Below are 47,766 nucleotides of genomic sequence, written 5' to 3' on the forward strand. Positions count from 1 at the left end.
AGCCATGCCTTTCAAGGTCTTGGTTTAAAATCCCCCAAAACTTCAGTCAGGATGACGAAACGATGTGGGAAAAGGTTCTAGAGCGGTTCGAAAAACAAGCACCAGCCAGTGTCATGACCAAGCTGGTATTGGAGCAGGCCGTACCTGCCGAATGGGTTGATAAGGTGTTCGATGATCACCGTCAACGGCAGTACTCCCGTGAGCTTCTGTTTTCATCTGTTGTTGAGTTGATGTCCCTGGTTTCATTGGGCTTGAGGCCATCCTTGCACGCAGCGGCGCGCAAGGCTGAGGGGCTTTCGGTCAGCCTTACAGCGCTCTATGACAAGATCAATCGAACCGAACCCGAGCTGCTTCGGGCCCTGATTTCAGGCAGCGCGGAGCGTTTGGAACCCACTGTCAAAACACTCGGCCATTCATCGATTCTCCCCGGCTGGCAGTTACGTATTGTCGATGGCAATCACCTGCCAGCCACACAAAAACGCCTCGGCCCTTTGCGCACTGAGCGCGGCGCAGCGCGCCCAGGGTTTTCAGTGGTGGCCTACGATCCTGATCTGGATTTAGTCGTTGATCTCCAGCCCTGGGAAGATGCCTACGCCAGCGAACGGGTCAGTGTTCTTCCGTTGCTGGCCCGCGCTTGCGCGGGCCAGCTGTGGATGGCTGATCGACTTTACTGCACGCTGCCCGTCCTACAAGCCTGCGAGGACACAGGGGCTTCGTTCATTGTTCGCCAACCCAGCAAGCATCCACGCTTGATCCAGGAAAGCGACTGGCAAGAGTCAGGAATCGTCGATAGCGGCACCGTTCGCGAACAAATCATCGAAGTGAAAGGTGGCCGCCGCTGGCGGCGCGTTGAGTTAAGCCTGCAAACGGCAAATGACTCAGGTGAATCACTGATGTGGTTCTGGAGCAATTTGCCTGACACCATTAGTGCCCAGCAGATAGCCGATTTATACCGTCGTCGCTGGAGTATTGAGGGGATGTTTCAGCGCCTTGAGTCGGTACTGGACAGTGAAATTACAAGCCTTGGTAGCCCGAAAGCCGCGCTACTGGGCTTCGCCTCGGCGGTTCTGGCTTACAACGTTTTGTCGGTTCTAAAGCGTAGCGTTGAGCAGGCGCACCGAGATACACAGCCACAGGGTTGGGAAGTTTCGATTTTCCACTTGGCGGTGCATGTTCGCAGTGATTATCAGGGAATGCAGATCGCATTGCCTACGGAAAATTTCCCTCTTGAAAAGACCTCGCAAGGGCTGGCAGAGCGGTTGTTGGCCCTGGCGAGGTTGATCAAACCCAAGGCCGTCGCAAAAAGTCCTCGCGGTCCTAAGGTCGCAAAACCTAAGGAGTGGCTGGAAGGTAAGGCTGCACGGGTCCATGTCTCAACAGCTCGGGTGCTCAAGGCTGCCAAGTCGGATAAACAGACTTAAACACTGCTTTAAATGAGTTCTTAAACGCAGACCTTGAAAGGCATGGCTCTTACAGCGGGTCACTTTTGCAAGGACGGCATTCCGGGCGTTTGCCAAAAGTGACCCGCTGTAAGAAGAGCGGAACCATAGGTAGCCGTTACCGCAGCAACGGATCTGTACACCAAAAAAACCGCAATAAAACACAAACCAGGCAAGTCAGATCAAAATAAAAATCACCGCCAACCCAGCAAAAATCGCCCACTTCTCCAGGTAATACCGCGCCCGATTACGCTTTTTCAGCTCCTTGCCACGCAAACGGATCTTGTACAACCGCGTAAACGCACGGTTCAACCCGCCCGTCTTGTCACCCTCATCATTAGGCGAACCCGCCGCCGCCATCACATTACGACTGAACCACCGGTTAAACGCCGCCGCCCAGCGGTACTTCATCGGGCGCTCAATGTCACAGAACAAGATGATGCGGTTCTGCTGCGTCGTGTTCTCAGCGTAATGAATGTAAGTCTCGTCAAACATCACCGGCTCACCGTCACGCCAGTAGTAACTCTCGCCATCCACATTGATATAGCAACCCGGATCGTTCGGCGTATCCAGCCCCAAGTGGTAACGATAGGAGCCTGCATAAGGATCACGGTGACGCACCAGCTTGGAACCCGGCGGCAACTCGGCAAACATCGCCGCCTTGATCGAGCCAATACCTTGCACCAGTTCAGTGGTGCGCGGGCACAACTTCATCGCCGACGGATGACTGTCGCCGTACCATTTAAGATAAAAGCGCTTCCAGCCCGACTTGAAGAACGAGTTGAAACCCACGTCATTGTATTGGTCCGAGCGCTTGATCTCACCCGCACGCATCAGGTTCTGGCCTTCCTGGCGGATTTCCTCCCAGTGCTCCTGCAGCGGGCTCAGGTCCGGAAAGTCGCTGGGCGACAGAAACGGACGGCTTGGCTGCTTGGAAAACAAGTAGAGGAAGCAGTTGATCGGCGCCAGGAACGTCGAGTGATCGCTAAGCTGGCGACCCAACTTGTGTCGCACTCTGCCACGCAGGTGAACATACGCAATGGAGGCAACGTAGAGAACAACAATGATGAGTTTCAAGGGATTCGTCACAAGTCAGAAGAGAACAGGCTGCTCCTGCGTGCACACAACGGCCGAGGATTAATAAGCAGCACCTGAAATCACAATTACACATTGGCGGCTGGCCGGACAAGTCTCTTCCGGAACCAGGCCATTGGCCTTTATTTAGCCACAGTTTGTAACCAAAGGTTAACTAAGAATTGTGAAAAGCTGTCTACGCAGCGTGTAGGACGCGCAACCACCTGTCTGGACGCAAGCCCGGAGTGGGGCTACTTACAGTGCAGGCGGTGGCGCTGCCAACGCAGAAAAAACTCGCCGTCCAACCAGGTTCCAGGCCCCTTTCAGTTACAATCGCGCCGATCAACCTCCCGCAAAAGGAACTTGCATGACACCTCAACCAGACCCCGACTTCACCGCGCTCCAGGGCGCCTGGGAGCAGATCTGCCTGGAAGACAGCGGCGTACACAACCCGCCCGACGCACACAGCGCGCCGGGTGCCATTACCACTATTCGTGGCGATCAGTTCGAAGTCCAAACCGTGAATGGCGACATATTGCTGGCTGGCCGGTTCACACTGGACAGCAGCACCACGCCCAAACGCATTACCTGGGTGGACTCCATGGGCGATGACGCCGACAAAGCCTTACCCGCCAGCTATCGCCTCGAAGGCGACGATTTTGTGTTTATCGCGGCGGATGAAGGCATGCCCCGCCCGACCGTCTTCAGCACCGGGCCAGGGCAAACCATGCGCACCTTTGTGCGTCGCCGGTAAAACCGCTGGCATCCGAAACGCCGACAGGGTTTTCACACAGCCTTCACCTTCAGGCCTTTAGCGTGAGGCCACCTACTCCAGTGATTCACTTGGCCCGCCGCTACTGTCGCGGGCCTTTTTTTGTGCGCCAAAACCGCTTTAAACCGAGCGTTTGATGGCCGTCAGGGTAAAACACAATGGCAATTGAGCCGGCTGGTGTTCGTACTGGTCATACAGCTCTTCCCGGTTGGAGTGCGGGTACTCCTGCAGATGCTCGATCTGCAGGTGCGCCGCAATCGCCCCGCTGACCACGCTGCCCAGGGTATGCACGTACCAATAGGACGTCGGCCCAGGAATCTGTGTCAGTCCTTCATACACAATCGACGATTGCAGCACGAACGGATCGCGTTGAAAGTACGAACTGGCGGGCAATAGCGGATTGCTGGCCTGAGGGTCGAAGACTTCCAGGAAAGGGTGAGTCTCATAGATCACCAGGGTGCCGCCGGGCTTGAGGGTACTGGCCACGTGCTGCATGAACAGCGCCACATCCGGCATCCAGCCCAGTACGCCAATGGTCACCAAGGCGATATCAAACCGGCCAAGCAGGTGCTCAGGCAGGTGATGAATATCGGCTTCGATGAACTGCGGGTTATGCGGTGAACATTCAGCCAGTTCCCGCGCTTGCGCCAGAAAAGCTGCCGATTGATCGACGCCCACCACCTCACGCGCGCCAAGGCCAAACAGCGACAGGCTTTCACGCCCGTTATTACAGCCGATTTGCACCACCGCCTTGCCGGCCACGCCGACCGTTTGCAACAGCGCGGTAATGGTCGGATCGAGGCGCGAAAAGGTCGGTTCAGCGACCGATTGCAGCAGTGTATTCCAGGTCGCGGTGTCTTTGTGCAGCGCGGCAGAAGCGTCCCAGGCGGCCTTGTTACTGGCGATAGCCTGTTGAGCTGAGGGCATGTCCATTGCGTCTCCAGAGAGTCATTTCAGCGGGCTACGGAAAATAATCCAAATACCTGCAAGATAAAACCCTCAGCAGCCGCGAAACTTCTGTTCAGGCCCATGCGTCACTAACCCAACGAGTGTCCAGCCCCTGAACACCCTTTGCGAAGACAGCGCCGTGGCCAATCACTCTGACCTGCGTAATACCTTGTCCCTGGACAGCCTCAACTTTTTCCTGGCGGATGTGCGCGACGGCCTAGGGCCATACCTGGCGATTTACCTGCTGGCCGTGCACCAATGGGACCCGGCCAGCATCGGCGTGGTCATGACCCTGGCGGGCATCGCCGCACTGGTCACCCAAGGCCCGGCGGGTGCGCTGATCGACCGCACACGCAGCAAGCGCGCCGTGATCGCCGTGGCTGCGATCCTGGTGACCGCCAGTTGCCTGCTGCTGCCGTTTGTCAGCACCTTCAGTTGGGTGGCCCTGACCCAGGCCGCCAGCGCCGTGGCCGCCTCGGTGTTTGCCCCGGCCATATCCGCCATTTCCCTCGGGATTACCGGACCACGCGCCTTCACCCGGCGTACGGGGCGCAATGAAACCTTCAACCACGCCGGCAATGCCGTGGCCGCGCTGCTGGCCGGCGGCCTGGCGTACCTGTATGGCCCGGTGGTGGTGTTTTACCTGATGGCCTTTATGGCGCTGGCCAGTATCGTGGCCGTGAGCTGCGTATCGGCCAAGGCGATTGACCATGAAGTCGCCAGAGGCTTTGACCCGGCCCACCACAGCGATCACGAACAACCGTCCGGCGTGAAAGTGCTGCTGGCCAACCGGCCGCTGCTGATATTCGCCATCTGCTGCGCCCTCTTCCACCTGGCCAATGCAGCGATGCTGCCACTGGTCAGCCAGAAGCTTGCGCAGATCAACCTGCAGATGGCCACGCCGCTGACTTCGGCGTGCATCGTCGCCGCGCAGCTGGTGATGGTGCCGATGGCCTGGCTGGTGGGGCTCAAGGCCGATCTGTGGGGGCGCAAACCGTTGCTGCTCGCAGGTTTCCTGATTCTGCCGCTGCGCGGCGTGCTCTACACCTTGTCCAGTGATCCGTACTGGCTGGTGGCGGTGCAGATGCTCGACGGCATCGGCGCGGGGATCTTTGGCGCGCTGTTCCCGGTGATCGTCAAGGACCTGACCCAGGGCACCGGGCGTTTTAATGTGAGCCTCGGCGCGTTGTCCACGGTGTTTGGCCTGGGTGCGGCGTTGAGTAGCAGCCTGGCCGGTTTCGTCGTACAACAAGCCGGCTACAACGCGGCATTCCTGACCCTGGCCGGCGTGGCTGCGGCAGCCTTGGCGCTGTTATGGCTGGCGATGCCGGAGACCTTGGAAAAACCATCGTTCGCCTGCCATACAACTGTCGCCTGACATATGCGACAATGCGCGCCAAATTCCAACACACAGCCAAAATATTCTGCTCAGCGACCGGGTTTCGCGCCTTGATGTCGCTGTTGACGCATGCCTGAAGGCTCCTGCCGCCACGCTCGCAACTCATTGATAGGTAAAGTAATTGATCTCCACAGCTAACATCACCATGCAGTTCGGCGCCAAGCCGCTCTTCGAGAACGTCTCGGTCAAATTCGGCGCCGGCAACCGTTATGGTTTGATCGGTGCCAACGGTTGCGGCAAGTCGACCTTCATGAAAATCCTCGGCGGCGACCTCGAGCCGTCCGGCGGCCAGGTCATGCTGGAGCCGAACGTGCGCCTGGGTAAACTGCGCCAGGACCAGTTCGCCTACGAAGAATTCACCGTACTCGACACCGTGATCATGGGCCACGAAGAGCTGTGGCGGGTCAAGGCTGAGCGTGACCGCATCTACTCGCTGCCGGAAATGAGCGAAGAAGACGGCATGGCCGTTGCCGAGCTGGAAACCGAATTTGCCGAAATGGACGGCTACACCGCCGAATCCCGCGCCGGTGAACTGCTGCTGGGCCTGGGTATTCCGCTGGAGCAGCACTTTGGCCCGATGAGCGAAGTCTCCCCAGGCTGGAAACTGCGGGTATTGCTGGCCCAGGCGCTGTTCTCCGACCCTGAAGTGCTATTGCTCGACGAACCGACCAACCACTTGGACATCAACACCATCCGCTGGCTGGAAAACATCCTGACCCAGCGCTCCAGCCTGATGATCATCATCTCTCACGACCGTCACTTCCTGAACAGCGTGTGCACCCACATGGCTGACCTGGACTACGGCGAGCTGCGCCTGTTCCCGGGCAACTACGACGAGTACATGACCGTGGCGACCCAGTCCCGCGAGCAACTGCTGTCGGACAACGCCAAGAAGAAGGCGCAGATCTCCGAACTGCAGTCCTTCGTCAGCCGCTTCTCGGCCAACGCCTCGAAAGCCAAGCAAGCCACGTCCCGTGCCAAGGCGATCGACAAGATCCAGCTGGCCGAGGTCAAGCCTTCGAGCCGTGTGAGCCCGTTCATCCGTTTCGAGCAGAACAAGAAGCTGCACCGCCAGGCGGTGATGGTCGAAAAAATGGCCAAGGGTTTCGACGGCAAGCCGTTGTTCAAGGACTTCAGCTTCCAGGTTGAAGCCGGCGAGCGCGTGGCGATCATTGGCCCGAACGGTATCGGCAAGACCACCCTACTGCGCACTCTGGTCAACGAACTGACCCCGGACGCCGGCAGCATCAAGTGGACCGACGCCGCAGAGCTGGGCTACTACGCCCAGGACCACGCCCATGACTTCGAAGACGACGTGACCCTGTTCGACTGGATGGGCCAGTGGACCCAAGGCGAGCAGATGATCCGTGGCACCCTGGGCCGCATGCTGTTCTCCAACGACGAGATCCAGAAGTCGGTGAAGGTGATTTCCGGTGGTGAGCAAGGCCGCATGCTGTTCGGCAAGCTGATCCTGCAAAAGCCGAACGTGCTGATCATGGACGAACCGACCAACCACCTGGACATGGAATCCATCGAAGCGCTGAACCTGGCGCTGGAAAACTACCCGGGCACGCTGATCTTCGTCAGCCACGACCGTGAGTTCGTATCGTCCCTGGCCACCCGCATTATCGAGTTGAGCGCCACCGGCGTGATCGACTTCAGCGGCACCTATGACGACTACCTGCGCAGCCAGGGCGTGGTGTTCTAAGCACCCGCTGTGGCAGGCCGGCTTACTGTTGCAGACCCGCTTCCCGTGGCGAGCAGGCTTGCCCTGCGCTGGGCTGCGAAGCGGCCCTAAAACCAAACACCGCGTTTTGCCTGGCAGAACGCGGTGTTTTTTATTGGGGCTGCTGCGCAGCCCAACGCAGGGCAAGCCTGCTCGCCACAATGAAGCCCTCGCCTCATGCGGCCCATTCAGCAAAACCCGTTAGCCAGCTTCCTTTTCCCCCACGCCCTTGCCATCATGCCCTCACCGCCCGCCCGCGAATGAGTGACCATGCCTGCCGTCGCCCCCAGTTCCCTGTCGATCACCCTGCAGATCGTCTCCATTGTTTTCTACACCTTTATTGCCTTTATCTGCATCGGCCTGCCGATCGCGGTGATACCCGGCTATGTGCATGAACAACTGGGCTTCAGCGCCGTAGTCGCCGGGGTCACCATCGGCGCGCAATACCTGGCCACCCTGCTCAGCCGGCCGATGGCGGGGAGGATGTCGGACAATGTGGGCACCAAACGCGCGATTGTGCTGGGCTTGGCGGGCATCCTGGTCAGCGGCGTGCTGACGTTTTTTGCCACCTTGCTTGAAAGCATGCCCGCCGTGAGCCTTGGGGTGTTGATCGTCGGCAGGCTGCTGCTCGGCGTGGCCCAAGGCCTGATCGGCGTTGGCACCATCAGTTGGTGCATGGGCGCGGTCGGTGCCGAACACACGGGGCGCTCGATCTCCTGGAACGGTATCGCGTCCTACGGCGCCATTGCCATAGGCGCGCCGCTGGGCGTGGTGATGGTGGCCGATTATGGCTACAACAGTCTCGGTATCGCGCTGTCGGTGCTGGCCGCTTTGGGCCTGGTGTTGATCCGCAATAAACCCTCAGTACCGGTAGTGCGTGGCGAACGCTTGCCGTTCTGGGCGGTGTTCGGGCGCATTGCGCCGTTTGGCGCCAGCCTGTGCCTGGCGTCGATCGGCTACGGCACGCTGACCACCTTTATCACCCTGTATTACCTCAACCGTGGCTGGGCCGGTGCGGCGTACTGCCTGACGGTGTTCGGCGTGTGTTTTATCTTGTCGCGCCTGGTGTTTATCTCGGCCATCAGCCGCTTCGGCGGGTTCAGCGCGGCGATTGCCTGCATGACCATCGAAACCGTCGGCCTGACCCTGTTGTGGCTGGCGCCGTCCACCGGTGTGGCGCTGATCGGCGCCGGGCTCACCGGCTTCGGCTTGTCGCTGGTGTACCCGGCGCTGGGCGTGGAAGCCATCAAGCAGGTGCCCAACAGCAGCCGTGGCGCGGGGCTGAGTGCGTATGCGGTGTTTTTTGACCTGGCCCTGGCGATTGCCGGGCCATTGATGGGCGCCGTGGCGCTGAACCTCGGCTATGGCTGGATTTTCTTCTGCGCTGCGCTGCTGTCGGTCACGGCGCTGTGCCTGACCGTGCAGCTCAAGCGCCGCGCTTACTGATCAGCAGTCTGCAAACCGGCGCGGGTCGACTGACCCAAAGTGTGCACGAAAAAGCGCCCCGCTTCCGAGATCAGGTCGCGGTGAATGCCTTCGCGGTCGACACCGTCGGCATCCGTGCAAATCGCCGGCATGGCCAGCAGTTGGTCGCTGTCACACGGTGCCATGAACACAAAGTGCCCGGCCCCGGCCAATAGTTTGAAATCCGGCGGTTGCGGCAGTTTACGCGCCAGGGCGGCGGCGTTCTTGTCCACGGCCACCAGCTTGTCGCCGTCGCCGCTGTAGAGCAGCACCGGCACGTGCACATCGGCCAGGGTGTGGCGGCCGAACATCAGGCTCAGCGGCGCCATCAGCATCAAGGCATGAATACGTGGGTCGGCTTGCGGCTGCAGGTCTTCACGGTCGACCACCAGCTCTCCTTTGGTGGTGCAGGCATCGCGGTCTTCCGGGCGTTCCTGGCAATAACGGCGCAGGCGGTCGAAATCCGGCTTGGCCCCGGCCAGGATCAGCGCGGTTTCACCGCCGGCTGAGTACCCGATAACCCCCACCTGGTCGATATTGACGAACGGCGACAGCATCGTATCCCCGAGCGTGGCGGTAATCGCTGCGGAAATCTGGATCGGCCGCCCGTACAGGTTGCTCACCGTGCCCAGGCGGCTGTGATCCTTGTAGTTGTCACCAGGATGCAAAACGGCCACCACTACAAAACCCTTGCGTGCCAGTGAAGTGGCCAGGTCGTGCAGCGCCAGCGGTGTACCGGTGTTGCCATGGGACAGCATCAGCATCGGGAAACGCCCGATAGCGACTTTGGAATCCTGGGTGGCGGCCACGTGGTAAGGGCCCAACTGCGTGGAATGTTCATCGTCGGTGGACGGGTAGAACGCGATGGCGTTCATCGGCTGCTGATCCAGCGGGTCGAGAAAACTCATGCGATGAAAGCCCACACTCCAATGCGGGTGCGGCGCCGGGGCGGCGTGCACTGAAATCAGGCCGCCGAACAGGGAAAGAACCAAAACAGCACAAAGACGCATCATGGGGATGTCCACCTTTGCTGCGCGACCACGTTCAACACCCGCGGCATGTCGGTTTGAAAAGTCCATGGGCCAAGGCACTCGCTGCGGGTGATAAACCCATGTGTGCATAACCTGGGCCAAAGTAATGACAGCGGGCAAACGAAAAAACTCCGTACTCCGGTCGCGTTCAGGCGATCAGAATACAGAGTTTAGGCGCCCCGGTTCAGATTGGAACCGAACAGAGGCGAACTTTACACAAGCCTTACGCGGCGGCGAACAGTTGTTCGTTGATTACGACGTTGGCATCGCTCAAGGCTTTGCTGCGAACTTCTTCACCGTAGGCCAGGCCCTGGGCGCGGACAAATTCGATATCCGTGATGCCCAGGAAGCCAAATACCAGTTTCAAGTAGTCCTCGTGGCCCACATTGCTTGCCTGGCCCGCGTGCAGACCGCCAGCGGTGGAAACAATGATCAGCTTCTTGCCGCCGCACAGGCCTTCAGGGCCGGCTTCGGTGTAACGGAAGGTTTGACCGGCGACCGCAATACGGTCGATCCAGGCCTTGAGCTGGGACGGCACCGAAAAGTTGTACATCGGCGCACCGATCACTACAGCGTCAGCGGCGATGAATTCAGCCAGGGACGTGGCGCTCAGTTCAGCCTCGTGTTTTTGGACGGCGTCGCGCAATTCGGCAGCGGTGCCCAGGGCGCCCAGGGTCAGGCCGGAAAAGTGGCTGATGCCTTCGCCAGCCAGGTCACGATAGGTCACTTCCACACCCGGCTGAGCCGCTTGCCAGGCCTTGACCACACCAGCGCTGAGCTGACGGGAAGCCGAGTTGTCGCCGAGGATGCTGGAATCGATATGCAACAGTTTCATGCGGGTTCTCCAAGTGAGGATCGCGGCTGGGCGATCGAATGAGGTTAATCCTACACATGAACCCAATAGTCGATTAGACGGCACAAATGTGATTGTTTGTCCCGCCAGCAGGACAATCGATCTAAATTCTCAATGCGACGACACATAAATAGACGCCGACGAGGGCGCCGGCAGCGCGTAAGTGCGCTTCATCCACTGAATCTCTTGCTGGGGCGTGCGCCCGAACAAGCGCTTGAACTCTCGGCTGAACTGCGAAGCGCTTTCATAGCCCACCTGAGCGCTCGCCGTGGCGGCGCTGATGTCGTTGCGCAGCATCAACAAGCGCGCCTGGTGCAGGCGCGTGGACTTGAGGTATTGCATCGGCGAGGTGTCGGTGACGGTGCGAAAGTGCGCATGAAAACTCGGCACGCTCATCATCGCCTCCCGCGCCAGCACTTCCACGTCCAGGTGCTGGTGGTAAAACCCATGAATCTTGCGAATCGCCCGCGCCACCTTGCCGAACTGGCCCTGGCGGTTAAGCGCGGCACGCATCGACCCGCCCTGCTCGCCCGTGAGGATGCGGTAGTAGAGCTCGCGCATCAGCGCGGGGCCGAGGACCTGTGCCTCCATCGGCGCACTCATGGCTTCGAGAAACCGCAGCAGCGACTCACTGAGTTTGTCGTCCATGGGCGAGGAATACATGCCGCGCGGCTTGGCTTCGCGCAACTCGGGAAACCCATCCAAAGCCAACATCAATTCGGCGGCAAGGGTGAAATCCAGGCGCACGTACACCGCCAGCATCGGCTCTGCTTCGCTGGCCTCGGTTTCCATGGTGAACGGCACCGGCACCGACACCACCAGGTAATGCTGGGCGTCGTACAGGTAAACCTCTTCGCCCAGATAACCGCGCTTGCGCCCCTGGCAGACAATCACAATGCCTGGGTCATACAACACCGGCACGCGGTGCAGCGGCTGATTTGAGCGAAGAAAGCGCACGTCCTCCAGAGCGCTCAGGTTATAGCCTTCGACAGGCGCCAAGCGGCCCATCAGCGCGATGATTCGTTGGGTGCGGCCCATGGCACGTGGTTCCTGGCGAAAACAGCACGGTACTGCGCAAATACCGCCATGGCTATGCACTCATAGGAATAGGCAATCAGCACATTGGAATGGATATTCGCTCAAGCCGCCGTGTTCCGTAGCCTGAACCTGTACTTTCAGCCTTCGGAGTTTGCCCATGCTTATCGTCTACAACCCCGCCACCGGTGAAGAAATCGGCCGTGTGGCCAAACACACCTCAGCCCAGGTCAAGGCTGCCGTTGACCGCACCTGCGCAGCCTTTCCCGATTGGTCCGGCAAACTCGCCAAAGAGCGCAGCGACATCCTGCGCCGCTGGCACGACAGCGTTAAGGCCGACAAGGAAGCCTTCGCCGAACTGCTCTGCCGTGAAAACGGCAAGTGCCTGAGCGAAGCCCGAGGTGAAATCGACTACGGCCTGGGCTTTATCGAGTGGTACGCCGAAGAGGCCAAACGCGTCTACGGCGACACCATCCCCACCCACGACCGCAATGCCAATGTAGTGGTGACCAAGGAAGCCATCGGCCCGGTCGCAGCCATCACGCCGTGGAACTTCCCGTTCATGATGATCACCCGCAAAGTCGCCACAGCCCTGGCCGCCGGCTGCACCATGGTGATCAAACCCGCTGAAGACACGCCGCTCACCGCCCTCAAGCTGCTGGACTACGCACGCAGGGCCGGTATCGAAGCCGGCGTGCTCGAAGTGGTGGTCGGTGACCCGCAGGAAATCGGCCTGATCCTTACCGGTGACCCACGCATCCGCAAGATCTCGTTTACCGGCTCCACCGGCGTGGGCAAATTGCTCGCATCGCAATGCGCGGCAACCATCAAGAAGATGACCCTGGAACTGGGCGGCAATGCGCCGTTTATTGTATTTGCGGACGCCAACCTGGATGCGGCGGTACAAGGGTTGGTCAGCGCCAAACTGCGCAACTCGGGCCAGGTGTGCATCTCGCCGAACCGGATCTTTGTGCAGCACAGCATTTTCGAAGCTTTTATGGAACGCGTGAAGGCTGCGGTCGCCAACATCGAAGTAGACCAGGGCCTGCGCGAAGGCTTTGTGGTCGGGCCGCTGGTCAATCAACGGGGTTTCGACAAAGTCGTGCGCCTGGTCGACGAGGCCAGGGCGGCGGGCGCCAAGGTGCTGATGGGCGGCAAACCCCACGCCAAGGGTGGGCTGTTCTATGAACCGACCGTTTTGACCGGCTTGCAGGACGATTCACCACTGGCCACCGAAGAGATCTTCGGCCCGGTGTTCGCCCTCTATTCGTTCAAGGATGAAGAAGAGGTCATCGCCCGCGCCAACCAGACCGAGTTCGGCCTGGTGGCCTACGCCTACACCAGCGCACTCGGCCGGTCGTTGCGCCTGTCACGTCAGTTGGAGGCTGGCATGGTGATCCTCAACTCGGGTTCAGTGGGCACGGCGTCGGTTCCGTTTGGTGGCATCAAGCAGTCCGGCTATGGGCGTGAAGGCAGCTATTACGGGATCGAGGAGTACGTGCATGTGAAGTATGTGTTGATGGCGGGGGCGCAGTTCTAAGCCCTCTGCCCTCCAAAAGCCAGTGCCTGCAAGGTGCTGGTTGTTTTTCAGGCTGGATTTGTGCAGGCCAGGCGCGGATAGTTCGTCCCACTGACAGGACAATAGGTTGACCATGCAAGACCTCAACGACCTCTACTATTTCGCCAAAGTCGTCGAAGCCAGCGGCTTTGCGGCGGCCGGCCGGCTGCTGGGGATTCCCAAGTCACGGCTGTCACGACGCATTGCCGAACTGGAAGAACGCCTCGGCGCGCGCCTGTTGCAGCGCACCACGCGGCAATTGACCCTCACCGCCGTCGGCGAGCGCTACCTGCGCCATTGCCAGGCGATGCTGCTGGAGGCGGAAATGGCCGACGAGGCCGTGGCCAGCATGTCCAGCGAACCGCGCGGGCGCCTGCGGGTGAGTTGCCCGGTGGGCATGGCCCAACACATGTTGCCGGGGATGGTTGCCGGCTTTCTCGCCGCTCACCCACTGGTGCAGCTTGAGATGATGTTGGTCAACCGACGCGTCGACCTGGTGGCTGAAGGCATCGACGTGGCCCTGCGCGTGCGCGAACTGGGCGATGAAGACCCGTTGCTGGTGACCAAGCGCCTGCGCCAGGCCCAGACCGTGTTGGTGGCCAGCCCACAGTTCCTGCAAGGCAAGCAAATCAAGACCCCGGACGATCTCAAGCAATTGCCGGTACTCGCTGCGCTTGAGGCTGACCGCCTGGTGCACTTGCGGTTGATCGACCCGCAGGGCAATACCGAAAACTTATCCATGGAAGCGCGCCTGGGCATCGATGACTTTATCGTGCGCAAAGCCTGCGCCTTGCAGGGCCTGGGCTTTACCCTGCTGCCGATGATGTATTGCGAAGAAGAATTGGCCAGCGGCCAATTGGTGCAGTTGCTGCCCCAATGGTCCTCGCCGGGCGGCTGGCTGCAGGCGGTCTACCCGCATCGCCGTGGTGTTTTACCGGCGATTCGGGCCTGGATCGACTATCTGGAAGAAGCCTTCAAGGGTTGCGGAGACCGTTTGCTATGAAGATGAGCGAAGCACAAGTCGCGGCGTTCTGCCTGGGCCTGCCCGGCGCACGTGAAGACTACAAATGGGGCGGCGTGCGCGTGTTCTCGATTGCCGGCAACAAGATGTTCGCCGTGCAGAACCTGCGCGCAGACTCGCTGGCGTTCAAGGTCGACAAGGAACTGTTCCTCGGCCACGTGGACCGCCCCGGCATTCACCCGGCGCCCTACCTGGCGCGGGCGCAGTGGGTGATCATGAACACGCCCTACCCGCTCGGCGCCGAGGAACTGCGTGGCCTGTTGCAGCGCTCGCACCAATTGGTGGTGAGCAAACTGCCCAAGCGCACGCAGGTTGGCTTGTTGCTAGAGGACTGACAGCAGCGTGCCGCCGAGGAACAACTGGTCGAGCCAGAACACCTCGTGCAGCACCACAATCACCCAGAACAGCACCTGATACGGCACCTTGCGCGTCTTGTGGCGAAACACCTGTTGGGCAATCAACGCCCCGGGCCAACCACCGGCCAGTTCCACGGCATGCAGGATATTTTCGCGCACGCGCGGGCCTTCGGTTTGGGCCTTGCGTTTGTCGCCCCAGTACAGGAAAAACGCCACCACGCTGACCACGCCATAGGCGGCCAGCGGAATCAGCGTTTCGCCGCGATACCACAGCAGCGCCGAGCCGATCAGTGGCGCGGCGCACAGCAACACAAAAATCAGCGCCTTCAGGCGCGGGTATTGAATGCTCATGGCTTGACCGCCGTCCAGTCGATCCAGCCGAATTGCCAGGTGGCCAGGATCACCAGGCCGAACGCGATCCGATACCAGGCAAACGCCGCGTAACTGTGGCTGGCGATGAACTTGAGCAACGCCTTGACCGCAATCATCGCGAAGATGAACGAGGTGACAAAGCCGATGGCAAACACCGGCAAGTCATCGGGCTGGAACAGGTGACGGTATTTGTAGCCCGAATACACCGCCGCGCCGACCATGGTCGGCATGGCCAGGAAGAACGAGAACTCGGTGGCGGTTTTACGCGACAGGCCGAACAACAGGCCGCCGATAATGGTCGCGCCCGAGCGCGAAGTGCCCGGAATCATGGCCAGGCACTGGGCCACGCCGACCTTGAGCGCGTCTTTCCAGGTGATCTCATCCACCGTTTCAGCGTGCACCGCATGTTGGCGACGCTCGGCCCACAGCATGATCACCCCGCCCACTACCAACGCGGTGGCCACCGTGATCGGGTTAAACAGGTAATGCTTGATCAGGTCGGCAAAAATCACCCCCAGCACCACCGCCGGCAGCACCGCAATGATCAGGTTGACGGTAAAGCGCTGGGCCTTGGGCTGGGTCGGCAAGCCCATCACCACGTCGAGGATCTTGCGCCGAAACGCCCAGACCACCGCGAGGATCGCGCCCAGTTGGATAATGATGTTGAACGCTTCAAAGCGTTCGCCGCCGAAGCCGATCAGGTCGGCGACGATGATCTGGTGCCCGGTGCTGGAGATCGGCAGGAACTCGGTCAGCCCCTCCACCACGCCAAGAATCAATGCCTGTATGGCGGTCCAAAAATCCATGTATCCCCCAAAGGTCATGCGCTGCGGCACGCCTTGTCTGTCTTTTTAATGTTCACTGACCACGTGCAATCGTGATGCGCTGCGGATTTTCACCAGCCGAGCGCAAAAATTTCGTGAAAAATCAGGGAGTACTCAGGTTTTTCGGTTACAGGCCGAAAGCCTATCAGACAAGATGGAATTGTCGATGCAGCACACAATTATAAAAAGCACGGAGTGACAGGACGATGAACAGTTTGCGCAGCATGTCGATCAGCCGCCGTCTTTGGCTGATCCTGATAGTCGCCGTGTTGATGCTGCTGACCCTCGGGTTGCTGATGCTCAAGCAGATCCATGGCGACCTCTACCAGGCAAAACGCCAGCAGACCCAGCACGTGGTGCAAACCGCCAGCGGCGTGCTGGCTTACTATCAAAACCTTGAAAAAACCGGCGTACTGACCCGCGAGGCCGCGCAACAGCAAGCCCTCAGCGCAGTCCGCGGCCTGCGCTACGACCACGATGATTACTTCTGGATCAACGACCTGACGCCCGTGATGATCATGCACGCGGCCAACCCCAAGCTCGACGGCCAGAACCTCTCGGCCATCCGCGACCCGGACGGTTTTGCGGTGTTCAATGAATTTGTGCTCCTGGCCAAGGCCAAGGGCGCGGGGATCGTCAACTATCGCTGGCCCAAACCGGGCGCCGACGCGCCGGTGGAGAAAACCTCGTACATCCAACTGTTCGAGCCGTGGGGCTGGATTATCGGTTCCGGCGTGTATGTGGATGATGTGCAGGCTGAATTCAACGGCCAGGTTTGGAAAGCCTCGCTGATCGGCCTGGGCATTGCGCTGGTGATGGCGCTGCTGGTGATCCTGATCGCGCGCAGCATCGTGCACCCATTGCAGGCGGCAGTGAACGCCATGGGCAATATTGCCAGCGGCGAAAGCGACCTGACCCGCACCCTCGACACCCACGGGCGCGACGAGGTCACTCAACTGTCGCTGCACTTCAATAGCTTCACCGCCAAGCTGCGCCAGGTGGTCGGCCAATTGCAGGCGTGTGCCAACGCGCTGGGCCAGTCGTCCACGGAGCTGGGCACCAATGCCAGCCAGGCCCACGACCGCAGCCAGCAACAGTCCCAGCAGATGGAGCTGGTGGCCACGGCGATCAATGAAGTGACCTATGGCGTGCAGGACGTGGCAAAAAACGCCGAGCATGCCGCCAGCGAAATGCGCGACGCCCAGGCCCAGGCGCAGCAGGGCCAGGTGAATATCGACGGCAGCCTGCAACAGATCGACCAGCTCTCCAGCACCATCAGCCAGGCCGTGGAGGTGATCCGCACGCTCTCCAGTGAAAGCACCCAGATTGGTGGCGTGCTGGAAGTGATCCGTTCAATTGCCGACCAGACCAACTTGCTCGCGCTCAACGCCGCCATCGAGGCGGCGCGTGCCGGTGAGCAGGGTCGTGGGTTTGCCGTGGTCGCCGATGAAGTGCGGCTGCTGGCCCAGCGCACGCAAAAATCCACGGCCGAAATCCAGGTGATGATCGAGCGCCTGCAAGGTCATTCGGAAGCGGCGGTTAAAGTGATCAGCGACAGCCACAGCGCCTCGCAACTAACCATTGAGCAAGCGGGACAGGCAGGGGCGAGCCTCACCGCCATCGGCCAGGCATTGCGCAACCTCAACGGGCTGAATGCCTCGATTGCCAGCGCGACCTTGCAACAGGCGCATGTGGTGGAGGACATCAACCAGAACGTCACCCAGGCGGCAGGCTTGTCCCACAGCACGGCCCTGGCGGCAGAGCAATCCAGCGTGGCGAGTGCGCATTTGCGCGGGTTGAGTGAGCAGCTTGAGGGGTTGTTGCGCCAGTTCAAGATCTAGTACTCATGATCGTTCCCACGCTCCGCGTGGCAACGCCGCCACGGACGCTCTGCGTCCAGGCCTGACGCGGAGCGTCAGGGGATGCATTCCCACGCAGAGCGTGGGAACGAGCATTCCTACGACCCACCATCTTGGTTACAATCACCGCCCTCACCCACTCTCCCAAGGAACCACCATGTCCGGGCTTGAACTGTTCGCCGCCGCCCTGGGGGTGATCGCTGTCTGGCTGACGGTCAAACAAAACCCTTGGTGCTGGCCCATCGGCCTGGTGATGGTGCTGCTCTACACCTGGGTGTTCTTCGACGTAAAACTCTACTCCGACATGCTCCTGCAAGTGGTCTACGCCGGCCTGCAACTCTATGGCTGGTGGCAATGGACCCGCGCAGGTGAGGTCAAGCAGGGCCGCCAGGTCACAAGCCTGGGCTGGCCCGCGATCATGGTCAGCCTCGCCGTCGGCGCCGTGTTCAGCGCGCTGCTCGGCGCCGCCATGGCCCACTGGACCGATGCCGCGCAACCCTGGCTGGATGCCGCCCTCACCGGTTTCAGCCTGGTGGCGCAAATGTGGATGGCGCAAAAACGCGTGCAATGCTGGGCGCTGTGGATCGCCGTGGACGTGATCTTTGTCGGCCTGTTTCTCTACAAAGGCCTGTACCTCACCGCCGCGCTGTATGCACTGTTCACCGTGATCGCCGTGCAGGGCTGGCGTGAATGGCGCGCCGACCCGGCGTTGCACGCATGAAAGTGGTGGTACTGGCCGGCCCCGAATCCAGCGGCAAAAGCTGGCTGGCCACGCAACTGCACGCCCGCTTCGGTGGGCTGATGGTGGGTGAATACGTGCGCTATTTCATCGACCATCACCAGCGCGACACCACCCTGGCGGACATCCCGGCCATCGCCCGTGGCCAACTGGCCTGGGAAGACGCCGCCCGCGCCGCGCAGCCTCACCTGCTGATCCTCGACACGAACCTGCTGACCAACAAGCTCTGGAGCCAGACCCTGTTCGGTGACTACCCGGCGTGGCTGGATGACGAGCTGCTGGCCCGCCATTACGACCTGCACCTGCTGCTGTCCCCCGAGGACGTGGAATGGAGCGCCGACGGCCAGCGCTGCCAGCCTGAACTGGCCGATCGCCGGGTGTTTTTCCAAGGCAGCCTGGACTGGATCGAACAGCACCAACAACCCGCCCTGGTGATACGTGGCGACTGGGAAGCACGCCGCGCCACAGCCCTTGAGGCGGTCGAGCAACTGCTTGCCCAGCCGCGTCAAGGGCAATGTCTAACGCCTCAGTAGCCCAAGGACAAACCGGTGTTACGACGCGGGTCGTTCGCCCCGTAGAAACGGTTGTTGCCCACCGGCTTGCCGCCCAGCGAAGGCGCGCCCACCAGGATCGCCGCCAAGTGGTTGGCATCCTGGGGACCGGCAAACTTATGGCCCCAGCTTTCCAGAATCTTCTGGGTGTCCGGGCTCACCGCGAAGGTTTCCAGGTTGGTGGTCTCAGGCATCCACTGCTGGTGGAAACGCGGCGCGTCCACGGCTTCCTGGATGTTCATTTTGTAGTCGATGACATTAAGGATGGTCAGCAACGTCGCGGTGATAATCCGGCTGCCGCCCGGTGTACCGACCACCATCACTGCCTTGCCATCCTTGGTGACGATGGTCGGGCTCATTGATGACAACGGCGCCTTGCCCGGTGCGATAGCGTTGGCTTCGCCCTGCACCAGCCCGTACATGTTCGGCACGCCGACCTTGACGGTGAAGTCGTCCATTTCATCGTTGAGGATCACCCCGGTTTTGCTCGCCATCACGCCGGCACCGAACCAGTCGTTGAGCGTGTAGGTCACGGACACCGCGTTGCCCCACTTGTCGACGATGGAATAGTGGGTGGTGTTGTTGCCTTCATGGGGCGACACACCTGGCTTGATCGCCTGGGAATCCCCGGCTTTCTGCGGTTCGATGGCGGCGCGCAGCTTGGCGGCGTAGTCCTTGTCCAACAGGTGCGCGATGGGGTTCTTGACGAAATCCGGGTCGCCCAGGTAGCTGTTGCGGTCCACGTAGGCGTGACGCATGGCTTCGATCTGGTAGTGCAGGCCCTGGGCCGAGTGATAACCCAGGTCGGCCATCGGGTAGCCTTCGAGGATGTTCATGATCTGGCAGATCACCACGCCGCCGGAGCTTGGCGGTGGCGCCGAGACCACGTGGTAGCCACGGTAGTCGCACTCGATGGGCGCCAGCTCGCGGGTCTTGTACTTGTCGAGGTCGGCCTGGGTGATGATGCCCTTGCCGGCCTGGCTGGAGTCCACCAGCGCCTTGGCGACCCAGCCTTTATAGAAGCCGTCGGTGCCCTTGGCGGAGATTTCCTTGAGGGTCTTGGCCAGGTCTTTCTGCACCAGCTTCTGGCCGACCTGCATCGGCTGGCCGTTGTGCAGGAAGATCCCGCGCAGGTCCTTGTCTTTTTCAAACTCGCCGGTGGCGGTGTGCAGCAGGTCGATATCGCCCTGCTCCAGTTCAAAGCCGTTTTCGGCCAGTTTGATCGCCGGGGCAATCACCTGGGCGCGCTTGAGGGTGCCGTATTTGTTCAGCGCGGTTTCCATGCCGGACACGGTGCCGGGTACGCCGACGGCCAAGTGGCCCTTGGCGCTGAGGCCGTCGATGACCTTGCCGTCTTTGTCCAGGTACATGTCGGCGGTGGCTGCCAACGGGGCTTTTTCACGGAAGTCGAGGAAGGTCTTGCGCCCATCTGCCAGTTGCACGGTCATAAAGCCGCCGCCGCCGAGGTTGCCCGCTGCCGGGTACACCACGGCCAGCGCATAGCCCACGGCAACCGCCGCATCCACCGCGTTGCCGCCGGCCTTGAGCACCTCCACGCCGACATGAGTGGCCAAATGCTGGGCGGTCACCACCATGCCATTTTCACCGGCCACCGGGGCCTGTGACGCGGCTTGCACACCGCTGACCGTCAGCACCAGCGCAGTGGCAATCAGGGTACGGCTGAAGGGTTGGTATTTCATCCATGGCTACTCTATTTATTGAGGTGCACCAAAATAGCCCGACTCGAATCCAATCCCCAGCGCAATGGCGTTTTTATTACAGAACTTGTCGGTCATAGAACGGGCTCGAAAAAGCCCATGCTATATTTCGCGCCCAGACTGGCGGCAAGGCGCTTTGTGATGGCGATCAAAAAGACCGGGATTCGGGCGCAACAGGCCGACCAGACACGTGCGCGCATCTTGCAGGCGGCGGTCAAGGTGTTCACCCGCGACGGCTATTCCGGTGGGCGCGTCGACACCATTTCCAAGGCCGCGGACTCCAACGACCGCATGCTTTATTACTATTTCGGCAGCAAGGAACACTTGTTCGTCTGTGTGCTGGAACAGGTCTACGAACAGTTCAATAAAGCCGAAAGCACGCTCAAGCTGGACCTGGGCGACCCCGTGCAAGCCTTGCGTGAACTGGTGGCCTTTATCTGGAGCTACTACGTCAAGCACCCCGAGTTCGTGGCGATCCTGAGCATCGAGAACCTGCACCAGGGCAAACATGCCCGGCAGTCGGGTGAGATGCGCAGGCTGTCGGGCGAAGCGGTTGGCGTGTTACGCCCGATCATCGAAGCCGGCCAGACCCAGGGTGTGTTTCGCCAGGACATCGACCTCAAACACGTGTATTTGATGATTGCCTCGCTGTGCTACTTCTATAACTCCAACCGCCACACCCTCAGTTCATTCCTCGGTGAAGATTTGGCGGACAAGGGACAGCAGCAGGATTGGCTGGGGTTTATCAGTGACTTGGTGCTGCGGGGTGTAACGCCGATTTCCCGGTAGAAACCGGTTCATCCTGTGGGAGCGGGCTTGCTCGCGAATGCGGTGGGCCAGTGACAGATAAATTGACTGACCCACCGCATTCGCGAGCAAGCCAGCTCCCACAGTTTTAACCGCGTCCTGTCAGTGAGTGCCAGGGTTGGCGCGCAGGTGCGCGACCTTTTGTTCCAGGCCCTTCCACTGCGGCGCATTGGGTGCAAAGCGCGTGCGCAGGTAGGCCACCAGATCCGCTACCTGGTTATTCGACAGGCTGTCCTTGAACCCCGGCATATACCCCAGGTCCTGGGTCGCCGGGTTACTGATGCCTTGCAAAATCACCTGGATCAAATTATCCGGCTGATCGCTGAACACGTTGGTATTGCTCGCCAATGACGGGCTCACCCCAAACAGCTTCGGCCCCAGGCCATCGGCGTGACAGGCCTTGCACGAACCTTCGAATACACGTCGGCCATTGGGGTTCGCAACAGTCGCAACCTGGACCTGCGCCTCGGCAGTTGCCTCGCCCTTGAGCGACGCCAGGTACACCGCCATCGCACGAATATCGGCCTTGGGCAGCTTTGACAACTCACTCACCACCGGCCCCATCGGGCCTGCCGCCACGCCGTGGGCATCGGAGTAGCCAGTGCTCAGGTAAGTAAATAATTGATCTTCGGTCCACGGCGTCGGTGCCTTGGACAGGCCCGTCAACGCCGGTGCCTCCCAGCCATCGACCACGCCCCCGGCAAGGAAGGATTTGCCGCCCTTCTGCGCCCCCATCAGGTTGCGCGGCGAGTGGCACGCGGCGCAGTGCCCCAGGCCATTGACAAGGTAATTGCCGCGATTCCACTGCGCGCTGCGCTCAGGCTGTGGGGTGATTTCACCCCGCCGCAGGTTCAGTGCATTCCAGCCCGCCATTAACGGCCGGATATTGAACGGAAAGCGCATGGCATTCGGCGTCGGCGCCTGGCTCACCGGCGCCTGGGACATCAGGTAGGCATACAGCGCCTGCATGTCCGCCTCATTGATATTGCGAAACGCGGTATAGGGAAACGCCGGGTACAGGTTGCGCCCATCGCGGCCAATGCCGTCACGCATCGCCCGCTCGAATGCCGGGTACGACCAGGCGCCGATGCCGGTTTTCACGTCTGGGGTGATATTGCTGCTGTACAGCGTGCCGAACGGCGTTTGCATGGCCAGGCCGCCGGCATTCGCGGCGCCACCCGGCGCGGTATGGCACACCGCGCAATCGCCCACCGCCGCCAGCAAGCGCCCGCGTTCGAGGGTAGCCTTGGACCAGGTGCCCGCGCCGGGCGGCGCGATCGGTGCGATTTCGTTGTGAAACGGCCAGGCCGTCGCCATCAGCGCCCCCAAGGTGGCAAACAACGCACCGAACCACCACTTCCTGCGTTTTTCCGGCGACTTGGCAGGCTCACCAAGGGTGCCGGCGTTCAGCGCCGCCAACACCCGCTCGGGCGTTATCGGCAACTCGCGAAAACGAATACCGGTGGCGTCATAGATCGCATTGGCAATCGCCGCCGCACTCGGCACCGAGGCCGACTCACCGGCGCCCATGGGCGGCTGGTCCTGGCGCGGCATCATCAGCACGTCGATCTGCGGCACTTCGGGGAAGGTCAGGATCGGGTAGCCGCCCCACTCCTTGCTCGCCACCGTCGACTCTTCAAAGGTCACCCGCTCCTTGAGCACACGGCTGGTGGACTGGATCACATTGCCGTGGATCTGATGCTGCACGCCCGCCGGGTTGATCATCATCCCCGAGTCATGGCCGATCACCACCCGCGTCACCGACACATCGCCGGTGTGTTTGTCGATCGCCACGTCCGCCACCCATGCCGCCCACGCCGCGCCGAAGCCGGGGAACTTGCTGTGGATATAGCGCGCATAGGCAAAGCCGCGACCGCGCAACAGGTGGTCATCGCTGGCGGTTTGCATCGGCGCCGTGCGCGGCGCCCAATTGGCCCGTTCGGCGGTGGATTTGACCAGGTCGATGGCGCGCTCGTCCTTGAGGTAGCGCAGGCGGTATTCCACCGGGTCGACGCCCGCAGCGAAGGCCAACTCATCGATATAGGATTCGTGCGCAAAGGTGTTGGGCAACGCCGATACGCCGCGCATCCACGAGGCGCGCACGATGGGCGCCATGTCGTTGATGGTCACGCGCATATTGTCGATGGCGTAGGGCGGGATCGAGGTGCGGTCGCCCATCTCGAACATCGCCGCCACCGGCTCCACGCGGCCAGTGAGCAACAGCGCCAGGGTCGGCGCGCCGTTGGACGGGTAGCTGGTTTCAAAATCATAGGCGGCAATGCTGCCGTCGGCGTTGAGCCCGCCGTCCACGTCCATCAACTGCGCGGTGCCCTTGGGTTCCCACAGGTGTTCCTGTTCGCGGGTCAGTTGCACCCGCACCGGCTTGCCCACGGCGCGCGACAACAGCAACGCATCGGCGCACACATCGTCCGCGCAGTTACGCCCGTAACAGCCGGCGGCTTCCATGCGGATCACGTCGATCAGCGCTTCGTCGCATTCCAGCAACCACGCAAGGTCGGCGCGCAGCAGGTGCGGGTTCTGGCTGCCCGACCACACGCGGCTGCCGGTTGCTTGATAGTCCGCCACGCCACACGAAGGCCCGATCGAGCCATGCATCTGGTACGGCCACAAATAGCTGCGCGGCATGCGCTGGCTGGCGCCCGCCAGGGCTTCGTCGACATTGCCCTGGTCGAGCACCGTGCGGCGTACCCGTGGGTTGTCGCGGATGGCTTGCTCGACATCGCTCATGTCCGGCAAAGCGTTGCGCCAAGGCTTCCAGTGCACCTGGAGTGCGTGGGCGGCCTTGATCGCCTGTTCTTCGCGCAACGCCACCACACCGACAAAATCGCGAATCACCACCACCGCGACAATGCCGGGGATATGCGCGATGGACGCCTCATCCACACTCAGCAGGCTGTTGCCGACAAAATCGCCGCAGTCGAGCCCGGCATACGGTGGGCGGACCACGCGGCCATGGAGCATGTCCGGCACACGCATGTCGTGCACATAGGTCAGCTCGCCGGTGGCCTTGCCGGGGATATCCACGCGCGCGGCGTCCTTGCCGACCAGGCGGTAATCTTCGACAGGTTTTAACGGCGCGTCACCACTGATGCGCAACTGGTCATGCTGGCCGCTGACCAACTCGCCGTAGGTGGTGGTGCGCCCGTCGGCGGCATGCACAACCCCGGCTTCAACCTTGAGGCTGCCGGTGCTCACGCCCCAGCGCCCCGCTGCGCGCGCGAGCAAAAAGCGCCGTGCTTCGGCAGCCGCGTTACGCAGCGGGACCGCCGAAATCTGCAAGGTCGCACTGGCGATGGTGGCGCCCTGGTTGGGCGCGCGCTCGGTATCGCCCAGCACCATCTTGACCTGCTGCAGGTTCAGGTCCAACTCCTCGGCCACAATCTGCGCCAGCGAGGTGCGAATGCCGGTGCCCAGGTCCACATGGCCGTTGAAGGCATACACCAGGCCGTCATCGTTTACCGCTATGAACAATCCCAGTTCCTTCGGTTTAACGGTGGGTGTGCCGCCCTTGGCCACCGGGCCTGAAGGTGGCAGCACATCATCGACAATCAATAACACGCCAGCCTTGGCCAGCCATTGCTCACGGGACATAACCGTCATGGTCGGCCCTCCACGCTAATAAGGCGCGCGGCACGCAGCACGGCGCGCAGGATTTCGATATGGGTGCCGCAACGGCACAGGTTCCCCGACAGCTCATTGCGCACCTGGGCTTCGCTGGGGTTGGGGTTGCGGTCGAGCAACGCCTTGGCGGTCATGATCATGCCGTTGAGGCAATAGCCGCACTGCGCCGCCTGCTCATCGATAAAGGCTTGCTGCACCGGGTGCGGCGCCTGGCGAGTGCCGAGGCCTTCGAGGGTGACAATCTCGCGCCCGGTTGCACCCGCCAGTGGAAACACGCACGACCGCGCCGCCACGCCATCAATGATCACGGTGCAGGCACCGCACTCGCCCAGGCCGCAGCCGTACTTGGGGCCGTTGAGTTGCAGGTCATTGCGCAGCACCAGCAGCAGCGGCGTATCCGCCATGGCACTGACTTCGCGGGTGTGGCCGTTGACCTTGAGACCAACGGTGATGGGTGGACTGATCATTCGCTTCGCCTGTATCAGTTGATGAAGCAACCACTACACGAAACAGTCAAAAAAAAGCGTCGCGGATGTGGGGCCTCGCGACACACTTGACACGTGAAGTGACTACTACATGAACTCAGAGCAAAAACGATGCCAGCGCCGTTTTATTCCTGCGGGTCGTCGATCATCTTGCGCAGCAGGAACAGCACCGCCACCCGCTCTGCGGGGTTGAGGTTGCTCATGGTCAGCTCGCTGATCTGCGCGGCGCGCGGCGCGGTTTGCGTGACCAGTTCGGCGCCGGCTGGCGACAGGTCGACCACCACTTTGCGTTTGTCCTGGGGATCCGGCTCCAGGGTAATCAGCGCCTTGCTCTTGAGCCGCTCGACGATACCGCGAATGGTCGCCTGGTCGACGGCCGTGGCCTTGACCAGCTCGGTGAGGGAACTTGCACCCTGATCGCGCAGCGCACACAGGGTGACGAACTGCACGGCGGTGAGCTGCGAGTCGCCGACATTCTGCTGAAAGATCGCCAAGTGGCGCTGGTAGGCCTTGCGCAGCAGATGGCCAACTTGTTCAGAGAAAACGTAGGAATCAGGCACGGCGTGGCTCGGTGGGTGATTGGCGATGGTGGGCATGATGGCGGGGATGTGCGAATCACTCAAGGATCTAGCTGAAGAAACACATTCACATTGTGGGAGCGGGCTTGCTCGCGAATGCGTCTATTCAGTCAACATCTTCGGTGACTGACACACCGCATTCGCGAGCAAGCCCGCTCCCACATTTGGCTCTTTAGTGTGCCAGGGAGGCTGATGGTGCAACGACATCGCCGCCGATCACCACCGCCTCATCATCCAGGTACACATCACAATTTCGCAGTGGAATATCCATATGGCACGGCGTCTTGCGCGTGCCGCCCACTTCGGTATTCGGCCCGGTGGAGAACAGGAAGTTGCCGTAGAACGCCCGTGCATCCATGCACATGCCGTCGTTTTTGTCGTGCAGGCCCATGGCCGTCCACTGCGCCTTGGGCTGCAAGCCCCAGCCGATATGGGAGATGCCGTACACCTCCGGGTCATTGAAATACTTCATGTAATCGCGCAGGTACTCGGCCTCGAAACCACCGTGGATTTCAGTGATAAATCCCTTCTCGATCTCCAGGGTGATCTTCTCGCGGGTGTAGGTCTTGAACGGCAGCAGGATGTCGCCGATATCCAGCACCAGCACGCCCTCGGCGGTTTCTTCGTTGGGCCACGAAAACAGGAAACCACTCGGCCAATGGTCCCAGCGCCCAGGCTCATCGGCAAACCCGTACTCGGTGACCGACGGGTATTGGCCCAGTGCGGCGCGAAAATCACTGCCGGCGCGGGATTTGACGTGGATCGAGCGGGCCTTTTTCAGCAACTGCTCGGCCGCCAGCACACGCACCTTGTCGGCTTCGGTGGGCAACATGCGCGCCAGCACTTCCGGCGGTTCCACGGCCAGCAGGATGCGCGTGCCGGTCTTGAGGATCTGCTCCTGCTCCGGCGAGTGCAGCAGCATCATGGTGTCGACGATCAGGTCGGCGGCCTCCAACGCGCGCTGGGCGGCGATATTGCCGGTGAGCGCGGTGTCGCCGCAATAGGCGGTCATGTCGTTGCCCATGGCCTTGGGATGGTTGAACGACGGCAATTCCACCGCATACACCTTGGCCCCCAGGCGCTGCGCCGCGTCCATCGCAGCACGCACGGTGCGCGGGTCGGAGTAATGGCTCTTGAGCACGGCGACGCTCTGGGTCGGGTCAACCTTCGACAGTTTCAACACGTGCTCAAACATCTGGGTGAGTTCGCAATCGCTTACCGGCATTTTCCTGTCTCCTGTGGGGCTGCACCAAGTTCAAGCATCACGCTTCACTCCGGTGCATTTTTATAGTGTGTACACCAATTAAAAACGATAAGACCCGAATTTAAGACGAACTGCAAGTGGTGCACCAAAACGTTACCAATCCACACAAACCCTACAGATAAAGGCCAAAAACCGTTACAGAGGATAAATACGGTCAAACAATAAAATTTTAAATGCAGGCTTCCCATTTCAAAAAATGAGCGTATACACTTTAAAAACCTTGCGGACAGATGCCGCCAAAATCAAAAAGAGAGAGGTTTACGCCCCATGGGAAGCACACAGAAAATCGCCATCGTCGGTGCCGGCCTGGGCGGCGCGGCGGCGGCCACCCTGCTGCAGCAAGCCGGTTTCGACGTCGATATCTACGAACAGGCGCCGGAGTTTTCCCGCTTGGGTGCAGGCATCCACATGGGGCCCAACATCATGAAAATCTTCCGCCGCATGGGCATCGAAAAACAGCTGGACCTGATGGGCTCGCACCCCGAGCACTGGTTCAGCCGTTGCGGCGAAAGCGGTGACTACCTCTCGCGCATCCCACTCACCGGCTATGGCGCCTCCTACATCACCGTGCACCGTGGCGACTTGCACGCATTGCAAATGTCGACCCTCAAACCCGGCACCCTGCACTTCAACAAGCGTCTGGAAAGCCTCGAAGAAACCGATACCCAAGTGCGCCTGACCTTCGCCGACGGCGAAGTGACCTACGCCGACATCGTGATCGGCGCCGACGGCATCAACTCCAGGATCCGCGAAGAGCTGCTCGGCGTGGAAAAACCGTTGTACAGCGGCTGGGTCGCGCACCGTGCGCTGATCCGTGGCGACCAGTTGGCCAAGTACGACTTGAAGTTCGAAGACTGCATCAAGTGGTGGACCGAGGACCGCCACATGATGGTCTACTACACCACCGGCAAGCGCGACGAGTACTACTACGTGACCGGCGTGCCCCATGCCGAATGGGACTTCCAGGGCGCGTTCGTGGACAGCAGCCGCGAAGAGATGTTCGACGCGTTCAAGGGCTACCACCCCACCGTGCAGGCGCTGATCGAGTCCACCGAAAGCGTGACCAAATGGCCGCTGCGCAACCGTAACCCGTTGCCGCTGTGGAGCCGTGGCCGCCTGGTGTTGCTGGGCGACGCCTGCCACCCGATGAAACCGCACATGGCCCAGGGCGCCGGCATGGCCATCGAAGACGCGGCCATGCTCACCCGCTGCCTGCAGGAAACCGGCATCAGCGACTACCGCACGGCGTTCCAGCTCTACGAAGCCAACCGCAAGGAACGCGCGTCCCGCGTACAAGCGGTGTCCAACGCCAACACCTGGCTGCGCACCCAGGAAGACCCGGCCTGGGTCTACGGTTATGACCTGTACGCCCAGGAGCTGAAATCGGGGGTGGCCGCGTGAGTACCTTTCTATTCGGCGCCCATGTGCAAGCCAATGGCATTCGCCAGCACTACCTGCGCTACGGCGGCAAAGGCCCGGCGCTGATTTTGATCCCAGGCATCACCAGCCCGGCGATTACCTGGGGTTTTGTGGCTGAGCGCCTTGGCGCCCGGTTCGACACTTACGTGCTGGATGTGCGCGGGCGCGGTTTGTCGTCCACCGGGCCGCAATTGGACTACAGCGCAGACACCTGCGCCGAGGACATCGGCGCGTTTGCCGATGCGCTTGGGCTCGATAGCTACGACCTGGTCGGCCACTCCATGGGCGCGCGGTTTGCCGCGCACAGCGCGGTCATGCACCCCCAGGGCGTCAACCGCGTGGTGCTGATCGACCCGCCTGTGTCCGGCCCCGGCCGGCGTGAATACCCCAGCAAGCTGCCATGGTACGTCGACTCGATCCGCCAATCGCTGGTCGGCATGGACGCTGATGCGATGCGCGCCTTCTGCGCCACCTGGACCGTCGAGCAACTGCAGCTGCGCGCCGAGTGGCTGCACACCTGTTATGAGCCGGCCATCGTGCGTGCCTTCAACGACTTCCACACGGTCGACTTCCACCAGCACCTGCCCAAGCTCAAGGCCCCTGCCCTGTTGATGGTGGCCGGGCGCGGCGGCGTGATCCTCGACGAAGACATCGCCGAAATCCAGAACCTGCAGCCCGCGCTCCAGGTCGCCCACGTGCCGAACGCCGGGCACATGATTCCGTGGGATGACCTTGAGGGCTTTTTTGCCGCCCTCGACGGCTTCCTCACACAACAATAAGGACGCCACCCATGCTTAAGCCTTACCGCATCGGCCAGATCGTGCCGAGCTCCAACACCACCATGGAAACCGAGATCCCGGCGATGCTTAATGCGCGCCAGGCAATCCGCCCCGAACGCTTTACCTTTCACTCCAGCCGCATGCGCATGAAGCAGGTGCGCAAGGAAGAACTGGCGGCCATGGACGGCGAGTCCGACCGTTGTGCCATCGAGCTGTCCGACGCCAAGGTCGACGTGCTGGGTTATGCGTGCCTGGTGGCAATCATGGCCATGGGTCTGGGTTATCACCGCAATTCCGAACAGCGCTTGCGTAAAGCCACCGCAGACAACGATGCCAACGCGCCGGTGATCACCAGCGCCGGCGCCTTGATCGAAGGCTTGAAAGTGATGGGCGCCAAGCGCATCGCCATCGTCGCGCCGTACATGAAGCCGCTGACCGAGCTGGTGGTGAACTACATCCGCGAAGAAGGCTTTGACGTGGTGGACTGGCGCGCCCTGGAGATCCCCGACAACCTCGAAGTGGCGCGCCACGACCCGGCCAACTTGCCGGCGATCGTCGCCGGCATGAACCTGGAAGGCGTGGACGTGATCGTGCTTTCGGCCTGCGTGCAGATGCAGTCGCTGCCGGTGGTGGCCAAGGTTGAAGCGCAAACCGGCAAACCGGTGCTCACCGCCGCCATCGCCACCACTTACGCGATGCTCAAGGCCTTGGACCTGGAGCCTGTCGTGCCCGGCGCCGGCGCCTTGCTGTCCGGCGCTTACTGAGGAGTTTTACGATGAGCGAACAATCCGCCGACGCCAACTACCAGGGCGTCTGGGGCAATCGCATCGGCTTCGGCAAAAAATCCGCGCTGCTGATGATCGACTTTATGCAGGGCTACACCACCGAAGGCGCGCCGTTGTATGCCCCTGAAGTGGTGGTGGCCGTGGCTGAAAGCGTCGAGCTGCTGGCCACTGCTCGCCAGCACGGGATTACGGTGGTGCACACCAATATCCGCTACCATCCCGGCCATTTCGCCGATGGCGGTATCTGGGTCAAGAAAGCCCCGGTGATGAAAGACATGGTCGAGGGCAACCCGCTCGCCGCGTTCTGTATCGAGGTGTTGCCCCAGGCAAATGAAGTGGTGATCACCAAGCAGTACGCCAGCGCCTTCTTCGGCAGCAGCCTGGCCCCGATGCTGCACGCCCAAGGCATCGACACCGTGGTGCTGGCCGGCTGTTCCACCAGCGGCTGCATCCGCGCCACCGCCGTGGATGCGGTACAGCATGGGTTTCGCACCATCGTCGTACGCGAATGCGTCGGCGACCGACACCCGGCGCCCCATGCAGCCAATCTGTTCGACATCGACAGTAAGTATGGCGATGTGGTGAGCAAGCAGGAGGCGATGAGCAAGTTCAAGGAGTAATAAGGATTCAACAGGAACCACGACAAAGAGCGTGGTCCGGAAAAACTGAGCGCCCCACCTTGGAATGCAATTGAATGTGGGAGCGGGCTTTCTCGCGAAGGCAATGTGTCAGTCATAGAGATGACACCTGATACACCGCTTTCGCGAGCAAGCCCGCTCCCACACTTGATCACCTCCAACAGGGACACCTCAATCTTCTGTCACTGCCTTTGGACGTCGCTTCTACAGCACTCCAAAGTGCTGGAAAAAAGCGGCTGTATAAAAACCATAAGTCACCGCCAGGAGACACCCACAATGCCCATTGCGAATGCAGCACCCGCGACTACGGTCGCCGAACCCGTTACCACGCTCTACCACAAGATCACCTGGAAGCTGATTCCGTTCCTGTGTTTCTGCTACCTGGCCGCCTACCTGGACCGTATCAACATCGGCTTCGCCAAGTTGCAGATGCTCGACCAGCTGCACTTCAGCGAAACCGCGTTCGGCCTGGGAGCCGGCTTGTTTTTCGTCGGCTATATCATCTTTGAAGTGCCCAGCAACCTGGTACTTGAACGGGTCGGCGCGAAGATCTGGATCGCACGCATCATGATCACCTGGGGCCTGCTCTCGGCCTGCACCATGCTGGTTACTTCCACCACCCAGTTCTACATCCTGCGCTTTCTGCTCGGCGCCGCCGAAGCGGGCTTTTTGCCGGGCGTTTTGTATTACCTGACCACCTGGTTCCCGACGCACCGACGCGGGCGCATCATCGCGCTGTTCATGATCGGCCTGCCGTTGTCCAGCGTCATCGGCGGCCCGCTGTCAGGCTGGATCATGGGCCACTTCGACAACCTGGGCGGCCTGCGTGGCTGGCAGTGGCTGTTCCTGATCGAGGCGGTGCCCAGCGTCCTGCTCGGCGTGCTGACCTTCTGGGCATTGCCCAATTCCTTTCAGCAGGCCAAATGGCTGTCGGACGAAGAAAAAGCCTTGCTGGAAAGCGAACTGCGCAAGGACGACGCCGACGCCACCGGCAGCAAGCACAGCTTCCGTGACGGTTTCTTCAACCTCAAGGTGTGGATGCTCGGCGGCATCGACTTTTCGATCCTGCTCAGCGCCTACGCCATGGGGTTCTGGATGCCGACCTTCATCCGCAACGCCGGGGTGACCGACACCTTCCACATCGGCGTGCTGACTGCATTGCCCAGCGTTGCGGCGCTGCTGGGCATGCTGCTGATCGGCGCCAGCTCCGACAAACACCGCGAACGCCGCTGGCACATCATCGTGCCGTTCTTCATCGGCGCAGCGGCGATGGCCACCAGTACGTTCTTTACCCACAGTGTGGTTGCCACCGTGTTGCTGTTCGCCATCGCGTCAGCCGCCATCATCGGCGCCGTGCCGGTGTTTTTCAGCCTGCCGGCAACCTTCCTCAAAGGCACCGCAGCGGCCACCGGCTTTGCCCTGGCCTGTTCGCTGGCGAATATCGCAGGCCTGGTCAGCAACTCGTTGATGGGGGTTGCGATCGACGTCACCGGCAGCAGTGCGGGTGCCTTGTGGTTTTTCGCCGGCTGCCTGATTCTCAGCAGCTTCCTGGTCATCGCCTTGCCGGCGAAACTGGTGAACCGTTAATAACAACAATGTTTTGCGGATGAATCATCCTGCCTACGAAGCAGTAGCAGAAGCAGAAATTCCGGGATGGCTATGTCAACCTGGTGACGCTGCCAACACCCGTAAAACCCTGACGGTTTGAAGCAGAACATGATCTAAATGTGGGAGCGGCGGTGCGACGATTCGCGAGCAAGCCCGCTCCCACCTTTTACGGGTGACATGCCTGCAGTATCTGCCGAAGCTTCACCGCCAGCTCAGTGGCCTGTTCCGCCGTCGCCACATTGGTAAAGCCCATCAACACACCCTGTGCACCTCCCGGCTCAAGGGTCCAAGACGACAAGGCGTTAACCGCCAACCCCGCCTCATTGGCGGCCTTGGCAACCACACGATCCGGCACGGGCACCCGCAACCGCGCCAACAGGTTAATCCCCCCGGCCTGTTCATCCACGCGTAAAAAATCCGCGCAATGCAGTTGCAACGCCACCACCAAAAAGCCCCTTCGCAACGCATACAACTGACGCATCTTTTTCAAGTGCCGGGTGAAGTGGCCCTGCTCGAGAAAATCCGCCGCCGTCAACTGCAACAACTGCGCACCGCGCTGCTGCAAGGCCTCGGCGCTGCGCCCGAACACCTCCACCAAGGCCGCCGGCACCACCAGATAGCCCAAGCGCAAGCCCGGAAACAGCATCTTGCTGAAGCTCCCGGCATGGATCACCCGGTCGTGCACGTCCTGGCTCTTGAGCGCCGCCAATGGCTGGCCCTGGTAGCGAAACTCACTGTCGTAATCATCCTCCAGCACCCAACTGCCCTGCGCTTGCGCCCAGGCCAGCAACGCCTGGCGCCGCGCCAGGCTCAACGCCACACCCAGCGGGCTCTGGTGGGCCGGCGTGACAATCGCCAATCGCGCCTGCGGCTCACGCTGAATGCCCTGCGCCACATCCAGGCCATCACGGTCGACCGGTACCGGCACCAGCTCAACCCCTTGATGGAGCAACAACTGCCGCGCATGCACATACCCCGGGTCTTCGTACCAGCAGCGCTGCCCGGCCATCTGCAGCGCGTCGCACATCAGGGTCAGGGAGCCGGCATACCCCGAACAGATAAATACCTGTTGGGGGGTGCATTCCACGCCCCGGTACAGCGCGAGATAACTGGCAATCGCGACGCGCAACGCCTGGGCGCCGCGCACGTCGCCCATGGCCAGGCTGTCGGCGTCGGTGCGGCGTACCTGCTGGGTGACCAGCCGCGCCCAGAGCTTGCGCGGGAAGGCATCCAGCGCCGGCTGGCCCATTTGCAAGGCTGGCGGCGCCGATGTCGGCGGCGGTGCGGCAGGCTGGGGCTTCATCGCCACCTGCGGCAATGTCCGCGCAATCACAGTGCCCGCCTGCCCACGCGCCTCGAAAAAACCCTCGCTGACCAGCAATTGGTAAGCCGCCTCCACGGTCCCACGGGCGATCTTGAGTTCCAGCGCCAGGCTGCGCACCGACGGCACCCGATCACCGGGGCCGAGTTGGCCCTGGTCGATGGCCAGGCGGAAGCGCCGGTAGATTTCCTGATATTTGGGCAATGACGACATCACAAGGAGGCTCGGCAGGACGACAAGGTGGAGTCTGATCATGTCCCAACCCACTTGTCCAATCATGCCCCTGTCGAGCGACCCGGCCACCACCGAAAATGGCGCATCTCTTAACGCAACCCGAGGATCACCCATGAAACACCGTCTCGATTACGGCCACGCCGCCCCTGTTGGTTACAAGGCCCTGGGCGCCGTGCACAGCTATGTGCATGGCTGTGGCCTGGAGAAAGAACTGATTGAACTGGTGTACCTGCGGGTTTCGCAGCTCAATGGCTGCGCCTATTGCCTGGACTCCCATTCCCGCGACCTGCTCAAGCAAGGCGTAAGCCTGGAAAAGATCATGCTGCTGGCCGCCTGGCATGAAGCCTTGCCGTTGTTCACGGTGCGTGAACAAGCCGCCCTGGCCTGGGCCGAAGTGGTCACCCAGGTGGCGCAAACCCACGTGCCGGACGCCGATTACGCCGCCGTGGCCACGGTGTTCAACGACAAGGAAGTCGCCGACCTGACCCTGGCCATTTCCTTGATGAACGCCTTGAACCGCGTGGCCATCAGTTTTCGTAAGGCACCGGAGGCGATCAAGGCCCACCTGGTGAACCTCAATGACCAATGAGCACGTCGAGTTCGCCCTCATGGAAACCGAGGCCGACTGCGTTGCAAGCTTTGCCGTGATGCAGCAACTGCGCCCGCACCTGACCGACGCCGCCCGTTTCGCCGCCCAGGTTCAGCGCCAGCGCCAGCACGGCTATCACCTGCTGGCCGCGCGTGAACACGGCAAGGTCATTGGCCTGGCCGGCTATCGCCTGACGGAAAACACCCTGTACGGTGAGTTTATCTACGTCGATGACCTGGTGGTGGACGCCACCTTGCAGCGCCGTCGCCTGGGCGAGCAGTTGCTCGACCGGGTCCGCGCAGAAACCCGCGCCCGCGGTTATCGTTACCTGGTGCTGGACACCGGCCTGCATATGGCCCTGGCCCAGCGTTTCTACTTTCGCCAAGGCCTGCTGCCGCGAGGCATGCACTTTTCCCAGGACCTGAGCCAATGACCCGCGCCCTGCTCCTCAGTTTCAGCCCCCACGGCAAGGCCGCGCAGACCTTCAAGCTGGCCCGTGCCCTGCTCAACGACCTGGTGCCTGGCGCCGACGTCATCGAGCGCGACTACGGCAGCCAGGCGCTGGCGCCGCTGAGCCGGGAATACGCGAACGCACTCACCACCCCGGGCGGTTTGAGTGGCAGCGCCACGGCGTTGTCGGAACAGTTGATCGTCGAACTGGAAGCCTGCGACCTGTTGATCATCTGCACGCCGGTGCACAACTTCACCGTGCCGGCGGCGCTTAAGGTCTGGATCGACCATGTGGTGCGCATCCATCGCAGCTTTACCATCAATGCGCAGTTTGAAAAGGTCGGCCTGCTTGAGGATCGACGCACCTTTGTGCTGGTCAGCAGCGGCAATGCGCGCAAGGGTCATGAGCCGGACTTTCTCACGCCCTATATGACCACCATCCTGTCTACGGTGGGTATCCATTCGGTGGACTTCGTTTACCTGGGCGCCATGGTGCGCGGCGAAGAAGCGGTGGCCCGCGCCGTGGAACAGGCACACCGGCAGCTGTACGAAGCGATCCGCCCCAGCTGAATGCGGGGCACGCTTGAGTGCGCAGCTCGACTGGCCCCTCCATGGGCCAGTCAGCGTTCGTCATGCCTTGGGGGTATCGACTTTCAAACGGTTTACCTGCACGACCCGGTCATCCGAACCCGCCTTGCGTGGGGCATTGATCGTTATCATTACGCCATCATTGGTGAGGAAAGTGGGCTTGGCCTTATCCTCCGTCCCGCCCATGGGGTAGGCATTCTTGATAAACAACGTCCGGTATTCCCCAGGCTCGTCGCCCTTGAGCGTGGCCACCAGGTCACCCTCACGCGTAACGCCCCAATCGAAAACCTGCGAGGCGCTGTAGTCCAGTTTGATAACACTTTCGACCGGATCATTGATGGTCACAGCCTGATAACCCTTGTTGATTTCGTAGGTATTAAACCCACCCTGGCCGACAATGTCGGCGCCACCATTGATAACAATCACGTTGGCGCCTTTGCCCGTCAGCACCACGTCCTTTTTGCCGTTCAACGTCAGGTGATTGTCTTGATCATTCCCCTGGATATAACTTTCTCCATTTTCAACCGTGACGGCATTGGAGAAAGCATGGAAATACGCAATTGGCGTGACACCATTGGTTTTGGAGTCCTGGGCGTTGACCGAAACCGCACCGGTTTTAAAGTCGATGACGTGCCCTAAATAGGCCGCTGTTTTCGACTCGCCATCGACGCTGTAAGTGGTACGCAGCTCACCCGAAAAGCTCAGCGTATTGGTGCCCTCGCCGCCCCAGAGTTCTGAGGCCTTTGGGCTGAACCCGTTTTTCTCGGTGTCCTGCACCTGCCGCATTTGCTCGAGTGTCTGGCGTGCATCGGCATTGAAGTTAAAGGTATCGTCGGCGTCTCCGCCGGTGATCAGCTTTTTGCCGCCCTCGAAAGAAAAATAATTGTGTTTTTTCCTTGAGCCCGCCACCACGTCATCTCCGTCACCCAACACCCAGAACGTGCCTCTTCCACCGCCCGGTACACCTTCGACAGGCTTGATCGACATGCCATCCCAGGAGTCTTCAGGTGCGGTAATGCGATCATTACCGCCGCGCAAGTGCGCGGCCGGGACTTTGCCATCCACTTTAATCAGGTTCAGCAGCAAACTCGGAATGTTCCACCAGAGTGCGGGAGTCAGCGGAACCTTCCCCGGGACCTGTGTGACCTCGACCTTGGTGTCGCCATACACAACACGTTCATAAAGATCCTTGCCTGGCCCTTCCAGAAACGCCTTGTAGAGAGCCCGGATGTTGTCATCGTGTTCATGGGAGTATTTCGCTTGCAAGTAGGGCTTCATCACATCAAACCCCGGTGCAAAGCCCAGGAATGACTTCAAGCCAAGCGTAAACTTCTGGTTGCCTGTCAACGGTGTGTATTTATCAATGTCTTGCACAGTACGCACGGCTGAATAAATTGACTGTGCAACCATCAAGCCCGCTGCTACCACCAGCCCAGCCGGCCCGGCGCTGCTGGCTCCGGCGAGAAACGCTGCCCCCAGGGCGATCGACGTAGCGGCATTGGCAACGGCGAATGCACCATTGACATAGTGATCCTGAGCTTCTTTATCGGTGCTACGCCCCGCTTTTTTAAACGAATCGACAGCCGTGTAAATATCAAACGGCATACTGATAACTAAACCGGCCCCTCCTGCCACTTTACCGATCATCTTGCCCACGGAGGACGATTGAAAACTGAGTATCGTCGGTGCGGCCCGGTTGACTACCTTCTGCGCCACTTTATTGAGCCCCGTCTCCACGCCAATTCCGACGTAGTCAGCCCCTACAGCGCCCAGCCCTATGGCGCCCGCCGTGGTGTCACCACGTTGAATGCTCTCAATGGAACTGCGCAACCCTTGAAAGGTACTGAAGGCCCGAAAACCCAGGCCTCCCGAGTCAGTCGCGCCTGTTTTACCGGGTGTGCCCGCAGAAAAAAAGTCCGCGGGAAGCGGTTTATTGCTGCGCCGCATATCGCGGATGGCGGCAGCATGCCGCGACATGTCATTAACGGATTGTTGCAGCGCCTCCGGGATAGTGCCGCCGTCCCGCCTGCTCAGCAGCGGTACAGTGGATTCACGCAGGGAGGCGATCTCAGCAAGCACATTACTTGCACGCTCGCTGACAGCATCCGACCCGGATTTGATAAATGCTTCCAGACGCAGATAGTCAATGTCCATCGCGCCGACCATCTTTCTGCCGTCTGGATCATCGGGCATCTGCGTCTCGATCGGCGCGCCATTGAGGTTTACGCCCATTTTGTAAAGCTCGACGCGGCTGACCTCGATTTCACCGAACTTAATGGGCGGCTGGCTGGCATCAAGCTTTTTCAGGCGTTCCATTACCGCTGGGTCAATCGCGGGTACCGTCTTTGGCGGTGTGACTGCAGTGACCGTCGGCGATGCTTGCGCGGGTGTTTTGGGCGGCGTCACTGCCTGGCCCGGTGGCGTAGCGATCGGAGCCGAGGGGCTGGTTACTGTAGGAAACAGTTTGTCGTGCGCTGCCTTGGTCTGTGGGTTGAGCTTGCCTTCATAGAGACGCGACGTATAAGTCTCTTCCAAGAAATCCCGTGGGCTTTTACCTGCACGCTGACTGTCTTGAGGGCCGGCCTCGCGAAATGGTTCCTTGCTGGCGATCACTTCCAGGAACCCTTTGGCATCGGCTTTGTAATAGCCAAGCATACCGAGCTTGCCGGCGATCAACGCGGCTTGCTTCTTGGTGACGGAGTCAAGGCCTTCGACCCCAGCCCGATAGCCAACGCGATCGGCGACGGTAGTGTCCGCCGAAGCGGCAGGCGCGAAAAAGTCGTCGCCGATAATCAACGTGGGCGGATTGCTGAACAGCAGCTTCGTTTGCGGATGATCGCCCGGTTTGGCAATAACCACGTCGATGTCACCGGCCACCGCCAAGGCTTTTTTCGGGGTTTTGGACTGAATGCGTTGCAGCGCTGCGTCCACCGCCTTGGCTACCTGCTCAGACCTGACGGGGTCACTGCCGGCTGGGCTGACGATATCAAACGTCGTCCCTCGAACAACCTCGGTACGCGAATTGAATGGCGTGCCGATTTGTTTGTTGGCCAGAGAGGATCGCTGTTGCTCTATACGCTCGAAGGCATAGGGATATCCAACAGGCGCAGCGGCCGCCTTGATGGCGTTGATCAAACTGTGCTCGAGCTCCCTCATGGGCGACAACAGTGGGGAGTCCGGGTATTTCCCGATATAGTCCTGAACGGACTTTAATGTCTCTTTCGCATGATCAAATTGTGACATCCCCTGGCAATCATGCAGCTTGCCCAAGCCTTGCGTAATTTTCTCATAGTCCGCCGCCCCCTGTGCGGCCGGGGCCGGCGCCTGTTTACCGAATGCCTCTTTGGTTGGCACACGCGTGGCGTCGATCACCTTAACGTTATCAAGGCCGTTCAAGGGCGCGTCGAACATGAAACGTATAGCGTTATTGTCGCTGGAAACCTCAGGCACATGGTCAGGTTTGAACACACTGATCAGATATTCGGGTTTAGCGCTGTCTTTGTTATACGGCTGATGTAAATGTTTCAATTCGGAGCTGGTAAATATCCTTTTCAAGCCTTTTTCAAACGCTTCCTTAGAAGAAAACGTCGTAAACCCGATATTCGGGTCATTGTAATAGTAGGTTCGAGCGCCTGTAGCGTCGACGATAACCCCTGCCGTCAGGCGATGCTCGTCAGCGCTGATCAACAGGGTTGTGGTCTCAGTCGCGGTGTAAAGTCGCGGCGCAATCTGTGTATAGGCTTGAACCTTTCTGGTCGCCGGGTCATGCGCAACGCTACGATCATCAACCTTGCCATGCACCTCGGCCAGCTTGCGAAAAAACACTTGGGATTCGGGATCATCCGGATGCGCCAGCGCCTGGTAAACATTGCTCAAAAACGTATCCTGCTTGCCCTCTGCCACGGCCAACGACAAAAGATGGCAAAACCCCGAACATTGCCCGTCCGATAACTTATTGATTAAAGACAGGTAATAACCCTGTGGCAGGGGCGTGACCTTCACCCCGTTGTCCGTGATCACCTTGGTAAATATTCTCGCATCGTCATGCGGGCCACTGATCAGGCGTTGCTCAACCCTGTATCGCAGTGCTCCCAGTTGCTGCGGGCTCAATGGCTGATTCAGTGCCAACCGCATCAGCGCCAAGTCGCTCATTTTTGCTGAATACCCCGGCAGCGTGACGGCCGAGGGAGTGTCATAGCCTTGTTTAAAATCGGCATGCCCTGGCCCCACAGCGGCGTCGCTCATCTTGCTGACAAAATGCTCAAGCACTTTGTTATCCGGTAGGGAGGCAGGCGGTGTTACCCGGCCCCGAACCTCGACCGTAGAGGTATCCCTGCGGGTTCGGCTGTGCTCAGCGGGTTGTACAGGCGGCGATGTGTCGGTAAGCGCAGGTTGAACATAGCCAGAGAACCGTTGAGTCGTAGCCGAGGAGACGTGCGACATGAAGACTTCCAAGTATAAATAAAGTGAAGCGCTACCCGTGTAACAGGCATGCCGTAGAGGGCTAACCTACAAACACACACCGTGTGTAACTATCAGATTTATCTGCGAACTTTCTGTTAGAAGCGTTGCTTTTCAGCCCCCCGTCTCAAGGTGTTTTCGTCCTCGCTTATACCCAAAAACACTTGTTCCTTATCACCGGGGCTGGGGCTAGAATCAGCGCCATTCCTGCACCTGCCTCCCTGATACGAGCGCCCCATGAGCTTTGATTTCGACACGATCCACCCCCGCCAAGGCACCGGCAGCACCAAGTGGAACCGATACCCGCAAGACGTTCTGCCGATGTGGATCGCCGACATGGATATCGCCGCGCCACCGGCCGTTCTGCAAGCCCTGCACGCACGCCTCGACCAGCAGGTCCTGGGCTACAGCGTGGCTGGCCCGGATGTGCGCGAAGCCATCATCGCGGACCTGTGGGCCAAGTACGCCTGGCGCGTACAGCCTGAAGAGTTGCTGTTCCTGCCCGGTGTCGAGCCTGGTTTCAATATGGCCCTGCACGCGTTCGTACAACCGGGCCAGCCCGTGGTGCTGCAAACCCCGAACTACCGGCCGATCCGCCTGGCACCGGGCCACTGGAACCTGCCGCGTATCGAAGTGCCGCTTGAATTGATCAATGGCGAGTACATCACCCCCATGCCCGCCATGCGCCAGGCGCTGAACGGCGCCGGTGCGCTGCTGCTGAGCAACCCGCACAACCCAGTGGGCAAGGTCTTTGCGCGTGAAGAATTGCTGGCCGTGGCCAATGCCTGCATGGACAACGGTGCACTGATCATCAGTGACGAAATCCATGCCGAGCTGTGCTTTGACGGCCGTCGCCATATTCCCACCGCCAGCCTCGGCCCCGAGATCGCCCAACGCACCATTACCCTGATGTCGGCGAGCAAGGCCTATAACGTCGCCGGCCTGAAGACCTGCTTTGCCGTGGTGCAAAATGCCGAGGTGCGCGAGCGCTTCAACAATGCCCGCTGCGGCATGGTCGACAGCGTCAGCCCGCTGGGCCTGGAAGCCACCCGCGCCGCCTATAGCCAATGCAGCGAATGGCTGGACGCACTGGTGCCGTACCTGCAAGCCAACCGTGATTATCTGCTGCACGCCGTGCAAAACCGCTTGCCTGGCGTGGTGATGCACGCGCCCCAGGGCACCTACCTGGCCTGGCTGGATTGCAGCGCCCTGGGCCTCGCCGACCCGCAGCAGTTCTTTCTGGAACAGGCCAAGGTCGGACTGAGCGCAGGCATCGAATTCGGTGATGACAGCCAGCAGTTCGTGCGCCTGAACTTCGGCTGCCCACGGGTGATGCTCGAAGAGGGTTTGCAACGCATGGAACGTGCACTGCGTCAGCGCTAAAACGCAGACGCATCAGTCGGGCGGCGGTGGCCCACGAACTATCTGAAGAGACATCGCACAATGTGGGAGCTGGCTTGCCAGTGCCCACACTTGCGAACACATTTACAGCTTGGCGATCGACACTTCAGTCGACTTCACAAAGGCAATCACTTCACTGCCCACTTTCAATTCCAGGTCACGCACCGAGCGGGTGGTGATCACTGAGGTGACGATGCCGGACGCGGTTTGCACGTCGATTTCAGACACCACTTCGCCCAGCAGAATTTCCTTGATCACGCCCTTGAACTGGTTGCGCACGTTGATCGCTTTGATGGTCATGTCGGCTTTCCTTTTGGCTGTTGGGTCAATCCGCACGAATGCGCAGGCCCTCAAAATGCGTTATCGGCATCGATATTAAAAGGAATATATAAGTCTTTATTTATACGATATAGATATATAAAAGGTGATCGCCTGCCAACGGCCGTTCAACGCCCAGGCGCTGCCCAAGGCCTTGCCCGGCGGCATGGCGCAACGCGTGACCATTGCACGCGGGCTGTATTCACGCCCGCAGGTGTTATTGCTCGATTGCCTTGCTGCTGGTGACCCATGATGTCGACGAAGTGCTGTACTTGAGTGAGCGGGTGCGGGTGATGGACAACCGGCCGAGCAGTATCCGCCAGGAACTGGCAGTCGACCTGCCACACCCACGGGGCCGGCGTGACCCGGCGCTGGCGCAGCTCAAGGCACAGGCATTGACCGAGTTGCAGCGCGCGCATGTGATCTAGGCCAGGGTTCGACTGAGTGTCACCCAATACCGCGTGCGCGCTCGCACTTCGAACCCCAGGGTCTGGGCCAGCAGCGTGAGGATGCGATCGGTGTCATCCAGGCGAAAGCTGCCGGTGACCCGCAGCGTTTCCAGGCTCGGGTCCCAGCGCAACACACCAGGGCGGTAACGTTCCAGCTCGCGCAGGAAATCCCCAAAGGGTTGGTTCTGCGCGGTCAATACGCCGTCACGCCAGCCCAGTTGCTGCACATCAAACACCGCCCCGGCACTCAGCCCGCGAGGCCTTAACCAGGCTTGCTCACCGCTGTTCAACGTCGTCAATTGCCCGGTCAGATCACGCACCTGCACTGCGCCCTTGAACACCGACACCCGGCAGCCGGACGCCAATTGCCGCACGCACACGTCGGCCTGGCGCACTGCTACCTGGCCATAGCGCGTGTGCACACTGATCGCCGCTGCGCCCGGAACCGTCAGCGCGAGTTCGCCGTCCACCAGCGTGATGCGCCGCTGTGCCAGGTCGACATCCACCGCCGTCGCCGTATTGAGTTGCAGGCTGCTGCCATCGGCCAATGGCAGGCGCTTGCGCTCGCCGGTGGCGGTGTGCAAATCAGCCCGCCACGCCTCGATGGGCAACTGGCGGCTGATCAACCAAGCGGTCGGCACCAGCGCCGCCACGCCCAGGGCCCGTTTGAGCAGCGCACGCCGCCCCGGTTGCGGGCGGTCGAGGCTGGCCATTGCCACGGCCTGGGGCAAGTCACTAAAGCGCCGGCGCAGTGATTGGGCCTTCTGCCAGGTCTGTTCGTGCTGAGGATGGCTGTCGCGCCAAGCCTGCAAATTGGCATGGTCACGCTCGGTGGCCGCGCCGGATTCCAGCAGCGCCAACCAGTGGGCGGCGGCGCGCGCAACCTCGCGGCTCACATGTCCACCAGCAAGCAATGTTCATAAGCCTGGGCCATATAGCGCTTGACCGTGCGCTCAGAAACGTCGAGCCGCTCGGCAATCTCGCGATAGCCCAGGCCCTCCAACTGGCTCCACAGAAAGGCGCGGCGCACCACTTGCGGCAAACCGTCAAGCAACTCATCCAGGGCGTGCAGGGTTTCCAGTACCAGCCAGCGTTGCTCGGGTGACGGCACGCAGGTCTCGGGCAAACTCGCCAGCGCCGTCAGATAGGCTTGCTCAAGGCTGCGGCGCTGATGAAAGTTGGCCAGCAAGCGCTTGCCGACCGTCACCAGATACGCCCGTGGCTCCTGCATGTGTGCAATCGGCTGGGCACTGGCCAGCACCCGCACGAAGGTGTCCTGGGTCAGGTCCGCTGCATCCCAGGCGTTGCCCAGGCGCCGTCGCAACCAGCTTTCGAGCCAGCTGCGATGATCACGGTACAAACTCGACAAGGTCAGTTCGCCAGTGTGGGACGGGGCAACAGCATCAGTCATGGCAAGCAACCTGCGCGGCGCGAGTGAGTCTCAAATGAGATTCATTCTATTTAATATCGCGCGGGTGCACCATGCTCTTTTCAACATCGTGTTTATGCCCTGGGTGACAAACCAGTCTTTACTATTTGTCTTTATGTGGATATTTTATCCAGATACGCCCATGAGGTCTGCCCATGCAATTGCCCGACTATTCCGATGTCGTCGCCGCCGCCCAACGCCTTGAAGGCTTCGCCCATCAAACACCGGTGTTCACCTCACGCACCCTTGACGCCGAAACCGGCGCCCAGGTGTTTATCAAATGTGAAAACCTGCAACGCACCGGCTCGTTCAAGTTTCGCGGTGCGTTTAACGCCCTTTCGCAGTTCGACGCGCAGCAGCGCAAGGCCGGGGTGGTGGCGTTCTCCTCCGGCAACCATGCCCAGGGCATTGCGTTGGCCGCCCAATTGCTGGGCATGCCGGCGACCATCGTGATGCCCACCGACGCGCCCGCCGCCAAGGTCGCCGCCACCCGGGAATATGGCGCCAGCGTGGTGCTGTATGACCGCTTCAACGAGGACCGTGAGCAAATCGGTCGCACCTTGGCGGTTGAGCATGGCATGACGTTGATCCCGCCTTACGACCACCCACACATCCTCGCCGGCCAAGGCACGGCCGCCAAGGAACTGTTGGAATTCAGCGGCCCCCTCGACGCCCTGTTCGTCGGTCTGGGGGGTGGCGGCATGCTCTCGGGCACCGCGTTGTCGACCCGTGCGCTGGCCCCCGATTGCCAGCTGTTGGGTGTTGAGCCCCAAGCAGGCAATGACGGCCAGCGTTCATTCCAGACCGGCAGCATCGTGCACATCGACACCCCGGCGACCATCGCCGACGGTGCGCAAACCCAACACCTGGGCGACTACACCTTCCCGATCATCCGCGACAAGGTCAGCGACATCCTCACCGTCTCCGACGCGCAGTTGGTGGCCGCGATGAAGTTCTTTATGCAACGCATGAAAATGGTGGTCGAACCCACCGGCTGCCTGGGCCTGGCCGCGTTGCGCCAGCTGGGCGAGCGGTTCAAGGGCCGGCGCGTGGGCATTATCGTCACCGGCGGCAACGTCGACATCGCGCGCTACGCCGCGCTGCTCAGCGAGGCGCCATGAACATCATCCACACCGAGACCGCCTCGGCGCCTGCCGGGCACTACTCCCAGGCCGTCAGCCACGGCGACACGCTGTATATCTCCGGGCAATTGCCGGTCAGCCCTGACGGGCGCCACAACCTTGAAGCATCGTTTGCCGAACAGGCCCGGCTTGCGCTGGCTAATCTGCTGGCCATCCTGAAAGCCGCCGGTGGCACGCCGCAGGATCTGGTGAAAGTCACGGTGTATGTGGCCGGGGTGCAGCATTGGGCGCAATTCGACCGTATTTACGCCGCCGCGCTGGGCGAGCACCGCCCTGCCCGCGCGGTGGTGCCGGTGCCCGAGTTGCACCACGGTTACCGGGTGGAGATTGAAGCTGTGGCGCGCTACCTGGCGTAGGTGTAGACCGCCGCCCGTGACACGCCCAGGTGCGCAGCCACGGTTTCCATGGCCCGGCGAATGTCCATGCAGCCCGAGTCTTTGAGCTCTTGCAGCAACAGCCGTCGATCCGCCGCCTTGAGCGCGCGCGGCGTGGTGGCCAGGCGTGCGGCGAACTGGTCGATACGGGTGCGAATCACATCGGCGCCGGACGGCTCCAGGGATTCAATCAGGGTGTCGCCGGTGACCGAGCCAAATTGCTCGAGCATGCCCTGCAGGCCACGGAACAATGAGAGATCGACGTTCATGCACAAGGCCGCGACGTACTTGCCGCTGGTGTCCTTGATGCCGATCGAGGTGCTTTTGACCTGGCGCCCATCGGCGAACTGATTGCGGTAATTGGCAATGATCTGCGGGTAGTCGGGGTCGGCAATCCGCGCCAGGCCCAACTCGGTGGTCGGGTCGCCCGGCGAGCGCCCGGAGAGGTTGTTATGGATCGCCAGGATCGCCTGCTGCGGGTCGCGCAAATCGTGCAGCACCACTTCGCAGAACGGGCTGAAGGTTTTGCTCAAGCCTTCGGCAATCTGTTCGAGCTGGCTGATGAGGGTGGTTTCTTCAGGAGCGGTCTTTTTCATGCAAGACAACATATCCAGTTCTGGACAGGCCGTCAATTTGGCCGCTGTCCCCTGAGCGTGCCGAGCACAGTGACAACGCGGTGTTGCACAACGGTGACGTGCAGGTCCGGGAGCGACTGCGTGGTTGGTAGACCCACCGCTACAGGGCGAGCTCCATCTTGATGATCTCGATGGACACCGGGCTGTTGCCCCGACTGAAAGTGCCCTCGCCGACCTTTTCAAAGCCGAATGCGGCATAGAACATTTCGGCGTTGAGGGTCGCTTCCAGGCAGGCCTTGGCATGGCCGGCGTTCTTGATGCGCTGCAAGGCTTCATTCAATAAGCGTGCGCCAATGCCCTGCCCGGCGGCAGCGCCGCGCACGAACAGCTTGCTGATTTCATTGCCATCGATCTCGATAAACCCCTGCAGCCTGTCGGTGTACGCCAGCCACAGGTTGCCGGCGGCGATGGCCTCGCGGTAGGTCGCGGGTGAGCGGCCGTTGAGCCACATGGCGATCTGCTCGGGGCCATAGTCGCCCGTGCAGAGGTTTTCGACAGAGTTCTTATGCACCTCGAAGACACTTTGCGCGTCTTCCAGCAGGGCGGATCGAATCAGTACTTTTTTCATTCCCTTGAAATTCCACCGGCAGCCAATGAACCCAGGTTTTATAGCTCAACCGGCGCTGCGCCGCGACCCAAGACCGCACATCTTGTGCGTTGACCTGTTTTGTTACACACCATATAGTGTGCCCACAAACACAAACCACCACTACATAGTGTGCAGTACCGGTATTTACCGACCACACTCTGCGCAGTATTTCAATGCCTTGAAGCCTGCAAAAACCTATTTTTCGAGTACCAGGAAGGAGAATTTCAATGTTGAGTTGGGATGAAGTCGACAACGAAGACACCGGTGCAGCGGTGATCAAAGGCGCCAACGCCGGCCACGCCAGCGAAGCCAACATGGACCGCCTCGACGGTGCCGGTGCTGCCGCCGCCCTGGAAGCGCGCAACGTCACCGCCAACGACTCGGCTGCGATCATCCGCGCCAAGGCCGCCCTAGACAAACTCGACGTCGCCGAAGGCCTCGCCGAACTCGAAGGCTCCGCCGCCCGCGTCGCCGTCGACGAAAAGCGCATGATCAACTGCCGCGCCGACCTCAACCAACTCGTGCCCTTCAAGTACGACTGGGCCTGGCAGAAGTACCTCGACGGCTGCGCCAACCACTGGATGCCGCAAGAGGTCAACATGACCGCCGACATCGCCCTGTGGAAAAACCCTGAAGGCCTCACCGACGACGAACGCCGCATCGTCATGCGTAACCTGGGCTTCTTCTCCACCGCCGACTCCCTGGTCGCCAACAACCTGGTACTGGCCGTGTACCGCCTGATCACCAACCCGGAGTGCCGCCAGTACATCCTGCGCCAGGCCTTCGAAGAAGCGATCCACACCCACGCCTACCAGTACTGCATCGAATCGTTGGCCATGGATGAAGGCGAGATCTTCAACATGTACCACGAGATTCCATCGGTGGCTAAAAAAGCCGCCTGGGGCCTCAAATACACCCGTTCGATCTCCGATCCGAAGTTCGAAACCGGCACCGTCGAAACCGACAAAGAACTGCTGCGCAACCTGGTCGCCTACTACTGCGTCCTGGAAGGCATCTTCTTCTACTGCGGCTTCACCCAGAT

At 60.7% G+C, this 47,766-nt stretch carries 43 protein-coding genes and 1 pseudogene; 25 read left to right on the plus strand and 19 right to left on the minus strand.

The genetic code is table 11. The features are described 5' to 3' along the window. The first annotated feature begins 113 nt into the window (after positions 1–113). Positions 114–1,421, plus strand: a complete 1,308-nt coding sequence (locus BFP92_RS02980; RefSeq protein ID WP_083221687.1) for an IS4 family transposase — start codon at positions 114–116, stop codon at positions 1,419–1,421. Positions 1,422–1,616: 195 nt separating this feature from the next. Here the strand turns inward: BFP92_RS02980 and lpxO are convergent, their stop codons facing one another. Continuing rightward, the gene (gene lpxO / locus BFP92_RS02985; protein WP_065911666.1) at positions 1,617–2,516 is read right to left on the minus strand and encodes a lipid A hydroxylase LpxO; all 900 of its coding nucleotides are present in this window, start codon (positions 2,514–2,516) and stop codon (positions 1,617–1,619) included. A gap of 364 nt (positions 2,517–2,880) precedes the next feature. Here lpxO and BFP92_RS02990 point away from each other — a divergent pair, with 364 nt between their 5' ends. Further along, entirely contained in the window at positions 2,881–3,267 is a 387-nt protein-coding gene (locus BFP92_RS02990; protein ID WP_065911668.1) for a TIGR03067 domain-containing protein, read from the plus strand. Positions 3,268–3,405: 138 nt separating this feature from the next. On the opposite strand, the gene BFP92_RS02995 is transcribed toward BFP92_RS02990, so the two are convergent. After that, positions 3,406–4,218: a class I SAM-dependent methyltransferase gene (locus tag BFP92_RS02995; protein ID WP_065911669.1), complete on the minus strand. Its 813-nt coding sequence runs from the start codon at positions 4,216–4,218 to the stop codon at positions 3,406–3,408. A 154-nt stretch (positions 4,219–4,372) separates the two neighbouring features. Between BFP92_RS02995 and BFP92_RS03000 the strand changes: the two genes are divergently transcribed. From BFP92_RS03000 to BFP92_RS03010, 3 genes are all read left to right on the plus strand, one after another. Next, complete coding sequence (locus BFP92_RS03000) at positions 4,373–5,611, plus strand: MFS transporter (protein WP_065911671.1); 1,239 nt, start codon at positions 4,373–4,375, stop codon at positions 5,609–5,611. Positions 5,612–5,753: 142 nt separating this feature from the next. Continuing rightward, on the plus strand, positions 5,754–7,340 hold the full coding sequence (locus BFP92_RS03005; RefSeq protein ID WP_074854431.1) for an ABC-F family ATPase: 1,587 nt from the start codon (positions 5,754–5,756) through the stop codon (positions 7,338–7,340). 288 nt (positions 7,341–7,628) lie between these two features. Continuing rightward, positions 7,629–8,804 (plus strand): MFS transporter, encoded by a 1,176-nt coding sequence (locus BFP92_RS03010; RefSeq protein ID WP_065911673.1) that lies wholly within the window; start codon positions 7,629–7,631, stop codon positions 8,802–8,804. Here BFP92_RS03010 and BFP92_RS03015 read toward each other — a convergent pair. From BFP92_RS03015 to BFP92_RS03025, 3 genes are all read right to left on the minus strand, one after another. Beyond that, positions 8,798–9,835, minus strand: coding sequence for an alpha/beta hydrolase family protein (locus tag BFP92_RS03015; protein ID WP_065911674.1), 1,038 nt, complete (start codon positions 9,833–9,835; stop codon positions 8,798–8,800). The two genes, BFP92_RS03010 and BFP92_RS03015, sit on opposite strands and share 7 nt — an antisense overlap. A gap of 241 nt (positions 9,836–10,076) precedes the next feature. Continuing rightward, on the minus strand, positions 10,077–10,688 hold the full coding sequence (locus BFP92_RS03020) for an FMN-dependent NADH-azoreductase (protein WP_065911675.1): 612 nt from the start codon (positions 10,686–10,688) through the stop codon (positions 10,077–10,079). A gap of 129 nt (positions 10,689–10,817) precedes the next feature. After that, on the minus strand, positions 10,818–11,744 hold the full coding sequence (locus BFP92_RS03025; protein WP_065911676.1) for an AraC family transcriptional regulator: 927 nt from the start codon (positions 11,742–11,744) through the stop codon (positions 10,818–10,820). A gap of 157 nt (positions 11,745–11,901) precedes the next feature. On the opposite strand from BFP92_RS03025, the gene BFP92_RS03030 reads away from it, so the two are divergent. From BFP92_RS03030 to BFP92_RS03040, 3 genes are all read left to right on the plus strand, one after another. Continuing rightward, the gene (locus BFP92_RS03030; protein WP_065911677.1) at positions 11,902–13,281 is read left to right on the plus strand and encodes an NAD-dependent succinate-semialdehyde dehydrogenase; all 1,380 of its coding nucleotides are present in this window, start codon (positions 11,902–11,904) and stop codon (positions 13,279–13,281) included. Positions 13,282–13,393: 112 nt separating this feature from the next. Beyond that, positions 13,394–14,302 carry a LysR substrate-binding domain-containing protein gene (locus tag BFP92_RS03035; protein WP_065911679.1) on the plus strand — a complete coding sequence of 303 codons (909 nt, stop codon included), beginning with the start codon at positions 13,394–13,396 and terminating at the stop codon, positions 14,300–14,302. Next, positions 14,299–14,655, plus strand: coding sequence for an MmcQ/YjbR family DNA-binding protein (locus tag BFP92_RS03040; protein WP_065911681.1), 357 nt, complete (start codon positions 14,299–14,301; stop codon positions 14,653–14,655). The genes BFP92_RS03035 and BFP92_RS03040 overlap by 4 nt, the downstream gene beginning before the upstream one ends. Here the strand turns inward: BFP92_RS03040 and BFP92_RS03045 are convergent. Then, a complete protein-coding gene (locus BFP92_RS03045) occupies positions 14,644–15,027 on the minus strand; it encodes a DUF1294 domain-containing protein (RefSeq protein WP_065911685.1) in 384 nt (127 codons plus the stop codon). The two genes, BFP92_RS03040 and BFP92_RS03045, sit on opposite strands and share 12 nt — an antisense overlap. After that, positions 15,024–15,854 carry an undecaprenyl-diphosphate phosphatase gene (locus BFP92_RS03050; RefSeq protein ID WP_058419678.1) on the minus strand — a complete coding sequence of 277 codons (831 nt, stop codon included), beginning with the start codon at positions 15,852–15,854 and terminating at the stop codon, positions 15,024–15,026. The genes BFP92_RS03045 and BFP92_RS03050 overlap by 4 nt, the downstream gene beginning before the upstream one ends. A gap of 224 nt (positions 15,855–16,078) precedes the next feature. On the opposite strand from BFP92_RS03050, the gene BFP92_RS03055 reads away from it, so the two are divergent. The 3 genes from BFP92_RS03055 to BFP92_RS03065 all read left to right on the plus strand — a co-directional run bounded on the left by BFP92_RS03055 (position 16,079) and on the right by BFP92_RS03065 (position 19,003). Beyond that, entirely contained in the window at positions 16,079–17,713 is a 1,635-nt protein-coding gene (locus BFP92_RS03055) for a methyl-accepting chemotaxis protein (protein WP_065911686.1), read from the plus strand. A gap of 175 nt (positions 17,714–17,888) precedes the next feature. Continuing rightward, positions 17,889–18,452 carry a nicotinamide riboside transporter PnuC gene (gene pnuC, locus BFP92_RS03060; RefSeq protein WP_056859884.1) on the plus strand — a complete coding sequence of 188 codons (564 nt, stop codon included), beginning with the start codon at positions 17,889–17,891 and terminating at the stop codon, positions 18,450–18,452. Further along, the gene (locus tag BFP92_RS03065; protein ID WP_065911688.1) at positions 18,449–19,003 is read left to right on the plus strand and encodes an AAA family ATPase; all 555 of its coding nucleotides are present in this window, start codon (positions 18,449–18,451) and stop codon (positions 19,001–19,003) included. Before pnuC ends, BFP92_RS03065 begins: the two co-directional genes overlap by 4 nt. Here BFP92_RS03065 and ggt read toward each other — a convergent pair. Continuing rightward, a complete protein-coding gene (gene ggt / locus BFP92_RS03070; protein ID WP_065911690.1) occupies positions 18,997–20,721 on the minus strand; it encodes a gamma-glutamyltransferase in 1,725 nt (574 codons plus the stop codon). The genes BFP92_RS03065 and ggt overlap by 7 nt on opposite strands. A gap of 159 nt (positions 20,722–20,880) precedes the next feature. Here ggt and BFP92_RS03075 point away from each other — a divergent pair, with 159 nt between their 5' ends. Then, positions 20,881–21,528 (plus strand): TetR/AcrR family transcriptional regulator, encoded by a 648-nt coding sequence (locus BFP92_RS03075; RefSeq protein WP_065911692.1) that lies wholly within the window; start codon positions 20,881–20,883, stop codon positions 21,526–21,528. A 120-nt stretch (positions 21,529–21,648) separates the two neighbouring features. Here the strand turns inward: BFP92_RS03075 and BFP92_RS03080 are convergent, their stop codons facing one another. From BFP92_RS03080 to BFP92_RS03095, 4 genes are all read right to left on the minus strand, one after another. Next, on the minus strand, positions 21,649–25,167 hold the full coding sequence (locus BFP92_RS03080) for a molybdopterin cofactor-binding domain-containing protein (RefSeq protein WP_065911694.1): 3,519 nt from the start codon (positions 25,165–25,167) through the stop codon (positions 21,649–21,651). After that, entirely contained in the window at positions 25,164–25,655 is a 492-nt protein-coding gene (locus tag BFP92_RS03085) for a (2Fe-2S)-binding protein (protein WP_065911696.1), read from the minus strand. The genes BFP92_RS03080 and BFP92_RS03085 overlap by 4 nt, the downstream gene beginning before the upstream one ends. Before the next feature lie 143 nt (positions 25,656–25,798). Then, the gene (locus tag BFP92_RS03090) at positions 25,799–26,233 is read right to left on the minus strand and encodes a MarR family winged helix-turn-helix transcriptional regulator (protein WP_083221688.1); all 435 of its coding nucleotides are present in this window, start codon (positions 26,231–26,233) and stop codon (positions 25,799–25,801) included. Between the two features lie 190 nt (positions 26,234–26,423). Next, a complete protein-coding gene (locus BFP92_RS03095) occupies positions 26,424–27,476 on the minus strand; it encodes a 2,5-dihydroxypyridine 5,6-dioxygenase (protein ID WP_065911698.1) in 1,053 nt (350 codons plus the stop codon). Positions 27,477–27,782: 306 nt separating this feature from the next. Between BFP92_RS03095 and BFP92_RS03100 the strand changes: the two genes are divergently transcribed. The 5 genes from BFP92_RS03100 (at position 27,783) to BFP92_RS03120 (ending at position 32,723) form a co-directional block, all read left to right on the plus strand. Continuing rightward, the gene (locus BFP92_RS03100) at positions 27,783–28,916 is read left to right on the plus strand and encodes an FAD-dependent monooxygenase (protein ID WP_065911699.1); all 1,134 of its coding nucleotides are present in this window, start codon (positions 27,783–27,785) and stop codon (positions 28,914–28,916) included. Next, positions 28,913–29,713 (plus strand): alpha/beta fold hydrolase, encoded by an 801-nt coding sequence (locus BFP92_RS03105; RefSeq protein WP_065911700.1) that lies wholly within the window; start codon positions 28,913–28,915, stop codon positions 29,711–29,713. Before BFP92_RS03100 ends, BFP92_RS03105 begins: the two co-directional genes overlap by 4 nt. Positions 29,714–29,724: 11 nt before the next feature. Further along, positions 29,725–30,477, plus strand: a complete 753-nt coding sequence (locus tag BFP92_RS03110) for a maleate cis-trans isomerase family protein (RefSeq protein ID WP_058419668.1) — start codon at positions 29,725–29,727, stop codon at positions 30,475–30,477. A gap of 11 nt (positions 30,478–30,488) precedes the next feature. After that, the gene (locus BFP92_RS03115) at positions 30,489–31,118 is read left to right on the plus strand and encodes an N-carbamoylsarcosine amidohydrolase (protein WP_065911701.1); all 630 of its coding nucleotides are present in this window, start codon (positions 30,489–30,491) and stop codon (positions 31,116–31,118) included. Between the two features lie 294 nt (positions 31,119–31,412). Next, a complete protein-coding gene (locus BFP92_RS03120) occupies positions 31,413–32,723 on the plus strand; it encodes an MFS transporter (protein WP_065911703.1) in 1,311 nt (436 codons plus the stop codon). A gap of 187 nt (positions 32,724–32,910) precedes the next feature. Here the strand turns inward: BFP92_RS03120 and BFP92_RS03125 are convergent, their stop codons facing one another. Then, positions 32,911–34,278 (minus strand): MocR-like pyridoxine biosynthesis transcription factor PdxR, encoded by a 1,368-nt coding sequence (locus BFP92_RS03125; protein ID WP_065911725.1) that lies wholly within the window; start codon positions 34,276–34,278, stop codon positions 32,911–32,913. Between the two features lie 133 nt (positions 34,279–34,411). On the opposite strand from BFP92_RS03125, the gene BFP92_RS03130 reads away from it, so the two are divergent. From BFP92_RS03130 to BFP92_RS03140, 3 genes are read left to right on the plus strand one after another with little or no spacing between them, the layout of a single operon-like run. After that, positions 34,412–34,888, plus strand: coding sequence for a carboxymuconolactone decarboxylase family protein (locus BFP92_RS03130; RefSeq protein ID WP_065911705.1), 477 nt, complete (start codon positions 34,412–34,414; stop codon positions 34,886–34,888). Beyond that, complete coding sequence (locus BFP92_RS03135) at positions 34,878–35,321, plus strand: GNAT family N-acetyltransferase (RefSeq protein WP_065911707.1); 444 nt, start codon at positions 34,878–34,880, stop codon at positions 35,319–35,321. The genes BFP92_RS03130 and BFP92_RS03135 overlap by 11 nt, the downstream gene beginning before the upstream one ends. Next, positions 35,318–35,908, plus strand: coding sequence for an FMN-dependent NADH-azoreductase (locus BFP92_RS03140; protein WP_065911709.1), 591 nt, complete (start codon positions 35,318–35,320; stop codon positions 35,906–35,908). The genes BFP92_RS03135 and BFP92_RS03140 overlap by 4 nt, the downstream gene beginning before the upstream one ends. Positions 35,909–35,968: 60 nt before the next feature. Here the strand turns inward: BFP92_RS03140 and BFP92_RS03145 are convergent, their stop codons facing one another. Next, positions 35,969–40,195: a hypothetical protein gene (locus tag BFP92_RS03145; RefSeq protein ID WP_239694234.1), complete on the minus strand. Its 4,227-nt coding sequence runs from the start codon at positions 40,193–40,195 to the stop codon at positions 35,969–35,971. 429 nt (positions 40,196–40,624) lie between these two features. Between BFP92_RS03145 and BFP92_RS03150 the strand changes: the two genes are divergently transcribed. Then, entirely contained in the window at positions 40,625–41,770 is a 1,146-nt protein-coding gene (locus tag BFP92_RS03150) for a MalY/PatB family protein (protein WP_065911710.1), read from the plus strand. Between the two features lie 102 nt (positions 41,771–41,872). Here BFP92_RS03150 and BFP92_RS03155 read toward each other — a convergent pair whose 3' ends face one another. Further along, entirely contained in the window at positions 41,873–42,088 is a 216-nt protein-coding gene (locus BFP92_RS03155) for a TOBE domain-containing protein (RefSeq protein WP_003173733.1), read from the minus strand. 151 nt (positions 42,089–42,239) lie between these two features. Here BFP92_RS03155 and BFP92_RS30120 point away from each other — a divergent pair. Then, a pseudogene (locus tag BFP92_RS30120) lies at positions 42,240–42,534 on the plus strand (ABC transporter ATP-binding protein); the annotation flags it as partial. Here BFP92_RS30120 and BFP92_RS03165 read toward each other — a convergent pair. Together BFP92_RS03165 and BFP92_RS03170 are read right to left on the minus strand one after the other, a co-directional pair. Continuing rightward, positions 42,531–43,451: a FecR domain-containing protein gene (locus BFP92_RS03165; protein ID WP_065911714.1), complete on the minus strand. Its 921-nt coding sequence runs from the start codon at positions 43,449–43,451 to the stop codon at positions 42,531–42,533. The pseudogene BFP92_RS30120 and the gene BFP92_RS03165 overlap by 4 nt on opposite strands. After that, the gene (locus BFP92_RS03170; RefSeq protein ID WP_065911716.1) at positions 43,448–43,966 is read right to left on the minus strand and encodes a sigma-70 family RNA polymerase sigma factor; all 519 of its coding nucleotides are present in this window, start codon (positions 43,964–43,966) and stop codon (positions 43,448–43,450) included. Before BFP92_RS03170 ends, BFP92_RS03165 begins: the two co-directional genes overlap by 4 nt. A 173-nt stretch (positions 43,967–44,139) precedes the next feature. Between BFP92_RS03170 and BFP92_RS03175 the strand changes: the two genes are divergently transcribed. Both BFP92_RS03175 and BFP92_RS03180 read left to right on the plus strand, forming a co-directional pair. Next, positions 44,140–45,105 (plus strand): threo-3-hydroxy-L-aspartate ammonia-lyase, encoded by a 966-nt coding sequence (locus BFP92_RS03175; RefSeq protein WP_065911717.1) that lies wholly within the window; start codon positions 44,140–44,142, stop codon positions 45,103–45,105. After that, on the plus strand, positions 45,102–45,482 hold the full coding sequence (locus BFP92_RS03180) for a RidA family protein (protein ID WP_065911719.1): 381 nt from the start codon (positions 45,102–45,104) through the stop codon (positions 45,480–45,482). Before BFP92_RS03175 ends, BFP92_RS03180 begins: the two co-directional genes overlap by 4 nt. On the opposite strand, the gene BFP92_RS03185 is transcribed toward BFP92_RS03180, so the two are convergent. Further along, positions 45,470–46,096: a helix-turn-helix transcriptional regulator gene (locus BFP92_RS03185; RefSeq protein WP_065911721.1), complete on the minus strand. Its 627-nt coding sequence runs from the start codon at positions 46,094–46,096 to the stop codon at positions 45,470–45,472. The two genes, BFP92_RS03180 and BFP92_RS03185, sit on opposite strands and share 13 nt — an antisense overlap. 139 nt (positions 46,097–46,235) lie before the next feature. Continuing rightward, positions 46,236–46,703, minus strand: a complete 468-nt coding sequence (locus tag BFP92_RS03190; RefSeq protein ID WP_065911723.1) for a GNAT family N-acetyltransferase — start codon at positions 46,701–46,703, stop codon at positions 46,236–46,238. Positions 46,704–46,951: 248 nt separating this feature from the next. On the opposite strand from BFP92_RS03190, the gene BFP92_RS03195 reads away from it, so the two are divergent. After that, the coding region (locus BFP92_RS03195) for a ribonucleotide-diphosphate reductase subunit beta (RefSeq protein ID WP_139114027.1) at positions 46,952–47,766 on the plus strand (815 nt) is incomplete at its 3' end.

It is taken from the genome of Pseudomonas sp. 58 R 3, assembly GCF_900006605.1.
In the GTDB taxonomy this organism is placed as follows: Bacteria; Pseudomonadota; Gammaproteobacteria; order Pseudomonadales; family Pseudomonadaceae; genus Aquipseudomonas; species Aquipseudomonas salomonii.

Bases quoted from the DNA above. Each gene is read 5' to 3' on its own strand.
- BFP92_RS02980 (WP_083221687.1), top strand. From the start codon at position 114: ATGACCAAGCTGGTATTGGAGCAGGCCGTACCTGCCGAATGGGTTGAT.
- BFP92_RS02990 (WP_065911668.1), top strand. From the start codon at position 2,881: ATGACACCTCAACCAGACCCCGACTTCACCGCGCTCCAGGGCGCCTGG.
- BFP92_RS02995 (WP_065911669.1), bottom strand. From the start codon at position 4,218: ATGGACATGCCCTCAGCTCAACAGGCTATCGCCAGTAACAAGGCCGCC.
- BFP92_RS03010 (WP_065911673.1), top strand. From the start codon at position 7,629: ATGCCTGCCGTCGCCCCCAGTTCCCTGTCGATCACCCTGCAGATCGTC.
- BFP92_RS03015 (WP_065911674.1), bottom strand. From the start codon at position 9,835: ATGATGCGTCTTTGTGCTGTTTTGGTTCTTTCCCTGTTCGGCGGCCTG.
- BFP92_RS03020 (WP_065911675.1), bottom strand. From the start codon at position 10,688: ATGAAACTGTTGCATATCGATTCCAGCATCCTCGGCGACAACTCGGCT.
- BFP92_RS03025 (WP_065911676.1), bottom strand. From the start codon at position 11,744: ATGGGCCGCACCCAACGAATCATCGCGCTGATGGGCCGCTTGGCGCCT.
- BFP92_RS03030 (WP_065911677.1), top strand. From the start codon at position 11,902: ATGCTTATCGTCTACAACCCCGCCACCGGTGAAGAAATCGGCCGTGTG.
- BFP92_RS03035 (WP_065911679.1), top strand. From the start codon at position 13,394: ATGCAAGACCTCAACGACCTCTACTATTTCGCCAAAGTCGTCGAAGCC.
- BFP92_RS03040 (WP_065911681.1), top strand. From the start codon at position 14,299: ATGAAGATGAGCGAAGCACAAGTCGCGGCGTTCTGCCTGGGCCTGCCC.
- BFP92_RS03045 (WP_065911685.1), bottom strand. From the start codon at position 15,027: ATGAGCATTCAATACCCGCGCCTGAAGGCGCTGATTTTTGTGTTGCTG.
- BFP92_RS03050 (WP_058419678.1), bottom strand. From the start codon at position 15,854: ATGGATTTTTGGACCGCCATACAGGCATTGATTCTTGGCGTGGTGGAG.
- BFP92_RS03055 (WP_065911686.1), top strand. From the start codon at position 16,079: ATGAACAGTTTGCGCAGCATGTCGATCAGCCGCCGTCTTTGGCTGATC.
- pnuC (WP_056859884.1), top strand. From the start codon at position 17,889: ATGTCCGGGCTTGAACTGTTCGCCGCCGCCCTGGGGGTGATCGCTGTC.
- BFP92_RS03065 (WP_065911688.1), top strand. From the start codon at position 18,449: ATGAAAGTGGTGGTACTGGCCGGCCCCGAATCCAGCGGCAAAAGCTGG.
- ggt (WP_065911690.1), bottom strand. From the start codon at position 20,721: ATGAAATACCAACCCTTCAGCCGTACCCTGATTGCCACTGCGCTGGTG.
- BFP92_RS03075 (WP_065911692.1), top strand. From the start codon at position 20,881: ATGGCGATCAAAAAGACCGGGATTCGGGCGCAACAGGCCGACCAGACA.
- BFP92_RS03080 (WP_065911694.1), bottom strand. From the start codon at position 25,167: ATGACGGTTATGTCCCGTGAGCAATGGCTGGCCAAGGCTGGCGTGTTA.
- BFP92_RS03085 (WP_065911696.1), bottom strand. From the start codon at position 25,655: ATGATCAGTCCACCCATCACCGTTGGTCTCAAGGTCAACGGCCACACC.
- BFP92_RS03095 (WP_065911698.1), bottom strand. From the start codon at position 27,476: ATGCCGGTAAGCGATTGCGAACTCACCCAGATGTTTGAGCACGTGTTG.
- BFP92_RS03100 (WP_065911699.1), top strand. From the start codon at position 27,783: ATGGGAAGCACACAGAAAATCGCCATCGTCGGTGCCGGCCTGGGCGGC.
- BFP92_RS03110 (WP_058419668.1), top strand. From the start codon at position 29,725: ATGCTTAAGCCTTACCGCATCGGCCAGATCGTGCCGAGCTCCAACACC.
- BFP92_RS03115 (WP_065911701.1), top strand. From the start codon at position 30,489: ATGAGCGAACAATCCGCCGACGCCAACTACCAGGGCGTCTGGGGCAAT.
- BFP92_RS03120 (WP_065911703.1), top strand. From the start codon at position 31,413: ATGCCCATTGCGAATGCAGCACCCGCGACTACGGTCGCCGAACCCGTT.
- BFP92_RS03125 (WP_065911725.1), bottom strand. From the start codon at position 34,278: ATGTCGTCATTGCCCAAATATCAGGAAATCTACCGGCGCTTCCGCCTG.
- BFP92_RS03130 (WP_065911705.1), top strand. From the start codon at position 34,412: ATGAAACACCGTCTCGATTACGGCCACGCCGCCCCTGTTGGTTACAAG.
- BFP92_RS03135 (WP_065911707.1), top strand. From the start codon at position 34,878: ATGACCAATGAGCACGTCGAGTTCGCCCTCATGGAAACCGAGGCCGAC.
- BFP92_RS03140 (WP_065911709.1), top strand. From the start codon at position 35,318: ATGACCCGCGCCCTGCTCCTCAGTTTCAGCCCCCACGGCAAGGCCGCG.
- BFP92_RS03150 (WP_065911710.1), top strand. From the start codon at position 40,625: ATGAGCTTTGATTTCGACACGATCCACCCCCGCCAAGGCACCGGCAGC.
- BFP92_RS03155 (WP_003173733.1), bottom strand. From the start codon at position 42,088: ATGACCATCAAAGCGATCAACGTGCGCAACCAGTTCAAGGGCGTGATC.
- BFP92_RS03170 (WP_065911716.1), bottom strand. From the start codon at position 43,966: ATGACTGATGCTGTTGCCCCGTCCCACACTGGCGAACTGACCTTGTCG.
- BFP92_RS03175 (WP_065911717.1), top strand. From the start codon at position 44,140: ATGCAATTGCCCGACTATTCCGATGTCGTCGCCGCCGCCCAACGCCTT.
- BFP92_RS03180 (WP_065911719.1), top strand. From the start codon at position 45,102: ATGAACATCATCCACACCGAGACCGCCTCGGCGCCTGCCGGGCACTAC.
- BFP92_RS03185 (WP_065911721.1), bottom strand. From the start codon at position 46,096: ATGAAAAAGACCGCTCCTGAAGAAACCACCCTCATCAGCCAGCTCGAA.
- BFP92_RS03190 (WP_065911723.1), bottom strand. From the start codon at position 46,703: ATGAAAAAAGTACTGATTCGATCCGCCCTGCTGGAAGACGCGCAAAGT.